Source organism: Corynebacterium sp. p3-SID1761, from assembly GCF_055862885.1.
The window spans coordinates 1-57,671 of record NZ_JBSQBJ010000013.1 but is presented as its reverse complement, the minus strand read 5'-3'; the positions used below and the strand labels follow the sequence as shown (position 1 = coordinate 57,671).

General features: G+C 58.5%; 42 protein-coding genes, 2 tRNA genes, 1 other RNA gene and 1 pseudogene (1 of these 46 running past the window's edge). 26 read left to right on the top strand and 20 right to left on the bottom strand.

Annotation, left to right across the window (positions count from 1 at the left end; genetic code table 11):
• Together sepH and serC are read right to left on the bottom strand one after the other, a co-directional pair.
• Positions 1–183: the start of a septation protein SepH gene (gene sepH, locus ACWXWJ_RS07550; protein WP_473964034.1), read on the bottom strand. It extends 1,050 nt beyond the left edge of the window; 183 of the gene's 1,233 nt are visible here — the first part of the coding sequence; the start codon lies at positions 181–183; the stop codon falls past the left edge of the window.
• Positions 184–294: 111 nt separating this feature from the next.
• Positions 295–1,452: a phosphoserine transaminase gene (gene serC, locus ACWXWJ_RS07545; RefSeq protein ID WP_473964033.1), complete on the bottom strand. Its 1,158-nt coding sequence runs from the start codon at positions 1,450–1,452 to the stop codon at positions 295–297.
• Between the two features lie 427 nt (positions 1,453–1,879).
• On the opposite strand from serC, the gene ACWXWJ_RS07540 reads away from it, so the two are divergent.
• Together ACWXWJ_RS07540 and ACWXWJ_RS07535 are read left to right on the top strand one after the other, a co-directional pair.
• The gene (locus tag ACWXWJ_RS07540; RefSeq protein WP_473964032.1) at positions 1,880–3,157 is read left to right on the top strand and encodes a citrate synthase; all 1,278 of its coding nucleotides are present in this window, start codon (positions 1,880–1,882) and stop codon (positions 3,155–3,157) included.
• A 130-nt stretch (positions 3,158–3,287) separates the two neighbouring features.
• A complete protein-coding gene (locus ACWXWJ_RS07535) occupies positions 3,288–3,647 on the top strand; it encodes an FKBP-type peptidyl-prolyl cis-trans isomerase (protein WP_293792124.1) in 360 nt (119 codons plus the stop codon).
• 91 nt (positions 3,648–3,738) lie between these two features.
• Here ACWXWJ_RS07535 and ACWXWJ_RS07530 read toward each other — a convergent pair whose 3' ends face one another.
• Positions 3,739–4,959, bottom strand: coding sequence for an ABC transporter permease (locus ACWXWJ_RS07530; RefSeq protein WP_473964031.1), 1,221 nt, complete (start codon positions 4,957–4,959; stop codon positions 3,739–3,741).
• The gene (locus tag ACWXWJ_RS07525) at positions 4,956–5,837 is read right to left on the bottom strand and encodes an ABC transporter ATP-binding protein (protein ID WP_293792091.1); all 882 of its coding nucleotides are present in this window, start codon (positions 5,835–5,837) and stop codon (positions 4,956–4,958) included. Before ACWXWJ_RS07525 ends, ACWXWJ_RS07530 begins: the two co-directional genes overlap by 4 nt.
• Before the next feature lie 196 nt (positions 5,838–6,033).
• Here ACWXWJ_RS07525 and ACWXWJ_RS07520 point away from each other — a divergent pair, with 196 nt between their 5' ends.
• The gene (locus ACWXWJ_RS07520; RefSeq protein WP_473964030.1) at positions 6,034–6,891 is read left to right on the top strand and encodes an aldo/keto reductase; all 858 of its coding nucleotides are present in this window, start codon (positions 6,034–6,036) and stop codon (positions 6,889–6,891) included.
• A 55-nt stretch (positions 6,892–6,946) separates the two neighbouring features.
• The gene (locus ACWXWJ_RS07515; RefSeq protein ID WP_473964029.1) at positions 6,947–7,705 is read left to right on the top strand and encodes an enoyl-CoA hydratase; all 759 of its coding nucleotides are present in this window, start codon (positions 6,947–6,949) and stop codon (positions 7,703–7,705) included.
• Positions 7,706–7,772: 67 nt separating this feature from the next.
• Here the strand turns inward: ACWXWJ_RS07515 and ACWXWJ_RS07510 are convergent, their stop codons facing one another.
• On the bottom strand, positions 7,773–9,302 hold the full coding sequence (locus tag ACWXWJ_RS07510; RefSeq protein WP_473964028.1) for a glutamate-cysteine ligase family protein: 1,530 nt from the start codon (positions 9,300–9,302) through the stop codon (positions 7,773–7,775).
• A gap of 173 nt (positions 9,303–9,475) precedes the next feature.
• On the opposite strand from ACWXWJ_RS07510, the gene ACWXWJ_RS07505 reads away from it, so the two are divergent.
• A tRNA-Arg gene (locus tag ACWXWJ_RS07505) sits at positions 9,476–9,548 on the top strand.
• Positions 9,549–9,578: 30 nt separating this feature from the next.
• Here the strand turns inward: ACWXWJ_RS07505 and ACWXWJ_RS07500 are convergent.
• Positions 9,579–9,854, bottom strand: a pseudogene (locus tag ACWXWJ_RS07500) (IS481 family transposase); the annotation flags it as partial.
• A gap of 140 nt (positions 9,855–9,994) precedes the next feature.
• Here ACWXWJ_RS07500 and ACWXWJ_RS07495 point away from each other — a divergent pair.
• The 5 genes from ACWXWJ_RS07495 to ACWXWJ_RS07475 are packed head-to-tail and all read left to right on the top strand — an operon-like array spanning position 9,995 to position 16,339.
• Entirely contained in the window at positions 9,995–10,630 is a 636-nt protein-coding gene (locus tag ACWXWJ_RS07495; RefSeq protein WP_011273117.1) for an MptD family putative ECF transporter S component, read from the top strand.
• Positions 10,627–11,352 carry an energy-coupling factor transporter transmembrane component T family protein gene (locus tag ACWXWJ_RS07490; RefSeq protein ID WP_011273118.1) on the top strand — a complete coding sequence of 242 codons (726 nt, stop codon included), beginning with the start codon at positions 10,627–10,629 and terminating at the stop codon, positions 11,350–11,352. Before ACWXWJ_RS07495 ends, ACWXWJ_RS07490 begins: the two co-directional genes overlap by 4 nt.
• Positions 11,349–12,818 (top strand): ABC transporter ATP-binding protein, encoded by a 1,470-nt coding sequence (locus tag ACWXWJ_RS07485; protein ID WP_473964027.1) that lies wholly within the window; start codon positions 11,349–11,351, stop codon positions 12,816–12,818. Before ACWXWJ_RS07490 ends, ACWXWJ_RS07485 begins: the two co-directional genes overlap by 4 nt.
• A 7-nt stretch (positions 12,819–12,825) precedes the next feature.
• Positions 12,826–14,574 (top strand): ABC transporter ATP-binding protein, encoded by a 1,749-nt coding sequence (locus ACWXWJ_RS07480; RefSeq protein ID WP_473964039.1) that lies wholly within the window; start codon positions 12,826–12,828, stop codon positions 14,572–14,574.
• Positions 14,567–16,339 carry an ABC transporter ATP-binding protein gene (locus tag ACWXWJ_RS07475; RefSeq protein ID WP_473964026.1) on the top strand — a complete coding sequence of 591 codons (1,773 nt, stop codon included), beginning with the start codon at positions 14,567–14,569 and terminating at the stop codon, positions 16,337–16,339. Before ACWXWJ_RS07480 ends, ACWXWJ_RS07475 begins: the two co-directional genes overlap by 8 nt.
• A 145-nt stretch (positions 16,340–16,484) precedes the next feature.
• On the opposite strand, the gene ACWXWJ_RS07470 is transcribed toward ACWXWJ_RS07475, so the two are convergent.
• The 6 genes from ACWXWJ_RS07470 to ACWXWJ_RS07445 form a co-directional block, all read right to left on the bottom strand.
• A complete protein-coding gene (locus ACWXWJ_RS07470) occupies positions 16,485–16,760 on the bottom strand; it encodes a hypothetical protein (protein ID WP_473964025.1) in 276 nt (91 codons plus the stop codon).
• A gap of 114 nt (positions 16,761–16,874) precedes the next feature.
• A complete protein-coding gene (locus ACWXWJ_RS07465; protein ID WP_034981157.1) occupies positions 16,875–17,579 on the bottom strand; it encodes a dihydrofolate reductase in 705 nt (234 codons plus the stop codon).
• Positions 17,580–18,401 carry a thymidylate synthase gene (locus ACWXWJ_RS07460; RefSeq protein ID WP_473964024.1) on the bottom strand — a complete coding sequence of 274 codons (822 nt, stop codon included), beginning with the start codon at positions 18,399–18,401 and terminating at the stop codon, positions 17,580–17,582.
• 92 nt (positions 18,402–18,493) lie between these two features.
• Entirely contained in the window at positions 18,494–19,483 is a 990-nt protein-coding gene (locus ACWXWJ_RS07455; protein ID WP_473964023.1) for a lipase family alpha/beta hydrolase, read from the bottom strand.
• A complete protein-coding gene (locus tag ACWXWJ_RS07450; RefSeq protein ID WP_034993064.1) occupies positions 19,473–20,399 on the bottom strand; it encodes an alpha/beta fold hydrolase in 927 nt (308 codons plus the stop codon). The genes ACWXWJ_RS07455 and ACWXWJ_RS07450 overlap by 11 nt, the downstream gene beginning before the upstream one ends.
• A 35-nt stretch (positions 20,400–20,434) precedes the next feature.
• On the bottom strand, positions 20,435–21,199 hold the full coding sequence (locus ACWXWJ_RS07445) for a 3'(2'),5'-bisphosphate nucleotidase CysQ (RefSeq protein WP_034993066.1): 765 nt from the start codon (positions 21,197–21,199) through the stop codon (positions 20,435–20,437).
• Between the two features lie 34 nt (positions 21,200–21,233).
• Here ACWXWJ_RS07445 and ACWXWJ_RS07440 point away from each other — a divergent pair, with 34 nt between their 5' ends.
• The 4 genes from ACWXWJ_RS07440 (at position 21,234) to ACWXWJ_RS07425 (ending at position 29,532) form a co-directional block, all read left to right on the top strand.
• A complete protein-coding gene (locus ACWXWJ_RS07440) occupies positions 21,234–26,219 on the top strand; it encodes a DEAD/DEAH box helicase (RefSeq protein WP_473964022.1) in 4,986 nt (1,661 codons plus the stop codon).
• Positions 26,212–27,057, top strand: coding sequence for a DNA-formamidopyrimidine glycosylase family protein (locus ACWXWJ_RS07435; protein ID WP_473964021.1), 846 nt, complete (start codon positions 26,212–26,214; stop codon positions 27,055–27,057). Before ACWXWJ_RS07440 ends, ACWXWJ_RS07435 begins: the two co-directional genes overlap by 8 nt.
• Before the next feature lie 690 nt (positions 27,058–27,747).
• The gene (locus ACWXWJ_RS07430) at positions 27,748–28,641 is read left to right on the top strand and encodes a hypothetical protein (RefSeq protein WP_293791931.1); all 894 of its coding nucleotides are present in this window, start codon (positions 27,748–27,750) and stop codon (positions 28,639–28,641) included.
• 111 nt (positions 28,642–28,752) lie between these two features.
• A complete protein-coding gene (locus tag ACWXWJ_RS07425; RefSeq protein WP_473964020.1) occupies positions 28,753–29,532 on the top strand; it encodes a neuraminidase in 780 nt (259 codons plus the stop codon).
• Positions 29,533–29,993: 461 nt separating this feature from the next.
• Here the strand turns inward: ACWXWJ_RS07425 and pgi are convergent, their stop codons facing one another.
• On the bottom strand, positions 29,994–31,697 hold the full coding sequence (gene pgi / locus ACWXWJ_RS07420; RefSeq protein WP_473964019.1) for a glucose-6-phosphate isomerase: 1,704 nt from the start codon (positions 31,695–31,697) through the stop codon (positions 29,994–29,996).
• A gap of 192 nt (positions 31,698–31,889) precedes the next feature.
• Here pgi and ACWXWJ_RS07415 point away from each other — a divergent pair, with 192 nt between their 5' ends.
• The gene (locus ACWXWJ_RS07415; protein ID WP_293791927.1) at positions 31,890–33,413 is read left to right on the top strand and encodes an NAD-dependent succinate-semialdehyde dehydrogenase; all 1,524 of its coding nucleotides are present in this window, start codon (positions 31,890–31,892) and stop codon (positions 33,411–33,413) included.
• Between the two features lie 14 nt (positions 33,414–33,427).
• Here ACWXWJ_RS07415 and hisN read toward each other — a convergent pair whose 3' ends face one another.
• Both hisN and ACWXWJ_RS07405 read right to left on the bottom strand, forming a co-directional pair.
• Positions 33,428–34,273, bottom strand: coding sequence for a histidinol-phosphatase (gene hisN, locus ACWXWJ_RS07410; RefSeq protein ID WP_293791926.1), 846 nt, complete (start codon positions 34,271–34,273; stop codon positions 33,428–33,430).
• 73 nt (positions 34,274–34,346) lie between these two features.
• Positions 34,347–35,216: an inositol monophosphatase family protein gene (locus ACWXWJ_RS07405; protein ID WP_473964038.1), complete on the bottom strand. Its 870-nt coding sequence runs from the start codon at positions 35,214–35,216 to the stop codon at positions 34,347–34,349.
• 30 nt (positions 35,217–35,246) lie between these two features.
• On the opposite strand from ACWXWJ_RS07405, the gene prfB reads away from it, so the two are divergent.
• Complete coding sequence (gene prfB / locus ACWXWJ_RS07400; protein ID WP_473964018.1) at positions 35,247–36,374, top strand: peptide chain release factor 2; 1,128 nt, start codon at positions 35,247–35,249, stop codon at positions 36,372–36,374.
• Positions 36,375–36,385: 11 nt separating this feature from the next.
• Here prfB and ACWXWJ_RS07395 read toward each other — a convergent pair whose 3' ends face one another.
• The gene (locus tag ACWXWJ_RS07395; protein ID WP_473964017.1) at positions 36,386–39,865 is read right to left on the bottom strand and encodes a bifunctional proline dehydrogenase/L-glutamate gamma-semialdehyde dehydrogenase; all 3,480 of its coding nucleotides are present in this window, start codon (positions 39,863–39,865) and stop codon (positions 36,386–36,388) included.
• Positions 39,866–40,020: 155 nt separating this feature from the next.
• Positions 40,021–41,640, bottom strand: coding sequence for an AbgT family transporter (locus tag ACWXWJ_RS07390; protein WP_192816803.1), 1,620 nt, complete (start codon positions 41,638–41,640; stop codon positions 40,021–40,023).
• A 224-nt stretch (positions 41,641–41,864) separates the two neighbouring features.
• Here ACWXWJ_RS07390 and ftsE point away from each other — a divergent pair, with 224 nt between their 5' ends.
• From ftsE to ACWXWJ_RS07355, 7 genes are all read left to right on the top strand, one after another.
• The gene (ftsE, locus tag ACWXWJ_RS07385; RefSeq protein WP_034975322.1) at positions 41,865–42,554 is read left to right on the top strand and encodes a cell division ATP-binding protein FtsE; all 690 of its coding nucleotides are present in this window, start codon (positions 41,865–41,867) and stop codon (positions 42,552–42,554) included.
• A 41-nt stretch (positions 42,555–42,595) separates the two neighbouring features.
• A complete protein-coding gene (ftsX, locus tag ACWXWJ_RS07380) occupies positions 42,596–43,498 on the top strand; it encodes a permease-like cell division protein FtsX (protein WP_034975291.1) in 903 nt (300 codons plus the stop codon).
• A gap of 50 nt (positions 43,499–43,548) precedes the next feature.
• A complete protein-coding gene (smpB, locus tag ACWXWJ_RS07375; RefSeq protein WP_034975289.1) occupies positions 43,549–44,082 on the top strand; it encodes an SsrA-binding protein SmpB in 534 nt (177 codons plus the stop codon).
• 9 nt (positions 44,083–44,091) lie between these two features.
• Positions 44,092–45,063, top strand: coding sequence for a hypothetical protein (locus tag ACWXWJ_RS07370; RefSeq protein ID WP_473964016.1), 972 nt, complete (start codon positions 44,092–44,094; stop codon positions 45,061–45,063).
• A gap of 76 nt (positions 45,064–45,139) precedes the next feature.
• Positions 45,140–45,522: a transfer-messenger RNA gene (ssrA, locus tag ACWXWJ_RS07365) on the top strand.
• Positions 45,523–45,629: 107 nt separating this feature from the next.
• Positions 45,630–48,344 (top strand): DEAD/DEAH box helicase family protein, encoded by a 2,715-nt coding sequence (locus ACWXWJ_RS07360; RefSeq protein WP_473964015.1) that lies wholly within the window; start codon positions 45,630–45,632, stop codon positions 48,342–48,344.
• Positions 48,345–48,408: 64 nt separating this feature from the next.
• Positions 48,409–49,764, top strand: coding sequence for a Na+/H+ antiporter family protein (locus ACWXWJ_RS07355; protein WP_473964014.1), 1,356 nt, complete (start codon positions 48,409–48,411; stop codon positions 49,762–49,764).
• Positions 49,765–49,786: 22 nt separating this feature from the next.
• Here ACWXWJ_RS07355 and ACWXWJ_RS07350 read toward each other — a convergent pair whose 3' ends face one another.
• The 3 genes from ACWXWJ_RS07350 to ACWXWJ_RS07340 form a co-directional block, all read right to left on the bottom strand.
• Positions 49,787–51,340: a metallophosphoesterase gene (locus ACWXWJ_RS07350; RefSeq protein ID WP_473964013.1), complete on the bottom strand. Its 1,554-nt coding sequence runs from the start codon at positions 51,338–51,340 to the stop codon at positions 49,787–49,789.
• Between the two features lie 104 nt (positions 51,341–51,444).
• Positions 51,445–53,118: an AMP-binding protein gene (locus ACWXWJ_RS07345; protein WP_473964012.1), complete on the bottom strand. Its 1,674-nt coding sequence runs from the start codon at positions 53,116–53,118 to the stop codon at positions 51,445–51,447.
• Between the two features lie 84 nt (positions 53,119–53,202).
• Positions 53,203–54,648, bottom strand: a complete 1,446-nt coding sequence (locus ACWXWJ_RS07340) for an alanine/glycine:cation symporter family protein (protein ID WP_408924708.1) — start codon at positions 54,646–54,648, stop codon at positions 53,203–53,205.
• Positions 54,649–54,870: 222 nt separating this feature from the next.
• Here ACWXWJ_RS07340 and pgm point away from each other — a divergent pair, with 222 nt between their 5' ends.
• From pgm to ACWXWJ_RS07325, 3 genes are all read left to right on the top strand, one after another.
• Complete coding sequence (gene pgm, locus ACWXWJ_RS07335) at positions 54,871–56,526, top strand: phosphoglucomutase (alpha-D-glucose-1,6-bisphosphate-dependent) (RefSeq protein ID WP_473964011.1); 1,656 nt, start codon at positions 54,871–54,873, stop codon at positions 56,524–56,526.
• Positions 56,527–56,669: 143 nt separating this feature from the next.
• On the top strand, positions 56,670–57,416 hold the full coding sequence (locus tag ACWXWJ_RS07330) for a DsbA family protein (protein WP_473964010.1): 747 nt from the start codon (positions 56,670–56,672) through the stop codon (positions 57,414–57,416).
• 118 nt (positions 57,417–57,534) lie between these two features.
• Positions 57,535–57,607 (top strand) — tRNA-Ala (locus tag ACWXWJ_RS07325).
• Positions 57,608–57,671: the final 64 nt, after the last annotated feature.

Sequence of the window (57,671 nt, the reverse complement as noted above, 5' to 3'; positions counted from 1 at the left end):
GGAAAGCGTAGCCTGGTTCAAGTTATTAGCGCTGGACGTGGGGGCGTCACTAAGAAAAGCGCGTAGCTCATCGGTAACAGGCAAAAAGTACTCGGCGATTGGGCCGCCGACGGCGGGGTCAACGGCGCGTAGCACGAGTGACGAGGCATCGCTAGCGGCGACGACAAATTTCAGCTCTTGCAACGTGGCCTCCTGACGGGTGATGCAGCAAATGACGGCTGTGTTATTAACATCACCCTCCAACCATACTTAAAGCACAGTTGGAGGGTGGAGAAGCAAAGGAGCTATAGAGAATTACTTGGCTGCGTGGCCGCCATCGAGGATGAAGTCGATGGCACCGGTGAGCTTCTTGATGTCCTCCGGGTCGATTGCCGGGAACATGCCGATGCGCAGCTGGTTACGGCCCAGCTTGCGGTAAGGCTCGGTATCGAGGATTCCGTTGGAACGCAGGATCTTTGCGATCCTTGCCGCATCGATGTTCTCGTCGAAGTCGATGGTGCCGACGACGAGGGAACGGGAATCCGCATCCTGGACAAACGGGGTAGCCTCTGCACGGGACTCTGCCCAGCTGTACAGGGTCTGGGAGGACTCGGTGGTGCGGGCAACCATGCCGTCTAGACCACCATTGGCGTTCATCCACTTCACCTGGTCATCCAGCATTAGCAGGGTAGCGACCGCCGGGGTGTTATAGGTCTGGTTCTTGCGGGAGTTATCCACGGCGGTCTTCAGATCCAGGAAGGCCGGGATGTAGCGATCGGAAGCGGCGATCTCCTCGACACGCTCCAGGGCAGCAGGGGAGAAAGCCGCCAGCCACAGGCCACCGTCGGAAGCAAAGCACTTCTGCGGGCTGAAGTAGTAGACGTCAGCCTCATTCATGTCGACAGGCAGGCCGCCAGCGCCAGAGGTGGCATCGATGGCAACCAGGGTGTCGTTGGACGCAGCCTGCGGGCGGGTTACCGGCACCATGGCGCCAGTGGAGGTCTCGTTGTGAGCCCAACCAATCAGGTCTGCATCGGTGCCGTCCAGCTGGCTCGGTGCAGGGGCGGTACCCGGATCGCCGGCAACGATCTGCGGCTCGTCAAGCCATGGAGCCTTCTTGGAGACGCTGGCGAACTTCGAGGAGAACTCGCCGTAGGTCAGGTGAGCGGACTTATTGCGGATCAGGCCGAACGAGGCTGCGTCCCAGAAAGCAGTGGCGCCACCGAGGGATAGGACAATCTCGTAGCCTTCAGGCAGGTTAAATAGCTGCGAAAGTCCCTCGCGTACGGACCCAACGACGTCCTTGACGCCAGCCTGGCGGTGGGAGGTGCCCAAGATCGCGGCGTTGTCCTGGATCGCTTGCAGCTGGGCAGGGCGAACCTTCGACGGGCCACAGCCGAAGCGGCCGTCAGCGGGGATGAACTCCGCGGGAATGGTGGGCAAGGTGTTCTGGTCGTTGGCAGATGCGTTCATGACTCCCTCAGATCGCTCAGGTGATTCGCTTGATTAATGCGGGGCAGCGTTTTACCTAGAAGGTGTTTTACCTAGTACGGGTTTTACCTAGTAGGTGTGCTTGCCTTAACAGGGTAGACCGTCGCGAGCTCTACTTGGCCAAAAGGTGCCAAAAATATAAGAATTGCGGAGTTTGGCGGCGGGATTACCCCCGCTCACGACTGTCAAACTGTCATGTGGGTCACATAAGCATTACAGTGTGCCGTATCCCCCCTAGGGCTAAGCCATGCAAGCAATGCCATACGGGGAAGCCCTAAAGCGGCTACAATTTTTAAGTGAAACCGTGAATCTGTGTTCCGCTCCAACGGTCCCGGCGCAAGCTTTTATCGAAGCAATCGCTTAACTATCGCTGCGGGCAGGCACGTGAACATTTCAGAAAGGGATGTCAATGGCTACTGATAATCAGGACAAGGCCGTTCTCCACTACCCGGGTGGAGAGTACGAAATGGACATTGTCCACGCCACTGAAGGCAACGACGGTGTGGCACTGGGCAAGATGCTGGCAGAGACCGGCTTGACCACCCTGGACCCCGGTTACGTCAACACCGGTTCCACCAAGTCCGCCATCACCTACATTGATGGTGCAAACGGCATCCTGCGTTACCGCGGTTACGACATCGCTGACCTGGCCAACAACGCCACCTTCAACGAGGTTTCCTACCTGCTGATTAACGGCGAGCTGCCGAACAAGGAGCAGGCTGAGGAATTCAACACCAACATCCGCAACCACACCTTGCTGGATGAGGACTTCAAGGCTCAGTTCCGCGTCTTCCCTCGTGACGCACACCCGATGAGCGTCCTGGCTTCCTCCCTGAACATTCTGTCCACCTACTACCAGGATTCCCTGAACCCGCTGGACCCGGAGCACCAGAAGCTGAACACCTACCGCCTGATGGCGAAGGTGCCGATGCTGGCTGCGTACGCTTACCGCGCGTCCAAGGGTAAGCCGTACATGTACCCGGATAACTCCATGAACGCGCGCCAGAACTTCCTGCGCCAGATGTTCGGTTACCCGACCGAGCCTTTCGAGGACGATCCGGTGGTCACCAAGGCTCTGGACAAGCTGCTGATCCTGCACGCTGACCACGAGCAGAACTGCTCCACCTCCACCGTCCGCATGGTTGGTTCCTCCCAGGCCAACATGTTCGTCTCCATCGCCGCGGGCATCAACGCCCTGTCCGGCCCGCTGCACGGCGGCGCTAACCAGGCTGTTCTGGAGATGCTGGAGGAAATCCACGCTAACGGCGGCGACGCTACCGACTTCATGAACCGCGTGAAGAACAAGGAGCCGGGCGTGAAGCTGATGGGCTTCGGCCACCGCGTGTACAAGAACTACGATCCGCGCGCGGCCATCGTCAAGGAGTCCGCACACGAGATCCTGGAGCACCTGGGTGGCGATCACCTGCTGGATCTGGCTATGAAGCTGGAAGAGATCGCCCTGGCCGACGATTACTTCATCGACCGCAAGCTCTACCCGAACGTGGACTTCTACACCGGCCTGATCTACCGTGCAATGGGCTTCCCGACGGACTTCTTCACCGTCCTGTTCGCCATGGGGCGCCTGCCGGGCTGGATCGCTCACTACCTGGAGCAGGTCAACGACCCGACCGCGAAGATCAACCGCCCGCGCCAGATCTACACTGGCGAAGGCGAGCGCAAGCTCTAAGAACTTCTGTTCTTTTCTTAGTGACGCCGCCCCCTCGGGCTGGTTACGCAAAGCGTATCCCCCGAGGGGGTGTTTCGCGTTTTGCTAGGGTGAAGGTTCGAGAAGCGATCATTATCTAAGGAGACTTCCCATGAGTAAACCGCACATCGACCTCCCAGCTGGTCCCGCCCCGCAAGATCTGGTGGTGGAAGATCTGATGATCGGCGATGGTGCTGAGGCCGTAGCGGGTGGCATGGTGGAGGTTCACTACGTGGGTGTCGACTTTGATACTGGCGAGGAGTTCGACTCTTCCTGGGATCGTGGTGGATCTTTAGAGTTCCCGTTATCTGGCCTGATTGTCGGTTGGCAGGAAGGAATCCCTGGCATGCGCGCTGGCGGTCGCCGTAAGCTGACCATCCCCCCGGAGAAGGCTTATGGTCCGGCCGAGCTGGGGCAGGATCTATCTGGCCGCACACTGGTTTACATCATCGACTTGATTGCAGTGAACTAGCAGTGCAGTAGAGGACGAGAGTGCAAGCAAAGGCGCCTGCTTCTGGCAGGCGCCTTTGCGTTGCGCATTTAGAGCGGGGGAAGGCCGCGCACTAGGCTCCCTTAAGAGCCTTAGCCCAGGTCATCTTCTTGCCATTATGGAGGATGGAGTTGCGGTAAACGCGCGCTACCAGCGCGATCACCAGCACCGTGACGACGGCGGCGATCAGGAAGCTCAGTAGTACCTCCGGCAGGCTCATCGTGCCCGCTGCGAGGTTCATCGGAGCTACCGTCAGGCTGAACGGCGGAATCCAGCCCAGTACCTGCATAAAGTTGGACTCGATATTGCTGATGCCAAAGAGCGGGGCATAGGTCATGCCCATGATGAACAGCAGAATCGGTCCCTGAGTGGACTGCAGGTCCTCCGTGCGGGAGACCAGCGAACCCGCGCCCGCGTAGAGGCTGCCGAAGAACAACATGCCGATGAAGAAGGCCACCAACATGAGGGCGACGACAGAGTAGTCGAAATCAACATCCCCCAGTAGGCCGGAAACTGTCAGGGCGACGGTTCCGATGCCCAGAAGGACTGCTGTGCCGATGAAGCCGAAAAGGGTGCTACCGATAATCTTGCCGGCCAGGAAATCCATCGGGCGAGCAGAAGCCAGAATGATCTCCACCACGCGTGAGGATTTCTCCTCGGTGATGCGCCCGCCGACGTTCGCGGAGAAAAGGATGATGAAGTAGGCCATCAGCATTACGCCCACCATGGTGGTGAGAATCTGCGGGCCGTTTGCCTCCATTGCGTCGTCTTCCTTTACGTTCACCGTATCCAGCTGTACTGACGGTGTGGCCTTGGCGAACTCCTCAGGGGAAACCCCGACCTTCTTTAGTGCCTCGGCTTGCGCGTTGGCATTGATCGCGGTGGTGGCTGCGTTGAGAATCGCCGGGTTTGGATCGCCATTGCTGAGCAGCTCATAACCGGAGTCCGTCTTTACCAAAGCTGCATCCAGTTCCTCGTCCTTGACCAGTGCGGATGCGTCCTCGCGGGAGTCGATGGTGCGAGCATCAACGCCGCTGGGGCTGTCCGTCCCCTTTGAATCCTCGGCATTAGATGACGAGGGGGCGTCAATAAATTCCTTCTCAACCCCTACTAGGCCGAGCTGGGGCTTGCCGTTATCGTCGTCCTTACCTGTGAACCAGGCGGCGGCAACAATACCGACGACCATGATGACCGCGACGATGCCCAATGAAAGCATGATGGCCTTGCTGCGGGATGCCACCTGAACCTCGCGCTTGGCGACGATGGCAATGGTCTTGGGGGAAGAGTAACTCATGATTCGACGACCTCCTGGAAGAGCTCTGCAAGGTGCGGGATGCGGCGGGAGAAGGAATGGACGGGGCCGACAGCTAATGCGGACTGCAAGATCTGCTGATCCAAATCAGTGGACTCAGCCTCGAGCAACACGCCCTCGCCGAAATCTTCAACCAGGCGGGTGTCCTGGGGGTACCAGTCGCGCGCTGGGGTGTGTACTTCATAGACAAGAGGGCCACGAGTGCGCAGTTCCTCGACGGTGCCCTCGGCCTTCATGCGTCCCTTAGAGATGATGCCGACACGGTCGCATAGACGCTGCACCAGATCCAGTTGGTGGGAGCTAAAGAGTACCGGCACACCAGCCTTGCAGCGCTCGATCAACAGGTCACTCATGACGTTCACGGCAACGGGATCCAGGCCGGAAAATGGCTCGTCGAGAATCAACAGCTCCGGGTCGTGGATCAGGGAGGCCGCTAGCTGGACGCGTTGCTGGTTACCCAGAGAAAGCTCTTCCAGCTTGTCGTCGGCGCGCTCGGCTAGGCCGAGCTGCTCCAGCAAATCTTCTGCATTCCGCTTTGCCGTAGCGTCGTTCAGGCCGTGTAGACGGGCGAAGAACTGCAGCTGGTCACCGATCTTCTCCTTGGCGTAAAGGCCACGCTCTTCTGGCATGTAGCCGATGAGACGGCGTAGATCGTCGTTCATTGGGGTATCGCCGATACGTACCTCGCCGCTATCCGCTGCGAGCACACCGAGCGCGATGCGCATCGTAGTGGACTTGCCGGCACCGTTGGAGCCGACGAAGCCGTACATCTCGCCAGGTGCGACCTGCAGAGTCATGTCGTGAAGGACTTGGTGATCCCCGTAACTCTTATTGAGATTGTCGATATAAAGGGTTTCCATATAGTTTTTGGTTTTCCTTGAAATTCGTCCTATGAAACGTTTTTGACGTTAACTGCGTGGGTAGTTCCAGCGGACTGTATCATAAAGCAAAGGGTTTTGCCTCCAATAGTTTTCTGCCTTATGTAGGAAAAAGTTTCTAAAATAGCTTCTAACAGCGCAATCGCAAGTTCAATTCAAGTGGCGTAAAAATGGGGGTATGAGTGAAATTAAGAGTGTCGTACCAGCCCTAGAATTAAACGGTGGAAAGACCATTCCACAATTGGGTCTGGGGGTATGGCAGCTGAGTGACGAGGACACGTATAGCTCGGTGCGTGCCGCAATTGAAACCGGCTACCGTCACATCGATACAGCAGCTATCTACGGAAATGAAGAAGCCGTTGGCCGTGCCGCGGCCGATGCTGTCAAAGCGGGCGACGTACAGCGCGAAGAGCTATTTATCACCACTAAGCTGTGGAACGCCGACCAGGCGCGAGGCAAGGATGCCTTCGCGGAGTCCCAACGCAAGCTGGGGCTGGATTATGTGGATCTTTATCTACTGCACTGGCCGTGCCCGAAGGCAGATAAGTTCGTGCAGGCCTACGATTCGATGGCGGAGATCCAGCAGTCCGGCGGTGCGATCAGTATCGGCGTGTGTAACTTCTTCCCTGCGGCGCTGGATGCATTGAAGCAGGCCGGGCACACCCCAGCGGTGAACCAGATCGAGATTCATCCGGGCTTCAGCCAGGCTGAGCAGCGCGCGGATAACCACGACCGTGGCATTGTGACGGAGGCATGGTCGCCACTGGGGCAGGGGCAGAACCTGACCGACCCGACCATTGCAAAGATCGCTGCCGAGAACGGTGTGAGCGTGGCACAGGCCATCATCCGCTGGCACATTCAGCGCGGCGATGTGGTGATTCCGCGTTCCTCCAAGGTGGAGCGCGTGCGCGAGAACTTCGACGTTTTCGGCTTCGAGCTTTCCGCCGACGAGGTTGCCGCCATCGAGGCTCTGGACGTAGAAGACGGCCGCATTGGCGGTGACCCCTTTACCTTCCATGCGGGGCTAGAGGGGTAGATCCTTCTAGCGAAAGCCCAGCGCACGGTAGCTTGTCTGCGGTACATTCCTACCCATGAGCGCAGGGCATGTCCTCACCCACACCGAATCCGCTGACCCCACCGCCCCACAGGTCGGTGTGATCACCCTTAATCGTCCGGAGAAGCGCAACGCCCTCAACGCGACCATCGCAAATGCGGTAGCGGAGGCCGTCCGCGCCCACACCACAGCCGGGGTGCGCGCCATTCTTATTCGTGGCGAGGGTCCTGCGTTCTGTGCCGGTGCGGATCTCTCCGGTGGCGTATATGCCGATGATTTTTGGGTAGCCATGGAGAACATGCTGTCGGCCATCCAAACCGCCCCGGTGCCAGTTATTGCTGATATAGACGGCCCTGCTGTCGGCGCTGGTTGCCAGATCGCCTTGGCGTGCGATCTGCGTGTTTTCTCTGACGAGGGGTCCTGCTGGGTGCCCGTGGCCGCCCATGGCTTCGCCCTGGATCTGTGGACCCACGACCGTGCTCGCGAACTGATGGGCGGGGCACTGGCGCGGAACGTGTTCTTGGCAGGTGCTCGGGTAAGTGCCGAACAGGCAAGAGCCACAGGTTTTTCTGTACTGCTTGATGACGCCACTCCGGATGCCACTGCCTTCGCATATCGGGTGGCGCAGCAGGCTCCGCTGTCTATGAAGCATTCAAAACGAGTGCTGAACAGCTCCGACATGTACGCCGATGCGGAGTTGGAGCAGATGATCCCTGCCATCTGGGCCAGTGAGGATGTGCAGGAGGCGCGCCGGGCGCGAGCTGAGGGGCGCACTCCGCACTTCACCGGGCGCTAATCCCGGGAACAGCCGAGCACAGTAAGGGGCGCTAGTCCCGGGAACAGCCGAGCCACAGTAAGGGGTGCTAGGCGTGTCCCTCGACTGACCAGGTGTGTACCGGCTGGCCGGAGGTCTGGTGAGCCACGTAGCGCTGCAGCATTGAGGACAGCGCCTCGGCGCGTTCCTCAGAATCCGGTTCGCTGTTCGGGGCGAGTCGGTTGATGGTATCCAGTTGCCAGGTGGCACCGTTTTGGCCGCTCCGTGCGCGCCCCTCGATGATCCCCAGGTAGGTGTCAATCAGTTCGGAATCTACGTCGAGCAGCTCAAGCCCTTCCTTTGCCTGGTCAAGTAGGTGTTCGGTAATGAGCGTGCGCACCGGAACATTGCCCAGACGTGGCCAGCGCATGCTGGCGCGCAGCCCCTCGCGGGCGCCGGTGATGAAGTTCTTGTGGGCGTCGTTAAAAGAAAGCCGTGACCACACGGGGCGATTCTGCGTTCCCAAGAACTTGACGAGGCCGTAGTAGAAGGCAGCGTCTGCGACGATATCGGCGGTAGTGGGGCCGGCGGGGAGCAGACGGTTTTCTACGCGGATGTGCGAGCGCTCCAGGTTCGGGTCGTAGATCGGGCGATTCCAACGCCAGACCGTACCGTTGTGCAGGTTCATGTAGTGCAGTCCGGGACTGTCGCCGGACATGATTGGTGTGCCGGCTTCCATGCGGTCCTCGGGGAGGAGGGGAGAGAAGTAGCGTCCGTTTTCCTCGAAGAGGTCGAATACGCTGGTGATCCATCGTTCGCCGAACCATACCCGGGGACGTACTCCCTGGTTGACGAGTTCTGCGGTGCGGGTATCGATGGCCTGTTGGAAGACGGGAATGCGTGATTCGTGCCAGAGCTTATGGCCGACGAAAAGAGGCGAGTTTGCGCTGAGCGCTACTTGCACGCCAGCGATGGCCTGGGAGGCATTCCAGGCGTTGGCAAAAAGGTTCGGCGCCACCTGCAGGTGCAGCTGCATGGAGGTGCAGGCGGACTCCGGGGCGATGTCCTCGAAGTCATGGCGGTAGGTATCCACGGTGCCGAGTACACGGCCGGGCAGTGCACCTTCGAGCTGGATGCGCACGAGTTCGCCGCGGGATTCCAGGACTGCATTGTTGAGTGCCTTGTAGCGGTTTTCGTCCGTCATCCAGGCAGGATCGCTGAGGAAGTCAGTGGTCAGCGTTGGCAGGGTGCCGATCATCACTGCGCGGGAATCCAACTGTTCAGCAGCCTTTTGCACGGCGTGCAGGCGTTCGTCGAGGCCTTCTTGGAGTTGCTCCAACCCGCGACCGGTGATGGATAGTGGTGGATGGTTCATCTCCACGTTGTAGGAGCCGATTTCAGACTGGTATTCGCCCGGATAAGCTTCTTCCAGCTTTGCCAGCACTTCTTCATTGCAGCGGTTGGGCTGCATGCTTGTGTCCACGAGGTTCATCTCTAGTTCCAGGCCGATGGTGCCCTGGTTGATGAACTCAGAGTCTTGAAGGTGCTTATCGAAGACCTCCAGCTCGGCGTTGAGCCGCTCGCGGAAGCGGGTGCGTTGTTTCGGTGTGTAGGTATCTTTAGATACTGCGTCGCCCATACTTATCGATCGTAGCTTCGCTGCGGGTGCAGCGCCGGCGATTTTGGTGGTGACGCCCCTAGTGTCAATGAGCCGAAGGTCTGGTTAACAGGGAACAAAGCCTGGCTTGTATTATGTAGTTCGCATGGTCGGCAGGTGGCGAATGAGCGCTGGTTGCCGTTTGTCATGCGATTGCCCTAGTAGCTCAGTGGATAGAGCACGGCTCTCCTAAAGCCGGTGTCGGAGGTTCGATTCCTCTCTGGGGCACGCTGGAAGTCTCGAGACATCGTTCCGGTCGGTGTCTCGAGATTTTTGTTTTTGGTTGCCCCGACTGGGGTTGAGTTCGTTGTCTTTCTTGTTGTAGTAGATCTTTTCTTCGGTAAGTGTGTAGGCAGCGATTTGTGCTCCGGTGGCGGTTATTTTGATGTCGACGTGGTTGTCGATGCAGACACCATGGTGATTGGTTCCCCCGCCCCATCGGCGGCCGATGTAGAGGCGGCGTAGTTTACTGCCCCATCGCAGGGTTGTCTTGCCGTTGGTGCCTACTTTGTCGGTGCGTAGTCGGTAGTCGTGCTCTGGTTTGATGTCCGCTTATCTGCATTCACCCCCATTAAGGGTGAATCTTCAGATCAAAACTAGAAGTAGTTTATAAAGAGTATTATCTGTATTAGGTAAGCCTTACCTTTCCTGCTGTTCATGAATCGAGGTTTACGATGACCCAACAGTCCTCTACGCCCGCACGGAGTACAAGCTCATCCAGTGGGTCGACGGCACGTTTAAACACCAGAGATCTCATCAACGCTGGCATCTTTGCTGCACTTTACTTTGTAATCACCTTTATAAGCGGAATGATTGGATTCGCAGGACCACAATTCATGTTTATTGGATGGTTTATCGCGGCAATCGCAAACGGAATCGTGCTAGCGCTTTATGCCGCCCGCACGCCCAAAATGGGTGCTTTCACCCTCGTCGGTGGTATTAACGGATTAGCATTCATGCTTACCGGACACTACTTCTGGACCTTGCTGGGAAGCATAATTCTTGGGTTTATCGCGGATTTGATTATTGCAAAAAGCCACCTCAGTATTGCCAAGTCCTTCCCTATTGCCTACGGCGTCTTCTGTGTCTGGATTTCTTTGCCTTTTATCCCGCTAATTCTGGATACAGACTCATACTACGTCGATATCGCAGACCAAATGGGTCAAGAATACGCCGATGCTATGTCGGATATCTTCCAGCCATGGACCATTGGAGTACTGGCCATTTGTGCGCTCATCGTCGGCTTTATCGGAGGAAAGGTCGGAGTTCGCGTCAGCCACAAACACTTTGAAAGCGCTGGTCTCCTGTGAGCCTGCAAAAACAGGGCGTGCTTCGTCGATCTTCGATCGATCCACGGACCGTGCTGCTTTCTGTTCTAGTAATCAATGCGGTAGCTCTCAGCCACGGCCACCTACCGACACTGCTGATTTCTATCGCCTTCAGCTCCATCGCACTAGCTACAGTAAAGCCACACTATGGTCTTATTTGCCTGTTCGCTTTTGCATTATCCTATCTAGGGTATTGGGGCCTATTACAGCTTCCTGGCTCCACATTTTTCGCTTTTTCAGCGGCAATTTTTTCGTGGCTAAGCCGTTTTGTCATCAGCATGTCCATCGGCGCATTCGGCTTGCTCACTCTCACACCATCCACGTTGACCTCAGCACTGCGGGACCTGCGTTTACCAGGCTGGGCCACCATTCCACCGGCGGTTTTCCTGCGCGTTTTGCCGATAATCGTGGCAGAAGCCAAAGCGATCCGCGATGCTATGGTCCTTCGGGGTCTCCAGCCTGGAGTAAAAAGCTGGATCACACAGCCCACACATTCGTCCGCGATGCTGATCATCCCCCTATTAGGCGCCGTCGTCCGCGCTGGTGATGAGCTCGCTGCCTCTGCTCTTGTCCGCGGATTGGGAGGCCCCATACGTCCGACCACCACCGCCGATCTTTCCTTCAAGCTTGTCGATGCAACTGCACTAGCTGGGTTGGGCCTCGTTGTTGCCTCTGTCTGGCTTCCCATGGAGGTCCACTTATGAACGAACGCAGTATCGCAACCAGTGTAAACGCCCACAACGTTTCTTTTACATATCCATCGGGCGCTCGGCCAGGCATTCAAGGTGTATCTGATGTGTCTTTTTCTGTCTCTCCAGGACAGTGCCTACTGATTACCGGTGATTCCGGATCGGGAAAGTCCACGGTACTCAAGTTGATCAACGGGCTCATCCCCCATTTCAATCCAGGAGAGCTACTAGGCACCATCACTATTATAAAGGATGACCAGGCTTTTAACCCTACGGAAGAACCGCTGTTCCGAGCCATCGAGTTCAGCGCCTCAGTATTCCAGAATCCAAGGACACAATTTTTCACTGAAAGCGTCAATGCAGAATTGGCCTTCGGGCTAGAAAACCTTGGTGTGGATCCCACAGAAATTGAGTCGAGGATTCAATCAGCGGTCGAGCTACTAGGCATTAACGATCTTCGGGGCCGGCGATTCAAAGAATTATCCGGTGGACAGTTACAAACCGTGGCATGCGCATGCGCGCTTGTGTCCCCGGGCAGTCTCGTGCTTCTCGATGAACCCACGTCCAATCTCTCCATGGAAAGCATCGATATTCTTGCACGCGTGCTACACCGCTTGAAGGAATTAGGCACAACGATCATTATCGCTGATCACCGCCTCTTTTTCTTAAAAGATATCGCTGACCAAGTCATTTACTTGACTCAGGGAAAAATAACGCGGAGTTTCCACGCTCAGGAGTTTTATGGCTTAGACGAACCCGAACGCAAACAATTGGGGCTACGCAGCTTACACCACGTTCCCCTGCCCGCGAGCGTGCCGGTACCACCCACGCTCGAAAACGCCGATCCCCAGCGGAGCGGACTCGAGTTAAGCAACATCTGTTTTTCTTATGGCACGCATGAGGTGCTAAACATTGACCACGCATTTTTCCCCAGCGGCGAAGTCACTGCCTTAATCGGGCCCAACGGCGCTGGAAAAACCACCCTCGCCAGGATCATTTGTGGTCTTGCTTCTCCCAAACGCGGCGGTAATCTCCGTTTGAACAGCAAACGAGTAGGAGCGGCTGCCCGCAGACGTGCCGCGTACATGGTGATGCAAGATGTTGGCCGCCAATTATTCGCAGCCACCACCGAAGAAGAAGTCACGCTCGGACTGGCAAAGAAGAAGCGGGACCACATCGATGTCAATGAGATTCTCCATCGCCTCGATCTGGCAGGAATGGCCCAACGGCATCCGCAGTCTCTGTCCGGTGGGCAACGGCAACGCTTAGCCATAGCTTCAGCCCAAGCCGAGCAAGCAGAGGTCTACATCTTCGATGAACCTACCTCTGGCGTGGGCTGGCGCCAACTGCAATCCATCTCTGCGCTGCTTCGATCTCTTGCAGCAAGCGGAGCAGTGGTCATCGTCATCACCCATGACCACGAATTCATCCAAGAATCAGTCACCAGAATCATCGATATTACTGACATCAACAAGAATTGAGAAAGAAATGTCTGAAATAAGACAGAGTTCCACAGAATCAAGCGGAACCCACGCACCAGAATCACACGGTGCGTCACCGGAAGAAGAGGCTCGCGCAAAACTAAAAGCCGGCCAGGTCGCTCTAAAAAAGCTACTGGCCCCAGTGCAAACAACCATCTACTTCGCACAGTTTCTCGCGCTTATATCCTCGATACTCGCCGTAGCACCCTACGTCGCGTTGGTGGCACTGGGAAATGCTCTAATCGACGGCAATACTGATGACGTCGCGTCCATTGTGAAATGGCTACTTGCTACTTTTTTGGGCCAGCTATTCTTCTATTTCCTTGCCCTTGCGATCACCCACTTCGCTGATGCAAAGCTGGTGGGGATTAACCGGCGCCGAATTATTACCGCTATTGCGAAAGCACCACTCTCGTGGTTTAGCCAGACTAATTCCGGCAAAGTTCGCAAAGCCGTCGAGGACGATACGTTAACTCTGCACACCCTGACAGCCCACGCTCCTGTAGAGAAGGTCGCCGCGATCTTTACGCCCCTCGCGCTTCTGGTTTATGCCTTTATCTTGGATTGGCGCCTTGGTCTTCTTTCTATTGCCACTGTGCCCATTTTCCTAGCAATCCAAGCGTATTCAATGAAAGATATGGGCACAAAAACTGCGGAAATGGATAATTATCTGGGTGAGGTCTCTGCGACTGCGGTGGAGTTCTCCGAAGGTATTTCCGTCATCAAGGCTTTCGGCACCGTTGGCAAAGCCCACGCTCGATATCGCGAAGCTGCCCAAAAATTCGCGGAATTCTATTACGAGTGGGTACGTCCTCTTCTGCGTGTTAGCGCAATCTCAGAGTCTGTGGTGGCGGTTCCTGTCCTCATCCTTATCAATGTAGGAGTCGGTTCCCTGCTGATAGCTGGTGACTATGTAACGGTCGCTGAAGTCATCGCAACAACGTTAATTGCGCTGGTGCTCCCGGGCACGATTCAAACCGTCGGCCAAATGATGTGGTCTTACCAGCTCGCTGGCAATGCGGCGTTGCGCCTTGATGAAGTCATGACAATTTCCCACGTGAAAGAAGGCCAAAAGAGCCTCGATGCCAATAGTCAAGACATGGAGGTGGAGTTCCATAAGGTCAGCTTTAGCTACGCCCCAGACACACCAGTCCTCCAAGACTTTTCTGCGCAACTAAAAGCAGGCACTGTCACGGCATTGATTGGCCCCTCTGGGGCTGGCAAATCCACAGCAGCAACGATGCTGGCGCGTTTCCAGGATCCAGATTCGGGCACAATCACTATCAACCACGTGGATATCCGTGATCTCACTTTCGACAGTTTGTACCGCACTGTGGCTTTCGTCTTACAAGATCCTCACTTACTGCGTATGAGTATTCGGGAAAACATTCGCCTTGCACGCCCAGAAGCCCGCGATGAAGAGATCTGGCAAGCTGCAGAGGCTGCGCACATAGCTGCTGATATTCGCGCTTTACCGGCTGGGCTCGACACCGTTGTTGGTGAGGACATCTCTTTATCCGGTGGACAACAGCAACGCATTTCTATTGCCCGGGCAATTGTTACCAATGCCCCAATCTTGATCCTGGATGAAGCTACTGCGGCAACTGATCCTGACTGTGAAGCAGAAATTCAAGCAGCTCTAGCCACACTCGTCAGAGGCAAGACCGTCTTAGTCATCGCCCACAATCCGGAGTCCATCCAAGGCGCAGACCAAATAATCTGCCTCAAGCCTATGAAGGATAATTCTCATGTCTAATGCCACTACGCCTGCTAGTTCGCGTCTTCGTGATCCGCTACTCACTCGCAGTGTCAAAAAGCTGCAAGGTCCTGTAGGCCATAAGCTCAATAAAAGGTATGCTTGTCTATCTCTTATCGTGGGCGTGCTTGACGGCCTCGCCGTTCTCACGCTCGTGCCACTTACAAAGGCACTCGATGGGGATACGACGATCGCACCATGGATGTGGACGCTTTTGGCAATTGCGCTCGTAGCTTTTGCGCTACGATTTTTCGCAACCATGGCCTCTTACCACACGGCCTTGGATTTCATCCGAACCGCGCACACGACTGTGGGCGATAAATTAGCAACGCTACCGCTCGGCTGGTTCGTACCGGCTAATACTGGCGGCCTATCTCGCCTCGTTTCAGATCGCTTTATGGTGGCGGCCGAGACCATTGCGCATATTCAAGGAACGGTATACCGCGATAGCGCGGCACTTGTCACCTTGTTAGTAGGAGCGTGTTTCTGGAACCCGAAGCTGGGCTTGGTCCTTCTTATCATCGCACCATTGGCGCTCGTGGTGATGCAGTTGGCTGCATGGATTCGTGAGAAAGCATCGAACCGCACACTGGGGCCGAGTAAAGAGCTCTCCCAGCGCATTGTAGAATTTGCTAACCGTCAACCAGCCCTGCGCGCGGCAGGACAATCACAAGTTTTTGCGCCACTAGAGCAAGCGCTAGAAATCGACCATAAAGCACGAATACGCGAGCTATGGGTATCCACATTAGCTTTGCTACTCAACGGCATAGTAGTGCAGATCTTCATCGTGGCTCTCATTATGGTCTCCGCGGATTTTGCCGTTGAAGGCGCCCTATCGCCACTAGAAACAATTGCGATCATCGGAATCAGCTTGAGGTTTACCCGCACGCTTGAGGAGCTGGGTTCTTCTTTCGTCGGTTTAGATGCCGGCCGTATCGCGCTCGCAGAAACTGAGCTCATCACCGATGCTCCTTCCCTGCCAGAACCCACTACTCCGCGCCCAGGCGATGGTTCGGGAAATGTAGAGCTGCGTAATGTCACGTTTGGATACGGCGATAAACCAGTATTGGTAGATGTCGCTTTCCATGCTCGATCAGGCACCGTTACCGCCATTGTCGGTCCTTCTGGCTCCGGAAAGACCACAATTGCGCGCCTTATTTCGCGATTCTGGGATGTAGATTCCGGGGCGGTGATGGTTGACGGCGTAGATATCCGCGAGCTTGGAACCGAACAGTTAATGTCCAGACTGTCCATGGTCTTTCAGGACGTCTACCTCTTCGACGACTCGTTAATCGCTAATATCCGCGTTGGTCGTCCCGACGCCTCCGATGAGGAAGTCTTCCGCGCAGCTGATCTTTCAGGCGTGACTTCTATTGCCAACCGCCTAGGGTGGCATACTCCAGTTGGTGAAGGCGGGCGGCTTCTATCCGGTGGTGAACGCCAGCGCGTATCTGTAGCTCGCGCGCTTCTCAAACAAGCGCCGATTGTACTCTTTGATGAGGCTACCTCCGCGCTCGATGCAGAAAATGAGGCAAACATTCTTGCTGCGATGGACGAGCTACGGGAGCAATCTACTTTCATTGTCATCGCCCATAAGCTGGATACAATCAAATCTGCTGATCAAATCGTAGTCTTGGATGAACACGGGCAAGTCAGCCAGCTGGGCACGCATTCTGAGCTTTCCGATGTCCCCGGTATCTACCGTCACTTCTGGCAGCAACGCAAAGCAGCACGCGGGTGGAGAATCAATTCGGGACGCGATTAACGCGGGCACCGAGATTGGCGTTGTTTGCGGGGGCACCCTTCTCCCCCCGCAGCACGGAGCATCCTAAGTGCACCGACAAAGCTCAGAGCGAAGAATACGGTAGCGGCTACGAGTGACCACTGCGCGGCGTTGGCTATGCCTACGCTTAAGGCCTACACCACTGCCCCAGGCACACGGTCGTTTGCGTTGCGGAGGCTTGCCTGGAGTCATAGACGGGAATATCCCGCAGCATCGTGCCGGTCAGCTGCGCGGAGGCGAACCCCAGGCCCAAGCCGTACAGGTTCAGCGGCGCGGCGATGACCATAAGCAGGACGAGGATAAGGACGCCGACGGCTTCCAAGCCGAGCCCAATGAGCACGGTGCCAGGTGCCCCGTACCGTGCCGCGACGTCGGGGGTGGCAAAGCCTGTCGGATTCTTCAAAGCGGATGGCACCCTTGATTCAGAGGCGATCGTCAAGAGCATCCGCGAAAGCGCGGCAAAAGCCCAAGAGCAAAAGCCGCGCGAAGCAGGCGAAGAATGAACTGATGCCCTGGACTAGCGTCGCGTCCAAGTGCAGAAGCGGTAGCGCAAGGGCTGCTCGGTATCGACTTCTTGGTCGACCGGGTGGCCCTTTTCCGATTCCTGCCAGTCCTGCGCCGACTCTTCAAATTCCTCTTCCGGAACCAGTGGTGCATACACCTGGAAGCGTTCGGGTGCCTCCATATCAATCTCCGTGATGACGATGCGGTCGGCCACGGGCATGCACTGGGCGTACACCTGACCGCCACCCAGCACCCACACTGTAGGGGTGCGATCGTCAGCGCCCTCGCCTTTGTCGGCACTGTCCGTCAGCTCGTTCAGGATCTGCTCGGCGGCGTTGGCCAGTGCGCTGGGGATCGACGGTTCGACAATGCCACCGGGAGCGTCATAGTTATCCTGCCGGGTGATCACATAATTCGTGCGATCCGGCAGTGGACGGAAGCCATCGTCTAGTGCTTCCCAGGAGGTGCGCCCCATGACGACCGGATAGCCACTTGTAGCGTTCTTGAAGTGCTTCAAGTCCTCTGGCAGATACCATGGCATGTCCGCACCATCACCAATGACGCCATCGGTGGTTTGTGCCCAGATCATGCCAATCTCAACCTGGTCGCGGGAAATCCCCTTAGCCTCCAGCGCGTAGCTCACCGCTGCGGCGGTGAGATCCGGGTAATCTCCGGGCTCATAGCCAGTCGGACGGTGGGGCTTTTCGTTAGTCGTCATTTATACGGCCACCTTTGCCTTGATTACCGGGTGCGGGTCGTAACCGGTGAACTCGATATCGGAGAAGTCGTAGGAGAACATATCCGCCGCCTTGTTTAGCTGTAGCTGCGGATATGGGCGAGGATCGCGCGAAAGCTGCAGCTTTACCTGTTCCACGTGGTTGTCGTAGATGTGGCAATCGCCGCCGGTCCAGATGAACTCGCCAACCTCCAGACCCGCCTGCTGGGCAAACATGTGTGTTAACAGCGAGTAGCTCGCGATGTTGAAAGGTACGCCCAGGAACATGTCCGCGCTGCGCTGATACAGCTGGCAGCTCAACTTGCCGTCTGCCACATACAGCTGGAACAACAGGTGGCATGGTGGCAGAGCCATGTTGTCCAGCTCGGAAACATTCCATGCGCTGACGATATTGCGGCGGGAGTCGGGGTTGGTCTGAAGCATGTTCAAAGCCCCCGAGATCTGATCGATGTGCTGGCCGTTCGGGGTGGGCCAGCTGCGCCACTGCACGCCATAAACCGGACCCAAGTCACCGTTTTCGTCCGCCCATTCATTCCAAATGCGGATGCTGTTTTCCTGCAGCCAGCGCACATTGGAATCACCCCGAAGGAACCACAGCAGCTCGCCGACCACGGACTTAATGTGCACCGATTTGGTGGTGATCAAGGGGAAACCCGCAGAGAGGTCGTAGCGTAGCTGACGACCAAACAGGCTGGTGGTGCCGGTGCCCGTTCGGTCTCCCTTGGGAGTACCGGTCTCCAAAATCTGCCGGAGCAGATCTTCATACGGGGTGGGGATGGAGCCTGGCTGTTGCTGGGTATCCACTGACGCTCCGCCTGCCTTTCCTGCTCTAATTCAAAGTCCCACATAGTCTACGTCGGACAGTCAGAGGTGGCACGCACGGGGCGCGGAGCCTGTCAGGATTTGAGTATCGACTTGCTGGTCGGGCTGGCGCAGTCGCTGGTAGTGGGATTATGGTCGCCCGCCTTGCGTGTTAAACCCCACAGAATCAGACCGATGGTCTGGTTGTTCTGTGGCAGGGCGGCGTGCCCCGGCGGAATCAGAAGGTTACAGGCCTTTCCGATCTCCACGTTGGCCACGTCAGCGCCGTCGACAGACTTCAGCTGGGAGGTGCTGTTCGGGGTGGCGGTGGTATCAGCCGAGGAATACAGGTTGGTGTACTGCACGCGCTTGTCAGTATCCGGCTTCTCGTTCAGCCGGTTGATTACCTCCGAGCCGATCAGCTGCTGCACGCCGGCCTTGCCCGCCACGGATTCCGCGAGTTCTGGGTTGCGCTCGATGATCGGGCGCAGCGTCTTATCCATGCCATTTAACGTGGTGCCGTGGTACGTCGGAGCTACGCCGACCACACGGTCGACCTTCTCTCCGCCACCGTTTTCCGCGATGTACTTCTTCAGGTGAAGTCCGCCCTGAGAGTGACCAACCAAATCGACCTTCTCTGCACCCGTGACAGACAAGATGTAGTCGATGGTTGATGCGATCTCCTTGGCGGAATCGTCGATATCCTCCGTGGCATAAAGACCAAGCAGATTCGGCTTGCTATCCTGACGCTTTCCATAGTTGAAAGCCCAGGTGCAAAAGCCCTGCTCCGTAAGAGCATTGGCGGCCTTCTGCCAGCGCGTGGAGTTATCCGACGTGCCGTGGATGAAAACGACAGGATTCGGATGTTCCGGCGAAGGCACGCACAGGGCATTGTTCACAGGGGTAGTTGCCACATGCTTACCTACGAGCCCATCTGGCACGGCGGCGTCATCACTAGGGGAGGCCAAAGCGGCAGGAGCGAGCGCGGCAGAGAAAAGAGAGGAAGTCAGGGTGAGAGCCAGTGCGGCGACACTGGCACGGGCGGCACTGCGAATACGCCCAACTGCGAGATACTTAGTTGTCATAGAAGAAACGATAGCCTAATTTCCACCGTTGGCCACCGTTACAACCCACGTGCACAGGTGTGCAATCCCCCTGGTCGCGGGTCAATCCCCATTCCACTAGGCCAATGACGTGATCGTTTTCAGGTAGCGAAGCATGCCCCGGGGGTAGCAACAACCCGCAGACCTCGCCGACCTCCGCCTCGGCAACATCGGCTCCGTCGACCGACTCCAGCTGGGACGTCGAATTCGGCGTGGCCGTAAGATCTTTCGAGGTGTAGATGTTCGTATAAGTAACGTTTGGGTGGGTATCTGGTAGCTCGTTGAGCTTGCGGATCAACTCTGAACGGTTCAGTTGCTGCACCGCAGCCTTACCCGCCACCAGATCCGCAAACTCCGGGTTGCGATCCACCAGATTCTGCAGGATCGAGGACATACCCGTCATCGTGGTGCCGTGATAGGTCGCGGCAATGCCCACCGCACGATGCACCTTCTCGTGTCCGCCATGTTCTGCAATGTACTTCTTAATGTGCAGCCCGCCCTGGGAATGTCCCACTAGATCCACCTTGCTGGCGCCTGTCACGTCCAGGATGTAATCGATTGTTTCCGCGATCTCTACGGCGGATTCGTCGATATCGTTCACAGCAAACACCCCAGGTATAGCGGGACGGCCGACTTCCGGCTTGCCGTAGTTAAAGGCCCACACAGAGTAGCCACGGGCTGCAAAGTACGTCGTGGCCTTCTGCCACCGGAAGGAATTATCCGTCGTGCCGTGGATAAAAACCAGGGGATAGGGGTGCTCTTCCGAAAGCTCCTTCTGCGGGTTATTGGCCGGAGCACCCAGCACGAAGCGCCCCTGCAAGGTGGCTGGCACATCGGCATCCAGCTGGAGTTTTTTGCGGGAGGCCGGGCGGGGCGTCAAGAAGGAAAAAGGAAGCATACCGCCCTAGCTTAAGGGCTAAGGGGGCTAAACATCTAGAGAGAATAAGCTCCGTGCTTCTCGTGGAACTTCGCGGCGGAGGCCAGAATTTCGTCGGCTCGGTCGGGGCGGGAGATGACCAGATCCGGCAGGTAAGGAGACTCGCAGTTATAACGCAGCGGGGTGCCATCCAAGCGGGAGGTGTGCAGACCAGCGGCCTGTGCAATGCCCACAGGAGCGGCGTTATCCCACTCGTATTGGCCGCCGGCGTGCACATAAGCGTCGTTATCTCCCAGGATCACGGAGACGGCTTTAGCGCCGCAGGAACCCATGGTGACCAGCTCCATGCCCAAGTCTTCGGCGATGAACTCTGCAATGGCGGGAGTGGTGTTTTGGCTGATGACTAGACGGTTAGTGCGCTGTCCCTGAACGGCACGGACCTCGGCGCTGCTGAACACGCGCCCCAGATCCGGCATGCCCACGGCGGATTCGACGATCTCGCCGTTTTCTGCCAAGGCGATGTGCACGGCCCAGTCCTGGCGGCCGCCTGCGTACTCGCGGGTGCCATCAAGCGGATCGATAATCCACACCCGGGAGTTGTCCAGGCGCGCGAGGTCATCTTCGGCCTCTTCCGACAACATCGCATCATTCGGACGGTGCTGGATGAGGGACCGGGCAATCCAGTCCTGTGCTAGTGCGTCGCCCGCTTTCCCGAGTTCGGTGCCGCGGAGCAGACCTACGTTTCTTACGCCTTTGAGGATTTCCCCGGTGCCCTGCGCGAGTCTCTGGGCCAGCGTCGCATCATTGAGTTCAGCCGTCATAGTTCTTACTTTAGCGGTCTGTTTAAATGGTCACATGGCTGTTGACCCGCTGGATTCCTTTTATGCCCCCGTTGCAGCGTGGTTCCGGGATGTATTCGCCGAGCCGACGGTCGTGCAAACCCAAGCCTGGAAGGCTATCTCCGCAGGTCAGAATGCGCTGGTTGTAGCGCCGACCGGTTCCGGTAAAACTCTAGCGGCTTTTCTCTGGTCACTGTCAAAGCTTTCTGGGGGATCTTTTTTTAATGACGCCCCCACGCCTGAAAAGTCCAGTCCCACCAAGGTGCTGTACATTTCCCCGCTGAAAGCACTGGGCGTAGACGTCAGCCGAAACCTGGCTGCCCCGCTGGCCGGCATTGCGCGCGTGGCAGACGCGATGGGGGAAACCGTAGCGCCCGTACGGGTGGGAGTGCGCAGCGGAGATACCCCGCAGTCGGAACGCTCTAAGCTGCTGCGCAATCCACCGGAGATTTTGGTGACCACCCCCGAATCTCTGTACCTCATGCTGACAAGCAAGGCCGCGGCCACGCTGGCGAATGTGGACACCGTCATCGTCGACGAGGTGCATGCCGTGGCGGGAACGAAGCGCGGCACACATCTGGCTCTGTCATTGGAACGTTTAGAGATGCTGACGGGTCAGGCAGTTCAGCGCATCGGACTATCGGCGACGGTGAATCCCGTGGATAAGGCTGCTAGTTTCCTCGGCGGTGATCGACCGGTAACGGTGGTGAACCCAGAGCAGCCGAAATCGTGGGATGTGCAGGTAACCAGCGTGGTGGAGGATTTTCAAGATCCTCCGGCAGCGGAGGACATCGCGTTGGCGAAGTATGAGGTGGCGGACGAGGGGGCGTCAACAGAAGAGCCAGAAGAGGAACCCATAGACCCCATAGATGAGGCACTGCTTGGCCCCAGCCTCATTGGCGAGGGCGTGGGTGGCAGCACACAGAATGGCTCGGGCGCACGGGTGGCCAGTGGCGTGGACAAAGAATCCGCGCTACCGCAGCAAAAGAGCGTATGGCCGCATGTGCAAAAGGCGATCTACCAGCAGGTGATGGAAAACCGCTCCACCCTCGTGTTTGTGAACTCCCGGCGCGCAGCAGAGCGGCTCACCGGGGCTCTCAACGAGGAGTGGGCGAAAGAACATGATCCCGATGCACTGGCGGCTTTAACACGGCGCGACCCAGCACAGTTGATGGCACAGTCCGGCGCAGTGCGAGGGATCAGCGGTGAAGGCGTGGCACGGGCACACCACGGTTCCGTGTCGAAGGAGGAACGCGCGGACATTGAGGCAGCGTTGAAGTCCGGTGAACTGCGCTGCGTGGTGGCGACGAGTTCCTTGGAACTCGGCATCGATATGGGATTGGTGGACCACGTGGTGCAGGTTGGGGCGCCACCGTCGGTGGCTGCGGCAGTGCAGCGCTGTGGTCGCGCCGGGCACAACGTGGGAGCGACCAGCCACGCGACGATCTACCCATTGCACAAGCAGGACGCTGAGGCTGCGGTGGTGGTCGTCGACCGGCTACTCAAGGGAGAATTGGAGCCACTGCACGTGGTGCATAATGCGCTAGATGTGCTGGCGCAGCAGACCGTGGCTGCAAGTGTGCAGGCGAGTGCCGGAAAAGGTGCGCTCGACGTGGAGGAGTGGTGGCGGGTGGTACGCCGCGCTCATCCCTATTCCACGCTGCCGCGGGAGGCCTTCGATGGGGTTGTCGAGATGCTCAGCGGGCGTTATCCCTCTACTGACTTCGCTGACCTAAAAGCCCGCGTGGTGTACGACCCTGTGGCTGGCACCCTGGAAGCCCGTCCCGGCTCACAGCGCCTTGCGGTAACCAGCGGCGGCACCATCCCGGATCGCGGCATGTTCGGGGTTTTCCTGGCTGCCGGGGAGAACGACGGCGCGCGCCGGGTGGGCGAGCTGGACGAGGAAATGGTCTACGAATCTCGTGTGGGCGATGTGTTCACCCTGGGGGCCAGCAGTTGGCGGATTTTGGAAATTAACCGCGACCAGGTGATCGTTGCCCCCGCCGCCGGGCACACTGGTCGACTGCCATTTTGGGTGGGTGATGCCGCAGGCCGCCCGGTGGAGCTGGGCATGGCCATCGGTGAGAACCGCCGTACCTGGGGTTCTGACACTTTAGGGGATATACGTTCTGCCGATTTTGTGGACGCCCACACTCGCGCCAACCTCGATGCCTACTACCAGGAACAGAAGGAAACTGCTGGAATCATCCCGGATGAACGCACCGTGCTGATCGAGCGCTTCCGCGATGACATTGGTGATTGGCGCGTGGTGGTGCACACGCCGTTTGGTCGGGGAGTGAATGCACCTTGGGCGCTGGCGTTGGGTGCAGAGCTGAACCGCCGCACAGGTATCGACGCAATGGCAGTGGCAGGAGATGACGGCATGGTGCTGCGCCTGCCGTATTCCGAGGAACCTCCGGGAATGGAGCTTTTGCTCGGCGAACACGGCTTTGACGGTTCCGAGCGGGCAGAGGCCACGCTATCGGATGTGATGGAAGAAGTGGGATCCTCCGCCCTGTTTGCCGCGCGTTTTCGCGAGTGCGCAGCTAGGGCTTTGCTGCTGCCGCGCCGAAACCCGGGCAAGCGCCAACCGTTGTGGCAGCAGCGCCAGCGTGCCGCCCAATTGTTGGATGTTGCCCGCGAGCATCCGGAGTTCCCCGTGATGGTGGAGACCATGCGGGAGTGTGTACACGACGTGTACAACCTGGATTATTTGAAGACCTTGGTGGCGGGGCTAGGGCAGCGTGGTGTGCGTTTGGCGGAGGTCACAACCGAGGGGCCAAGTGCCTTTGCGGAGTCGCTGTTGTTCACCTATACCAGCGCCTTTATTTATGAGGGAGATTCTGCAGAACGGGCCGCAGCCCTGGCCGTGGATCCCGCGTTGCTTGCCAAAGTACTGGGCACCCGTGAGGAGGGCATGGCCCTAGACCCGGCTGCGGTACGGCGCGTGGTGAACGCCGCTCAGTGGCTGGCGGAGGGGCGCAAGGCTGGCAGCGTGGAACAGGCTGTGGATATGCTGCGTGCGCTCGGCCCGCTGAGCACCGATGGCGTGTGTGAGCGCCTTGAGCCGTGGGCGGGGACAGTGGAGGATAGCCTCAATCAACTGCTCGAATTGATTCCGACTCGCCTGATGGAGGTCAACTTCGGCGGGCAGGCCAAATTAGCTGCTGTCGAGGACATGGCGCTGCTGCGCGATGGGCTGGGAGTGCCAGTTCCACCGGGAGTTGCCATCGTCACTGAGCAGGTTGATCAGGTGGATAATGCCATTGACCAATTATTGCTGCGGTGGATGAAGAACCGCGGACCTACTACTGCCTCAGAGGCTGCAGCGGAGTTTGGCCTGGGACGCGCAACGGCCGATGCACTGCTTACGAAATGGACGCAAAATACTAGGGGAGCACAGCAGCGTCGCTTGAGCTCGGGGCGCTTTGTGTTTCTCGAGGACGCCACCGGTTCCGTCTCGCCAAGTGGCGCAAAGGCAGATGCCCAGTCCGAGATGCAATACGTGGACACGGGGATGCTGCGCCGTCTGCGTTCAGCGACTTTGGCCGCTGCCCGCGGAGCGTTGGAACCCGTAACTCAGCAGACCTATGCCCAGTTCCTGGCTGACTGGCATGGGTTGGGGCACATGCAGCGCGAGGAGCTCCTCAGCGTGCTCGAACAACTTGCCGGGGTGCCAATTCCCGCCAGTGCATGGGAAACACTAGTGCTTCCAGCTCGCATTCCGGACTATCAGCCGGGGGATTTAGATGAGCTGCTCAGCACCGGGGAGGTTCTCACCACTGGTGCCGGACAGGCCGGAGCCAAGGATGCCTGGGTGAGCTTTATGCCCACTGGCATGGCCGAGTACCTGCTAGGAGGTGATGCAGGGCTGGAACGCGGCGTCGAAAAGAAGGAAGGGACAACCCTCGGCATGGTGGCCACGCAGATCCTCGAGCACCTGCAACGAGGCGGTGCGTTTCTGGCAGCTGAGCTGCAGTCGGCGACGGGAGCGGGACATGCGGAAGTGGACGCGGCGCTGTGGGAACTCTTCGATGCTGGGCTGGTTACTCCCGATAGTTTCGCGGCTCTGAGAGCACGGCTGGTGGAAGCCGGAACCACCGGTAAACAAGCTCATCGCGCACCGCGGAGAAACCAGGGGCGTGGCTCGGTGCGACGGGTACGGATGGGGCGCAGTGGTTTTGCGCGAGCAGCCCGACAGGCATTGAATGCGCACTCGTCCGTGCCAGGGCGTTGGTCGGCGGTACCGGGCGTTAGTCCAGTGAGTGCTACAGGTACTGCGGGTGCCGGAGGCATAGAAAAGCCGGACGCTGCTGAAAAGGCTCTCGCGCAGTCCGAGGCTTGGATCGACCGCTATGCGGTGGTGACACGCGGAGCCGTCGTTGCTGAAAAGGCCGCCGGTGGTTTTGCCGAGGCTTATCGAACTTTGAGCGCTTGGGAGGATTCCGGTGAAGTCCTTCGCGGCTATATCGTCGAAGGCCTGGGCGGTGCGCAGTTTGCCCCGCGCGATGTGATCTCCCAATTGCGGCGCGCGCAGGATGGGCGTGGTGGAGAGGTAATGAACAATTCGGAAGCCTCCGCTCCGCAACTTCTGTCAGTTCTGGATCCAGCGAACCCCTACGGTTCCACGCTGCCGTGGCCACGTTTAAGCACTGTGCAGGCAGGTAGTTCGAGCGCTGAGTCGATGGCTCCCACGCGTTCCGCTGGCGCCATGATTATCGTTGCGGCAGGTCGCGCCGAGGCGTACGTCTCTCGCGGAGGTAAAAACGTGGTGTTTTTTGCTCGGCCCGATTTTAATGACGCCACATCGGAGTCGCCGGCAATTCCCGCAGCGCAAATAGATCTGGTGGTTCGAGTCCTACGGGAAGCCGTCCGTGCTGGACGATTGAGTCCTGTGACCGTGGAGAAGGTCAATGGTTCCTCGGTGATGGACATTAATACGACGGATTGGGTAGCCGCTGGGGCGCGACTTACTCCGAAAGGATTGAGTATCCGTGCCTGAGGGTGATTCCGTTCTACAACTTTCCAACCGACTCCAATGGATGACCGGGCGGACGGTGCGGTACACGGATATTCGTGTACCGCGGTTTGCGACCGAGACTTTTGATGGGGATGAAGTGCACCGGGTCTGGCCCTATGGCAAACATCTATTCATGCACATTGGGGAGCGGGTGATCCACACCCACCTGAAGATGGAGGGGGTATGGGCGATTCACCGGGCGGGTGAACGCTGGCGTCGGCCTGGCTACAGTGCCCGCATTGTATTGCGCTTCAGCCCGCAGCATCCGGGAGGGGCAGAGATTGAGATCGTAGGGCACGATCTGGGATTTGTGCGGGTCTTTCCCTTTGCCGACTTCCCGCAGGTGGTGGAGCATTTGGGGCCGGACATTCTGGCGGATGAGTGGGAGACGGTGGGAAGGCATGAGGCAATCGAGCGGATTATGGCACGGCCCACGCGCTCCCTGGGGGCTGCTTTGCTGGATCAGAAGAATGTTGCAGGAATTGGCAACGAGTATCGCGCTGAGGTGATGTTCCTCGTGGGAATGCACCCGGAAGTGGAAGTCGGGAGAGTGGGAGAAGAAGGCGTCGCCAAGGCTATAGATATGGCGCGACGATTGATGTGGGACAACCGTCTTGAACCGCACCGGGTTTTTACTGGAGATCGCCGGCCAGGGTACAGCACGTGGGTGTTTGGGCGTGCAGGGAAAGCGTGCCGGAGGTGTGGGGCGGCAATTTTGCAGGGGACGTTGGGCGGGCCCTGGGCTGAAGGAGATCCGGAACTGGATGCAGGCGAGCTGGAGCGCATCATTTGGTGGTGCCCAAACTGTCAAGGGCACTGAGGATTGAAGCTCCAGCAGGGGTAGTGAAGCGAGATGCAATAACCCCATATTGGGGTAAAATGTAGCGCGTCCATTAAAGAAATGCCTGGTGAGAAGAGTTTACCTAAAGTTCACTAAAGTGGGGGTTATGGGGTGAATCGCAGGTTGATGGTTGAAATGTTTTGCTCGAAAAAGGGGTGAGGGTTCTTATATTTTGAGAAATGTTCGGCGGGAACAGGGTGGGGCTACAGTTTGATCGAGTTTTATATGGTCGCGGCCTGAGGCTAATTGAAATCGAGTTCGAATTGGGTACATCAACAGTGAATGTCGTTTCGGGCGCGCCTGAGAGGCGTTTTAAGGGTTGGCTAAGTTTTCTACGGTTAACTAGAGGTTAACGCAAGATGACATTGGGATTGAATGTGGTGCACTGCGGTGCAAAATTGTCGAACAATGAGAAGCTTCGAGGGTCTAAAGTTGGATCTCGTCACTCAGAGCCTGAGCGGTGTGCGGTCCTCACGAATACCGAGCATCACCCAGGCGAGGGCACCCCTTAACCTGATTCGAACAAAGCCACCTGGGCGAAGACTCGCAAGACCCTTTGAAGTAGAGCGACGTGCACTATCGCAGCATCACCAATGCACTCGCTAACGCGGACCGGCTGTAGTCGGACCGCATTTTTCGACCAGTGGGCGTGCAAGAGGAGCACAAAACATGAAGAACCTGTGGAAGAACGGCGCAAGTGCTGCCGCTGCTGCTGTCATCGTTGCAGCTGCAGTCGCATCCCCGGCATCTGCCATCACCAAGGAAGAGCACTACCCGGAAACCCCGAAGCTGAACCCCACCCTGCCGATCGTCAACACCACCCACGGCAGCGACCACATCAAGGCCAACATCCTGAACCCGCACCCGGTCTGCAACTCCGGTGAGGATTACCGCACCGTCGTCTACAAGGTTGACGACAAGTTCACCCCGGCTGGCACCATCTCTGCTACCAACCAGTCCAAGAACACCATCCCGCTGACCCAGGAACTGTCCAAGACCCAGACCATCACCATCAGCATCAAGGGCGACCGCACCGAGACGGTCAGCGCAAACCTGGGCGGCGAGGCATCTGCCAAGAGCGGCAAGGGCAGCGTCGGAATTGCCTACGAGCTGGCTAAGAGCATCGGCGCTGAGGCTTCCTACTCCCTGAGCTGGAATGTTGGCCAGAAGATCGGCCCGTACGACGTTCCGGCCGGCCACACCGGCGAGGCTACCTACGGCTTCCGCACCATCAACATGACCGGTACCCAGCAGTTCTGCAAGGCGAACGGCACCTGGTCCACCCCGACCCCGTGGTCCGCTCTGACCCCGGTGAAGAACCAGGTCAACATGAAGCTGTACGGCAACCCGGCTGATTCCGCAGTTCCGGCTAAGCCGGAGGATGCGGAGAAGCCTTCCGAGAAGCCAGCTGACGACGCCAACAAGCCAGCTGAAGAGGCTAACAAGCCGGCCGAGAAGCCAGCTGACGACGCCAACAAGCCAGCCGATGACGCTGCCGCAAACAAGCCGGCCGACTCCGAGGCTGCTGACAAGCCTGCTGACGACGCAGCCGCAGAGGCTTAAAACCCCCTTCGCTAAAACTCCCGTGGCGTCGGAGCGCTTGAATACCTTCATCTCGCATCAACTCTCGCAACGCTTCGACCCGCACCTCTACAAAGTAAGGAACCCCCTCACATGAAGAAGAATGCAGCTTCCCTGACCCTCGCTGCCGCTATTGGTGTGACCACCGCCTTCGCAGGCGCTGGCAACGCTTTCGCAGAAGACGCCGTTGACCCTGGCTTCAACAACGACGTAGTAGCAACCGATGTCACTGCCGATGAGGCTGAGAAGCCCGCTGAAGCTCCAGCAGAAGAGGCTCCGGCCGCTGACGCTGAGAAGCCAGAAGCAGAGGCTGAGAAGCCAGAGGCAGAGGCTGAGAAGCCAGAGGCAGAGGCTGAGAAGCCTGCCGAGAAGCCGGAAGCTGAGGCTCCGGCCGAGAAGTACGACCTGCAGCCTGAGATCCACGTTGCTGCTGGCAAGTCCGCAGGTTTCGCTGGCCTGGTTTCCATCTCCGCTAAGAACGTTGGCTCCGAGATCTACTACCAGGACTTCCCGGCTACCACCTTCCGCATCGACGTTCACACCGAAAAGGGACCAAAGGGTGTTGACCGCCTGATCACTCCGGGCTGGTTCAACGGTGCATACACTCGCGACCTGGGCTTCGACAAGGCCAAGTCTGTCCGCAGCTTCGAGGTCACCCTGTCCAACCCGGTCAACCCGGGTGAGTCCAAGCTGCTGGCTAACCTGAACTTCGGCGACGGCAAGACCAAGCTGGGCCGCCTGGTGAACTACATCACCGTCACGCAGACCGGTCGTCTGGAGGAGGACAAGTCCACCTCTAATGACCAGAACGTTGACTCCCGCGAAGTCACCACCACTGACGTGATGCACAAGCCCACCAAGGGTCTGTTCTAAGGACGTTTGATCCCCTGGTAGTGCAGCAACTTTAAAGGCTCCCCGCTTCGGCGGGGAGCCTTTGTCGCGCTTAAATCTTCTTGCGCTTAAACTTTTGGGCGCGACCTTCTCGCCCTGCTTGGCGAAAGGACAGTGCTTATCCTTGGCCAGGGTGCAGGGCAACCCAAATTGCATAAAGCGCCAACCACGGAATCATAAGGGGGACAGCCAGGAGCATCGGCACTCCATTAAGGGATCCCGCGATGGGGTTAGCAGATTTCGGTGCACCGCCTTGTTGGGAAGGCGAGGACTGCGAATCTCGGACAGTGGCGAACCCCCGCTTTTTGTGGGGAAAGAAATGCCTAGAGCATTTCAAGCAACGCTCCAAGCCACTCGGAAGCGGGGTTCGTATTAGATATCGACGCCCCAGGCCTCCGTGTTAGCAATTCTGTGTCTCCAATCACTCATCCCACTTGTTAGCGCTAGACCCGGTGCTGGCGGTAGTAAGCGATCAAATCGTCGGTGGAGGAGTCGCCGGCGTCACTGCGCTCCGCGCCAGTAACCGCAGGAAGCAGTGCGTTTGCCTGCTTCTTGCCGAGCTCTACACCCCACTGATCGAAGCTGTTGATGCCCCAGATCACGCCCTGGACGAAAACGATGTGCTCGTACAGTGCAATCAGTGCACCCAGTGCCTTCGGGGTCAGCTTGTTAGCCAGAATGGTGGTGGTCGGGCGGTTGCCGGGCATCACCTTGTGCGGGATGAGCTCAGGAGCCACACCTTCTTCCTCCAGCTCTTCTGCGTTCTTGCCGAAGGCCAGTACACGAGTCTGGGCGAAGAAATTGGACATCAACATGTCATGCATGCTGGTGGTTCCGTCGGCGGCCACTGCATCGTCGTGCGGGTTGATAAAGCCGATGAAGTCCGCCGGAACCAGGTGTGTGCCCTGATGCAGCAGCTGGAAGAAAGCGTGCTGGCCGTTGGTGCCGGGCTCACCCCAATAGATCTCGCCTGAGGGGATCTCCACCGGAGTGCCATCCAGCTGCACGGACTTGCCGTTGGACTCCATCGTCAGCTGCTGAAGGTACGCGGGGAAGCGCGCCATGTCTTCGGAGTACGGCAGCACGGCATGCGATTGTGCTCCCAGGAAGTCCGTGTACCACACACCGAGCATGCCCATCAGTACCGGAATGTTCATCTCCAACGGCTCGGTGCGGAAGTGGTCATCTACCTCGTGGAAACCCTCTAAGAATCGCATGAAGTCCTGTGGGCCAATGGCCGCCATCAGCGACAGGCCAATCGCGGAGTCCACGGAGTAGCGGCCGCCTACCCAATCCCAGAACTCAAACATGTTCTTCGTGTCGATGCCGAAGTCCTGGACCTTCTCTGCAGCGGTGGATACGGCCACGAAGTGCTTGGCAGTGATGTCGCGGATGGCGTCATCTCCCTCGACCTCAACCCCAACATCGGAGAGGTTTTGCAGCAGCCAACGGCGCGCGGCGTGGGCGTTGGCCAGTGTCTCGGACGTGGTGAAGGTCTTGGAGGCAATGACGAACAGCGTGGATTCTGCATCGAGTCCGTCGAGGGTGCCGGCCACGTCCGCAGGGTCAATATTGGAGATGAAGTGTGGCGTAATTCCCGCCGTCATGTACGGGCGCAACGCCTGTGCAGCCATTGCCGGGCCCAAATCGGAGCCGCCGATGCCGATGTTGACCACATGCTTGATGGTGTGGCCGGTGACACCCTGCCACGAGCCAGAGCGCAGTGCCTTTGCGAAATCGCGCATGCGGCCCAGCACGGCGTGTACATCGGCGGCCACGTCTTGTGTCTCGCCTGTTTCGGAATCAACCGGGATACTGAACTCCCGATCCACGGGAATGCGCAGCGCGGTGTGCAGTACAGCGCGGTCCTCGGTGCTATTGATGTGTTCGCCATCGAACATGGCGCTGCGGTGATCTTCCAGGCCACGCGCGCGAGCCAGGTCTAGCAGTAGTCGCAGACCACGCTCATCGATGAGGTTCTTCGACAGATCCACATGCAGCGGGCCAACGTTATAAGTCATGTCACTGGAGCGCCCCGGCTGCTCGGTGAAAAGCTCCCGCAGTTGGGTGCCGCGTGTTGCGTCGGCGTATTCGGTGAGCTTCTTCCACTCCCGAGTCTTATGTGCGGATTCGCGTTGTTGTGGCATGGGCACTGCCGGGCTCCTTTCATCACTGCAAATGTCACTTTCCACGGTAGTGGAAATGCCGCGGGTGCGTGGTGGTCTGCGTAGTGGGCGCTGAAGGCGCGTAAATGTGGCTGGAGCCGAAGGCGCGTAAATGTAGTGGGCGCTGAAGGCGCGTAAATGTAGTGGGCGCTGAAGGCGCGTATATGTGGAGGCATGACTTCTTTCACCATTCCATCTGATTTCAGCACTACTTTGAGCGCAGCCGGACAAACCTTCGAGGTGCCCACGGGGTTGTTCTTGGGTGGAGCCTGGCGCGCTGGATCCGAAGAGGAAACTTTTTCTGTTCTTGACGCAGCCACGGGAAAGCCTTTCGCGGAAGTCGCGGCGGCAACAGAGGATGATGCGCGAGAGGCCATGGAAAAGGCTGTGGAGGTGCAAGCAGAGTGGGGCGAAACTGCACCTCGGGAGCGTTCCGAGATCTTGCGACGGCTGTTCGACCTGGTAAACGAGCACGCTGAACAATTGGCGGCTTTGCAGTCTCTGGAGCTGGGACGTGCGCTACCGGATTCGAAGGGCGAGGTGACTTACGCTGCGGAGTATCTGCGGTGGTTCAGTGAGCGGACCGCGGCTATTAGCGGCGAGTATCGGGTTGCGCCCGCAGGCAATGGACGCATCGTGACTACCCACCGTCCGGTGGGGCCGGTATTGGCTATTACTCCGTGGAACTTCCCACTGGCGATGGTTACCCGCAAGCTTGCTCCTGCGTTGGCTGCGGGATGCACCGTGATTGCCAAGCCTGCTCAGCTCACGCCATTGACCATGCTGTATTTCGCGGAGCTGGGACGAATTGCGGGTATTCCAGATGGGGTGTTCCAGGTCCTGCCGACGTCTTCGGCTCGTCGCGTTTCCGCGTTGCTGGACGATGATCGCCTGCGCAAGCTGACGTTCACCGGCTCCACTGAGGTGGGGCAAACGCTGGCGGCTACCGCAGCGAAGAAGACGATCCGTACATCTCTGGAGCTTGGTGGTAACGCACCTTTCGTCGTTTTGGAACATGCAAATGTGAACAAAGCTGTGGAGCAGGCTATTGCGGCCAAGATGCGTGGGGCAGGGCAGGTGTGCGTGGCTGCTAACCGTTTCATCGTCCACGAGTCTTTGGCCGACGAATTTGAATCTGGGTTGGTCCAGAAGATGAGCGAGTTCGTCATGGGGCCGGGTACTGATCCGAAGACCACGATGGGGCCGCTCGTGAGTGAGGAGCAGCGAGATGGCGTGCGCGATATGGTTGCGAAGGCCGTTGAGGAGGGTGCGCATGTGGCTCTCGGCGGCAATGAGGCATTGGAGAAGCTGGGGGAGACGCACCCTGATCTGGATCCGAATGGTTTCTGGTACCCCGCCACGGTGCTTACGGGTGTGACGCCCAAGTTTGAGATTGCTAACCAGGAAATCTTTGGCCCCGTTGCTGCTGTGCAGCGGGTCTCCAGTGATGATGAGGCGCTAAAGATCGCCAACGATACGGTCTTTGGACTGGCGGGTTATGTCATGGGTGAGGATATGAAAAAGACGCTGCGCTTTGCCGAGCGAATGGAAGCCGGCATGGTGGGCGTGAACCGGGGTGCCCTGTCGGATGCTTCTGCGCCCTTCGGTGGCGTGAAGCAGTCCGGTCTGGGGCGCGAAGGTGGGTTTGAGGGTATCGAGGAGTACCTGGAGACCGTGTACCTGGCACTCGACGTGTAGAGATCTAGAGAGGTCTAGGACAGCGCTTGAAGAGTGGCCTCGTGCAGCAGGCCGTTCGTCGCGACGGCGGATCCGCCGTGCGGACCGTCCTCGCCGTTGAGGGCAGTGAATCGCCCGCCGGCTTCCGTAATGATCGGCACTAGTGCGGCCAGATCCCAGAGGCTCACCTCCGGCTCCGCCGCGATATCCACCGCTCCTTCGGCGACCAGCATGTAGGACCAGAAGTCACCGTAGCCACGGAGGCGCCACGCGGAATCCGTGAGGCTGATCAGCTGTTCGCGCTTGCCACATTGTGCCCACCCGGACAGTGAAGAAATGGCGATCGAGGAATCCTCGACCTGGCCGACTTTCGATACTTCAAGTTGTCGCGCGCCTGCCGAGGGGATTCCGCCCTCAGTAGTACCAGCCTCGATGCTTGCGCTGGCTGGAGTATTGAAAAGTCTCCACGCCCCAGCGCCTTCGGCTGCCCACCAACGCCGACCCAATGCAGGAGCGGAGACCACGCCCACGACGGGCTTGCCATCCACGAGCAGACTGATCAGCGTGGCCCATACGGGTACCCCGCGGACGAAGTTCTTGGTGCCGTCGATGGGGTCGATGACCCATTGCCGACCAGCGAAGGTGACGTCGCCGCCGAACTCTTCACCCAGCAGGGCGTCATCGGGGTGGTGGGCGGCGATGATAGAGCGCAGCTCCTTCTCCACGGCGGTGTCGGCATCGCTGACAGGGGTGAGATCCGGCTTAGACTCAACGCTGAGATCGTTGGCCTCGAAGCGCGCCATGGTGATCGCATCGGCTGCGTCGGCAAGCGAAAGCGCCAGGGTTAGGTCATCTGCATATGTGGAAACCGCGTCCGTCATGCAACACATGATAACCCTGTGGCGCGCGTAAGGCTATGGGGAAGATGTGACTGGTGTGAATAAGGGGTAGGGGCTACGCCTCACGCAGAGCTGTGGCAGCCTGCTCCACCGCGTCCGGCGCCCCGGCAATAAACCAGGTTGTGCCGTCTTTCTCTTCCTTCTTTGTGACGCCCCCAGCGCCCTCCACCAAAGCACGCCCCGGCAACCAATCCCAGCTGGCCACGCTGTGCTGCATCCAGCAGCCGAGCTCGCCTCCGGCGACGCAGGCCAAGTCAATGGACGCAGACCCCAGCATCCGCACCGTGGCAAACTGCGTGGCCACAGCGGACCAACTGCGTAGTCGGGTACTGTCCGCAATATCGGTGGGGTGTAGGTAGCCACCGAGGCAAGTCAGCTCCGCGGAGGTATTCGACAGACTGATGCTAGTGGCGTCACGAGTCGTAGGAATATCAGGACCGCCGAACCACGTATAGCCCATCGCCGGACGGTGAACTGCACCGAACAACAGGGCATCCGGTTCATCCGGGTCACCCTCGACCAAAGCTAGGGCGGAACACCAGTAATCGGAGCCAGTAGTGAAGTTGTACGTTCCATCGACCGGGTCGATAACCCACGTGCGACCCGACTTCGACTCCACTCGCGTGCCCTCTTCGCCCAAGAGCCCATCCTCAGGGCGGATCGCACGCAGGGCGTCGGCAATGAACTTCTCCGCAGCCCGATCGGCCGCGGTGACGACATCGCTGACAGATGTCTTGTGCTCTGTATCCACTCCCGTCTGACGCATGCGCCACGCAAGTCGACCTGCGTTGTAGACCAGCGCCTGAGCCAGATGATGATCGGAATCGTCGACATGCGCCACGATGAACGTCTTAATGATCGCGTTCAGCATGTCCTCGGGGATAGGGGATGAAGAATCAGAACCGTTAGTAGCCATGCATTCCATTGTGCATGCCGCGGGGTAGACTTGCGCATTATGCAACCGGAAGTTTCTGCAGACTTAAGCGACCTGGACGGCACCCTGACCACCATCGAGAAGGTGCTGGATCTCGACGAGCTGGGCGACCGCGCCCGCGAACTGGAGGGTAAGTCCGCCGACCCCTCGCTGTGGGATGATCCGGACTACGCACAGCAGGTAACCTCCGAGCTTTCTCGTGTGCAGGCGAAGCTGAAGAAGGTGACGGGGCTACGCCAGCGTCTGGACGATCTGCCCGTGCTCTACGACATGGCCGACGAAGAGGCCGGGGATGACCCGGAGGCAGCCAAGGAAGCCGTGCAGCTAGCCGATGCAGAGCGGACAGAACTGCGTCAGGAGATTGAATCTCTTGAGGTGACGACCATGCTGTCTGGGGAGTATGACGAGCGCGAAGCCGTGGTAAATATTCGCAGTGCCGCCGGTGGCGTGGATGCTGCCGACTGGGCAGACATGCTTTTGCGCATGTACACCCGCTGGGCGGAAAAGGCAGGGCACAAGGTCGAGGTCTACGACATTTCCTATGCCGAGGAGGCCGGCATTAAATCCGCCACCATTGTCATCCATGGCGAATATATGTACGGCACCCTTTCCGTGGAACAGGGCACCCACCGCCTGGTGCGCATTTCCCCATTCGACAACCAAGGCCGTCGTCAAACGTCCTTTGCCGAGGTAGAGGTGTTGCCCGTCGTGGAGCAGACCGACCACATCGACATTGATGAAAACGACGTGCGCGTGGACGTCTATCGGTCCTCTGGCCCGGGTGGGCAATCGGTGAACACCACCGACTCGGCAGTACGCCTGACCCACGTGCCCACCGGCATCGTGGTGACATGCCAAAACGAGAAATCGCAGATCCAGAACAAGGCCTCCGCCATGCGAGTGCTACAGGCGAAGCTGCTGGAGCGGAAGCGTCAAGAAGAACAAGCCGAAATGGATGCGCTCAAGGGCGACGGCTCGAACTCCTGGGGTAACCAGATGCGCAACTATGTGCTGCACCCGTACCAGATGGTTAAGGATCTGCGGACGAACGTCGAGGTTAACGATCCGAGCAAGGTGCTAGACGGTGACCTCGACGGCTTCCTTGAGGCAGGCATCCGCTGGCGCATGGCGCAGCAGCAGGAGGCCTAAGCCTCAGCCTTTTAAGGGGTGAGGCCGTGGATGTAGCCGAAGCGGTGCTCCGTAGTGGAGATTGCCTGCTCGAGGAGCAGCGGTAGCAGCTCGCGGCGACCATCGGGCAACACATCCTGATCCAGGATCACGGAGCCGGACTTCGCAGCGGCCTCGTAGAACTCCTCCGGGCTATTGCCCAGGGCGCGGACGCGCACAGACTGAGCGATGGCGATCTCCTCGGCGAAGTCCCGGTCAGAAGAGGTACGCATCTGCTCGCCCAGCTCACCCCACTCGCGGGCAATCTCCGGGTTGGCGGAAATATCCAACTCTGTACCCGTGGCGGCGGAAGCCAGCTTCAGGCGCAGCAGATCGCGAGGATTCGCACCCTCGGACACGCGCACGCGCAGCGGTTCGAGCAGCGGCTTATAGCGGAACACATTGGATTCCACCACCAGTGCCGTTTTATCGTGCTCGACGCCGAACTCGGTGGACATTGCGTAGGCGTCCGACTCCGCGGCGCGGCGCAGCCACACGTGATCGTCCTTTGACAGGGCAGGGGAGCCCAGTCCACGGATCTCGCGGAGCAGCTGTGTGATGTGCGTCGGAAGGGTGCCGGCAGCCAGCTCGCTGATATCCCCTTCGGTCCACACGCCCTGCTGGGCAACGTAATTCGGTCCGCCGGCCTTCGCGCCACTGCCCAGGGAGGAGTTCTTCCAGCCGCCGAAGGACTGACGCTGCACAATGGCGCCCGTGATGCCGCGCTCCACGTATGCGTTGCCGACCTCCACGCGCTCGCGCCAGTAGGCAGTTTCCTCCACGTCGATGGTGTGAATGCCGCCGGTGAGGCCGAAGCCAGTGGAGTTCTGCCACTCGATGGCCTCGTCCAGGGTCTCGGCGTGCATGATGCCCGCCACCGGGCCGAAGCACTCGTGGGTGTGGAACCAGCTGCCGGGCTTCACATTATCGCGCAGACCCGGGGACCACAGGGTGCCTTCGTCGTTTAGCTTGCGGGGCTTAACCAGCCACTTCTCGCCCTTTTCCAATTCGGTCAGGCCGCGCAGTAGCTTGTCTCCCGGAGCTTCGATCACTCCATTCATGTACGTGGAGATGTCGGATCCCGGACCCACCTTCATGGAACGCACCGCATCAACCAGCTGGTTGATAAAGCGCTTGGACTTGCCGATCGAACCGACCGTGATGATCAGTGAGGCGGCGGAGCACTTCTGACCAGCGTGGCCATAAGCGGACTTGAAGATGTCCGCGACCGCCAGATCCGGGTCCGCGGCAGGTGTGACGATGATTGCATTCTTACCGGATGTCTCCGCGTTAATGACCATGCGCGGTTTCCAGCTACGGAACAGCTTCGCGGTCTCGGACGCGCCAGTGAGGATTACGGACTCTACATCCGGGTGGCTGACCAAGCGCTTGCCGGCCTCGGCCTCGTCTGCGTTGACCAGCTGTACCAGATCCTCGCTAATCCCAGCCTCGCGCAGGATACCCATGAATACCTCTGCGATACGAAGGACCTGCGGGGCGGGCTTGATGATCACACAAGCGCCAGCTGCCAGTGCGGCAAACACGCCGCCCAGCGGGATCGCAATCGGGAAGTTCCACGGTGGGGTGACAACCACCGACTTGTAGGGAGTAAACACGGAGCCGCGGACGTGATCCAGCTGGCGGGCGCTCTCAGCGTAGTAGCGGGCAAAGTCGATAGCCTCGGAGACCTCGGGATCGGTCTCTGCGACGGTCTTGCCGGCCTCGAACACCGCCGCGGAGATCAGCTTTGAACGGTTGTTGGCCAGTGCATCTGCTGCACGGTCCAGGAGCTCTGCACGCTCCGCGCCGGTCTTCTTAGACCACTGCTCGGAAGCCTCGCGGCAACGCGCGACGGCGGCGTCAATAACTGCAGGATCCGTAACCTGCGGAGTCTGGGCAGGGCCTGGATCGTTAGCAGGATCGACGATCTGCAGAGCCCACTCGCGGTTTGCGGGAAGAGTCGGGTCGGTATCGGGTTCGTTGACGAAGTTGCCCGGCAGGCCTGCGGACTGGGTGCCCTTCTTCTCGGCCTCTTCCTCCAAACGGTTTTGGGTACGACGCGAACCGGCGAAGGTATCCCAGCGATCGCGGACGGAGTTGCGGAAGCGCAGCTCCTGGCCCTGCATCGGGGTCATGCCGGTGACGTCCGTCTCGTCATCCTCCGGGGTAAACAGTGCATAGAGGAAGTTCTGCTTCGCACCATTTTCCTCCAGGCGGCGCACCAGGTAGCTGATGGCAACGTCGAAGTCTTCCTTCTTTACCACCGGGGTGTAGAGGATCATATTGCCGACAACATCGCGCACGGCCTCGGACTGTGCAGGGGACATGCCCTGCAGCATTTCCACATCCAGCTGGTGCTCGACGTTTCGGGCAACAGAGAGCTCGTGAGCCAGTGCCAGGTGGTACAAGTTGTGCGAGGCCACGCCAACGCGCAGGTTTTCTGCGTGTTCGGGCTGCAAGATCCAGTCCAGCAGGCGCACATAGTTTGCGTCGACTTCCGCCTTGGTGAGGAAAGGAGCCTGCGGCCAGTCGTGGATCTCAGAATCCACGCGCTCCATGGAAAGGTTCGCGCCCTTCACCAGGCGCACCTTGATCTTCGCTCCACCCTTGGCGCGACGCTGCGCGGCGAACTCCGCCAGTTCCCGGAGAGCATCGAAGGTATCAGGCAGGTACGCCTGCAGCACGATGCCCGCTTCCATGTCGCGGAACTCTTCTTCGTCGAGCAGCTCGGTGAATAGCTTGATGGTCAGGTGGAGGTCCTTGTACTCCTCCATGTCCAGGTTGATAAAGGGGTGCGGGTTGCGCTTCATCGCCTGGCGATAAAGCGGGCGTAGGCGATCCTTGAGGCGCTCGATGGAACCCTCGAAATCCCAGTGGTTGAGCTGGCTGACCACAGAGGACGCCTTGACGGAGACATAATCGACCCGCGGATTCTTCAGCAGGTCGATGGTGTTATCGAGACGGCGCTGAGCCTCGGCCTCGCCCAGCACGGCTTCACCCAGCAGGTTGAGATTGAGCTGGAAGCCCCTGTCGCGGTAATCATCCAGCATCCGGTCCAGGGCTTTGGATTCCGCGTCGAGCACCAGGTGACCGACAGTGGTGCGCAGGTAGGTACGCGCAATGGGCATCACGATATTCGGCAGTAGTGGTGCGGCAATGGAGCCAGCAGTGACCAGTATCGAATCGACCAGGCTCATGAAGCCCGGCACTGGCTCGGTGCGCTTGAAGGGGTTCGCGATCTTGGCGAACTCCTTGGCCGAAACAGCATTGTCCTCTGGTCGGGCTACACGGTCGACGAAGGCAAAGGTGAACTCCACGCCATCGGGGTCGTGCACCATGTCCGCTAGCTGTTTGGTGGATGCCGAGGTTTCCTCAATCTCGAGCCATTGCTCGGCGCGGTGGATTGCCTTGGTGACCACCGCTTCGACATCGGAACTATTGGGTAAAGGGGTGTTGGCCTGGCTGCTCAACATCGACCTCAATTCTTAAGTCGTTGGCCAGGGCATCATGTATGAGCCTTGGCCAAGCTATGTGCACGGGTACGTTTCCCACCCTAATAAGGCGGGGTGAAACGGGCTACCGTGGGGTCGACTATGTGTGTTGTGGGGTTAATTCAGGCAGGAACGCCCTATTGTGCGGCGGGGTAATCCATCGGCGTGCCGGGGCCGAGAGGTAGGCCGACCATCCACCACAGCGCGAAGAACAGGAACCAGCCCACGAGCATTGCGATGGAATAGGGAAGTGCTAGCGACATTAGTGTTCCGATTCCCGCCTTCTTGTAGTAGCGCTGCAGGAAGGTTAGTGCCAGGGCGAAGTAGGGGCTCATCGGGGTGATGATGTTCGATGGGGAATCGCCGATACGGAACAGCATCTGCGTGACCTCGGGGGAGAAGCCTACGTACATGAACATCGGCACAACGATGGGGGCCATCAGCGCCCACTGTGCGGAACCTGAGGTGATGAAGAGGTTGACCACCGCTACCAGAACTACAAAGGCGGCGAAGAGTAGCAGCGGCGGAAGATCGGCCTTCTGAAGCAGCTCTGCACCCTTAATCGCTGTCCAAGCTCCCAGGTTAGAGGCCTTAAACCAGGCGAGGAACTGGGAAACGGCAAAGAAGAGCACCATCATCGGCAGCAGAGACTTCAGCCCGCGAGCCATGAAGTCCGGAACGTCACTGGCTTTGGTGATGGACTTGATGCCCAGGCCGTAAATCAGGCCGAGGATAAGGAACGAAGCACCGATCGGCACGGCCACTGCAGTGATCAGTGGGCTGGACATTACCTCGCCGCCCTCGCCCTGCAGCGGAGAGAAAGGAACGAAAAGCAAGGCAAAGTAGAGTGCCGTCATCACTGCCGCAGCAAGACCGGTAACGCGCAGCGCACGCGATTCATCGTCGTCAAGCTGCAGTGCCGCAGTGATTTTTTCTTGCGGTACGTTGCCCGCGAGCTCGTCGTCCCCCTCACGGCCGGTATTAAAGGTGACTTCCGAATAGTCGATCTCGTCGTGGTTTACCAGTTCCTGAGCTCGCTTGTTCATGTATAGCTCGGTAAGAACCGTGATGATCAGCGCCAGCACGACGGCGCTAGCGGCCACGAAGAAGTAGTTGGCCAGCGGGGAGACGTCGTACTCCTTATCTACGATGTGCGCTGCCGAGGTGGAAATTCCACCCAGCAGCACGTCGGTGATGTTGAGCACTAGCGAGGAGTTAAAGCCCGCCGAGGATGCTGCAAAGGCAACCATGGCACCGACGATCGGGGAGCGTCCCACCGCGCGGAACGAAACTGCACCGAGAGGAATCAGAATCACATACACCGCGTCGGAGGCCACGGAACCTGTTACACCCGCCAATGCCACCACAAAGGTCAGGGTTTTAGCTCCGACCCGAGAGACAATCGCTCGCACCACTGCGCTGATCAAGCCCGAGTATTCCGCCACGGCAACACCCAGCATGACAGTAATGATGAGGCCGAGCGGTGGGAAGCTGACGTAGTTCTCCACCACGCCTGAGAGGATCTCTTTTAAGCCTTCGGAACTCAATAGGTTCACGATCTCCACGGGTTTGCCATCCTCCGGGTTGGTGGCGGTCAAACCGATTTTGTTAAAGATGAAACTGGAGATGAGAACTAGGCCGCCGAGGATAACGAACAGCCAAAATGGGTCTGGAAGTTTGTTTCCGATTTTCTCGATCGTTCCGAGGAAGCCCCCGGGTTGGTTGTCGTTCTTCGTCGCGGTCTTCTTTTCGCTCATGAGCTCTTTCTATCCTCGCCAAATCGAGGAGGGTCGAGGAGGGTAGGGTACGGGCGCCATTTCTTTGTGACGCCAACTTCAACCGGATTAGGTTGTGACTTTACATTCTGAGGTGCGTCGGGACAGAAGATAGCCGGATTCTGGCTTCAGAAAAGCAGTCACATGAGTCACTTCAGTCATTTTGGACTATCTTTAGCTCATTAGTTTCGCTACACTGTGTGCTCGTGATCACCTTCGAAAACGTAACCAAGAGTTATAGGTCGTCCGGGCGCCCCGCCTTGGACAACATCACCCTGGACATCGAGAAGGGTGAGTTCGTCTTCCTCATCGGACCGTCGGGCTCCGGCAAGTCGACGTTTCTGCAGTTGATTCTGCGCGAGGAAAAGCTGGATTCCGGGGACCTCCACGTCGCCGGCTATCACGTAAACAAGATCAAGGGTCGCGATGTGCCGAAGCTGCGTCAGCGCATCGGCTATGTCTTCCAAGACTTCCGTCTGCTCCCGAAGAAAACAGTCTTTGACAATGTTGCCTTTGCCCTGGAGGTTATCGGCAAGAAGCGCTCGGAGATCCAGCACCTGGTTCCAGCAGCGCTGAAGACTGTCGGTCTCGACGGAAAGGAAAACCGCTTCCCACACGAGCTGTCGGGTGGTGAGCAGCAGCGCGTGGCGATCGCGCGGGCGTCAGTAAATAAGCCTTTGGTGCTGCTGGCGGACGAGCCGACCGGCAACCTGGACCCCGATACGTCCACAGAGATCATGATGCTGTTGAACCGCATCAACCAGAACGGTACGACCGTGGTGATGTCTACTCACGACGACGTGGCCGTTGATTCCATGCGTAAGCGCGTGATCGAGCTTTCCAAGGGCAAGCTTGTGCGGGATGACGAACTAGGTATGTACGGCGTAGGCCGCTAGACCGGGCCTAGCAAAGCTAGAAGTTAATAAGGGAAACATTTATGAAAACCAACTTTGTGCTCCGCGAGGCGTTTTCGGGCCTACGCCGCAATATGACGATGACCATCGCGATGATCATCACGACCTCCATCGCCCTAGCACTGCTGGCTACCGGCTTTTTGCTCAGTGCGATGACGGAACGGACGAAGGATATTTACTTCGACCGCATCGAGGTTATGGTGCAGCTCGACGACAAAATCTCGAGCTCCGATCCCACATGTACTTCCCCGGAGTGCTCCAGTATTAAGCAGCAGCTGGAGGGTGACGAGGGCGTGAAGTCGGTGACCTTCCGCAATAAGGAACAGTCCTACGAACGCTTTGTGGAACTATTCGGAGAATCCGATCCGCAATTGGTGGAGCAGACCGAGAAAGACGCGCTGCCCGCCGCCTTCCACGTTCGCCTGACGGATCCGGAAAACGATGGCCCCATCGAAGCGCTGCGTGACAACCCGGCAGTGACGAATATCGTGGATCAAGGCGATAACCTGCAGTCTGCGATGCGAAACCTGGACTCCATCCGCAATGCGTCGTTCATCGTTGCTTTTGTGCAGGCCGTGGCTGCCATCTTCCTGATTATGAACATGGTGCAGATCACCGCCTACTCGCGCCGCAGCGAGACCAGCATTATGCGCATGGTCGGCGCTTCGCGCTGGTACACCCAAGCCCCGTTCGTGTTGGAGGCCATGATGGCCGCCCTGATCGGTGCGGTGCTGGCTGTCGCCGGGATGTTCGCAGCTAAGGTGCTGGTAGTGGACCGTGCCCTGAAGGCTGTGTACGACCAACAGTTGGTGGCGCGGGTTACTAACAGTGACCTGTGGTTGGCGGCGCCGTTTGTCGTGCTGGTTGGCGTGGTCGTCGCTGCGGTCACCGCCCAGGTGACCTTGCGCTGGTACGTGAAGAACTAACATTGACGCCTTTTCATTAGGGGAGAACCCGGTGGTAGTGTGTGTCTGTCATGGCAGCAAAAAAGAGCACTCCCACCGATTCGGGGAAATCGAAGGGGAAAAAGGGAAAGACCCCCAAGGGTCAGTTTGTCGTTGCCACTAACCGCAAGGCACGCCACGATTACCACATCATCGATACCTACGAGTGTGGCGTCGTGCTGGTGGGCACTGAAGTAAAGGCTCTGCGGGAGGGTAAGGCTTCTCTTGTGGACGCCTACGCCACCATTGATGAAGGTGAAGTCTGGCTCCGCGGTCTCCATATCCCGGAGTATTCCATGGGACATTGGACAAACCACAGTCCTCGACGTACGCGGAAGCTGCTGCTGCACCGCAGGGAAATCGACTCTTTGATGGGTAAGGTTCGTGACGGTAACAACACCTTGGTTCCGCTGCAGTTGTATTTTGTCTCTGGCAAGTTGAAGGTGGAGCTGGCACTGGCTCGCGGTAAGCAGGAGTATGACAAGCGCCAAGACATCAAGCGACGCACCGAGGAGCGCGAGATAACGCGCGAGATGGGGCGCCGAATCAAGGGGATTAAGGGCTAGGCAGTGCACGTGGAACGTTGGTCTCTTCAACACCCGGAGTTCGGGCTGCTCGAAGTAATTGTTGGGGAACCACCGGCCTTGCGTCGCATCGATCCTGACTTTCCTAAAAGCAAGAAAGAAAAATCCGCGGAAGAAACGGCGGAAAAGACAGCGGACGATGAAGTCGTGGAGGTGGACGAGGGGGCGTCCACAAGTAAAGACAGCGACCAGAGCAGCAATAAACTGGTGCAGAAATTCGCCAAGCTGGAAGAAGACCTAGATAAGAATCTAGAACTGCTGGTGCGCCGTGATGGGGTGACGATCGGACGCTTTAAGAACCTGGCTAACCAGAAACTTGACCTGGGAAAGACCGACTCGACCTTAGAACCCGGGGAATACGGCGGGGAGGTGACGCTTGCGGCGCCGTACCTGGGGTGGACCTCGAATTTTCTAGATATTTGGATGCTCGAGGTAAAGGTCAAGGATGAAGAAGGGGTAGTGCACCTCGACCCGCCAGAGGGGTCGCGGGCGGCGCAGCGTTGGGCAGCGATGGAGGAATCACCGTTCAAACGCTGGTTCTATCCGCTGATTACTGGCCTAGGGAAGGGTAGCTGGGCGCTGGCCGTCATCGTGCTAGGCCCTCTGGCTTCCAAGCTGATTGCATGGTTACTTAGCTTTTTACCCGACTGGGATATCAATATTCCCTGGCCGGACATCAACCTGCCATCGATCCCGTGGCCGGACATTAATCTTCCTTCCATTCCCTGGCCGGATTGGCATTTACCGGACTGGCACCTACCCGAATGGATGGAGCCGATTCTGCGCGTGATCGGATTTATGGCCGATTACAGCAAGGTATGGGTACCGATCGTCATCGGCATCGCAGTGGGACTCATGGCAGTGAAGAACAATAGGAAGTCCAAGGAGCGTAAGGCGAAGTGGGACGAGACTGGGCTCGACTCCGCGCAGGACGCTGATCCGGAAAACGAGGCTGAAAAGTAGGGTTCTTGAACTGCCGCGGTGCAGGGGTGTAAGGTTAAATTTCCTGTTGTACAAGCGTTTCCGCAGCAGGGATCATGGGGTCGACTTGGTTTCGACTTTGTGCATTGAGCCAGGGGAAGCGTGCCGGTGAAGGCAGACGACCACCGATTTTAAGCGTCGCTGCGAATTTATAAGCGCCGAGAACACTCAGCGCGACTACGCCCTCGCTGCCTAATTACAGCGACCGCGTGTCTGTCAGCCCGGGGATGTCCCTGACCCAGTAGCTGGCATCGACTTAAGGGACTTGCCGCTCGGCTTTGTTGCTTGGGCCGTGCGGGACACCTTTCGAGCAACTGGGCCCATCATCCAGGCTGGTTCGCGAGTGCTGGAGGGTCGAGCAGAGGTCATGAGCGAACTGCGCACGGAGAAGCCCTGGCGAGGTCGCAAAGGACCCGGGTTCAATTCCCGGCGGCTCCACCAACGTTGAACCCCAGTTCTAAGCTGAGCTGGGGTTTTGTCGTATTTGTGCAGAGGTGCGTACGCGGTTGCCGCCTCCGCAGATCTGCTAGTCAGTTAGACTTGCCAGCATGAAAGCGCCCGAAAGACTATCGCCCTCCGATTGGCGCTTTGCCGGAACCTTCCGCCCTTATCAGCAGCGCATCCTCGATCGCTTCAACGATTTGAAGCAGACTCACCGCATTCACATCGCCGCTGCGCCCGGTTCAGGAAAAACGATCCTCGGGCTGGAACTAGTGTGTCGACTCGACCAGCCTGCATTGATATTGGCTCCGACCATCACCATCCGAGATCAGTGGATCGATCGTTTCGAAACGCATTTTCGCAGCGATAGCGCGTCCGATCCGCGGAAATACTGCTCTACATCGCTGCACGATCCGGCCTTCTTAACAGTCATCACGTACCAGGCACTGTACTCTGCCTACACCCAGGCGCTCGATGAGGAAACCGGTGAAGATTTCGCCGACCTCGATATCCTCGATGCGGTTCGCAACATAGGTACGGTATGCCTCGACGAAGCACACCACCTGCGCTCCCAATGGCATCGCGCCCTAACTGCCTTCATGGATCAGCTCGGTCGCCACACGTCAGCTCTCAATACAATCGCGCTAACGGCCACGCCGCCATATGATTCCACGCCCGCAGAATGGCAGCGCTACGAACAATTATGTGGCCCGATTGACGAAGAGATCTTCGCTCCGGAACTCGTAGCTGCCGGCAACCTGTGTCCCCACCAGGACTACATCTATATAACGAAGCCCAGCGAGGCGGAAAGGCAGGAAATTGCCGCCCTTCGTAGGCGCGGGAACGAAATCTTAGAAAACCTGCAGCAACAAGGAGTGCTGGCACAGCTAGCGAACGACCTCAATCGGCTAAATGATGAGCAACTGCAGGTAGGCCTGGATGACGAGGACAATTTCTATGCCCTCAAATCCCTGTTGACCGCTGCAGGATATCCCATTGCGCCGCATATTGAGGCGATACTCTGCGAAAAACGCTCGGACCTACCCACCGAACTTGGGCTGCAGTTCGTTATTGACCACCCCGATTTCTTTAGTGCCAGCCCGGTGGTGGCCTCTGCATTGCGCGCCAACAACCTCCTCAATAAGGAAAAGATCTCCATTGCTGCGGAGAAAAAGGTCAACCGGATACTGACCCACTCCGCGGGCAAGATCCGTGCAGTTGGCGACATTGCCGAAAAGGAAGTCGCCGCGATGTCCGACTCACTGCGCATGGTGGTTCTAGCGGATTACGTCCAGCGGGATTACCTGTCTGGTGTAGGCAGTGATGATGCCCTCGTCCACGTGGGCGTCATCCCCATCTTCGAAGCCGTGCGACGGCGAGTAGGCAGCAGCACAAAAATAGCCGCGATCAGCGGCTCGGTTATCATCATCCCGCGCACAGCGCTGGAGCAAGTGGAATCTTTCGCCGCGGAACTTGATGGCGAGGTTACGGTCGCCAAGGACCTCACCGACGAGTACGTGGAGGTGCGCTTCACCGGCGGGACGCGGGTGTCGGTGCCCGTGATAACCCACGTGTTTAGGGAAGGACTTTTCACAATTCTGGTGGGGACCGCCGCGCTACTGGGGGAGGGATGGGATTCGCCATGCGCCAATGCACTGATTATTGCTAGCTCCGTGCGAGCATTTATGTTGACCAACCAGATGCGTGGCCGGGTAATTAGAGTCGACCCGGACGCGCCGGAGAAAACCGCAAACATTTGGCACATCGCTACGTGCGAACCGGACAACCGGTCAAGCCTCAGAAAGGCCCTGGATAGCGGGGCACAGACCCTCAATATCGGGGCAGGGGAAGCAGCCGAAGTGCTGGGATCCCACGACGTGCGTTCGTTGCAACAACGTTTCGAAGCCTTTGTCGCGCCGCGCGCTGACGCGCCAGTCATTGAGAATGGCTTCGAACGCTGCTTCGCGGAACCGCCGTTCCAGGCCTACCGCCGAATCGACGATGCCAACCAGGAAATGCTGGCTCGAGCCTTCCGCCGAGACACAATGCGAGACCAGTGGTTGGAAGCGCTGGGTCTGGGCAATGTACCGGATGGGCAGCCCTATGAGATGCAGTTCCGCATGAATATCGAAAAGCCAGCAACGGCCACAGTGGTGCCCTACCTAGACGTGATTATCGCCTATATCTGCTTCTTGGCGGTCATGTTCGTGTTAGCTCTAAGCCGAAGCATGCCACTACTTCCAGCAGAAGGGCAGTGGCTGGGTTTCGGAGTGCTGGGACTGCTCGGCGGTGTAGCGTCACTGCTGCGTACCCGGAGGGTTCGCCAATTGACCGACGCTACACGGCGGATAAAGGCCGAGGCCACGGCGCTGGCACGCACCCTGAGTGCTTTAGGGATCATCAAGACCCGCAACCTCATGGCGGTTGTTGACGAAGGTCCTATGGGGCTGAATGTGCGCCTTTCCGGCGGAACATTCGCCGAAAGGAAGCTCTTTGCGGACGCCATGGCTCAGCTCTCCGGGGAGATCCGCAACGCGCGCTATCTGATTGCACCCGCGCACCAGGTGCGTATTCGCGGCATTTTCTGCGCGCAATCGGTGCCCGACGTGATTGGCACGCGTCGGGAGAACGTTGATGAATTCATCGCACAGCTAGACCACGTGAACTTGCCGATGCGTGCGGTGTATACCCGCAACTCAGAAGGGCGGGCGTTCCTTTTGCGAGCGCGCAAGCTCAGTGGCACAAATATTGCGGCTCGCCTGACGAATCAAACACGGCGCTACGACCGGCAGCTGCCGGCAACTGCACTGTTGCAAAACTGACAAGGGCACCCGCACTAACGTAGGGATTACTAATCATCTGACTGTGCATATTATTCTTTGATACATGAACGCAGTCCTTGTCGCCGTCGTAGTCATGCTGATCCTCGCCCTGCTTCGGGTGCATGTAGTTCTGGCACTATTCATCGGCGCCATCATCGGCGGCCTGCTGAGTGGCATGGGCTTGGACGCCACAATGGTGGCCTTCCAAGACGGTCTTTCCGGGGGCGCGAAAATTGCGCTTAGCTATGCCCTCCTCGGTGCCTTCGCGATGGCTGTAGCCAGCGCAGGGCTGCCCAAGCTGCTGGCAGACTCACTGTTGGGGAGACTCGGCGTCACTAACAAAGAAACAAAGAACCGCGCCGCAGCCCTAACGAAATGGCTCATGCTGGCCGGCATCCTGGCGATGGCGGTGATGAGTCAGAACCTCATCCCGGTACACATTGCGTTTATTCCGTTGATTATCCCGCCACTGCTAAGCGTCTTTAACAAGCTGCAGCTGGATCGTCGCCTGGTCACCTGTATCCTCACGTTCGGCCTGATCACCACCTACATGTGGATCCCGCTGGGCTTTGGCTCGATCTTCTTGAACGACATTCTGCTGGGCAACATCAATAGCGCCGGCATGAGCACCGACGGCATCAACGTGATGCAAGCAATGGCCATCCCCGCGTTGGGTATGTTCTGTGGCCTGTTGACCGCAGTATTCATTACTTACCGCACACCGCGCGAATACGAAGAGCGCCCGATCGCAGACACGGAGACCACATCCGACGGGGAGGTCTCCCGCTACAAAATCATTGTCTCCATCGTCGCAATCATCGCCACCTTCGCCGTACAGGTTGTGATGCAGACGATGGACATGGAGGCCGATTCGCTGCTGATCGGTGCCCTCGTTGGCCTGACGATTTTCATGGGCACGGGTGCTGTCGATTGGAAGAAAGCCGATGACGTTTTCACGGCCGGTATGCGCATGATGGCACTGATCGGCTTCATCATGATCACCGCTCAAGGCTTCGCCGCTGTCATGCAGGCCACCGGCGAGGTCGAAAGCCTGGTTAACACCTCCGCTGATCTTTTCGCAGGCAACAAGGCCGCTGCCGCGTTGGTGATGCTGCTGGTCGGCCTGGTCGTCACCATGGGCATCGGTTCGAGTTTCTCGACGTTGCCGATTATCGCGACGATTTACGTTCCGCTGTGTGCGTCGATGGGCTTCTCGCCGGTCGCGACTGTGGCGATTGTGGGTACTGCAGGTGCTCTTGGTGACGCCGGCTCCCCAGCTTCTGACTCGACTCTAGGCCCCACGTCGGGACTTAACGCAGATGGCCAGCACGACCACATCCGGGATTCCGTAATTCCGACATTCCTGCACTTTAATATTCCGCTGCTGATCGCCGGCTGGTTTGCCGCGATGGTTCTTTAGCCAGCAACACCAGTGGAGTCCGCTAGTAGCGGATCACTAGGTTGCGCGCGTCCGTCGGTCCGAGCAGAATCTCCGGCGCCAGGCCGAAATTCGTCCAACGGGTACGGCTGGCCCAATCCAAAGCCTCTTCGCTCATGTTGTGGCGGAAGTTCACCGCAATGCCATCGGAGTAAAAGCGCAACTGGGTAGCGCCGGTCGGCCAGTTCTTCGCTGCCGGGGTTTCCAAGAAAACAGCGTGGGTATCTACGTCCGGCTTATCGCGGTGCGCGCGGTGGGTGTGGCCCGCCAAAACCAACTTGACGCCGGGAGCTGCCTGAATCATCTTCTGCAAGCGCATGAGATCCGGGTCGCGGAGGATAAACGCTGGACCCGCGACATTCGACCAACCAGCCTCGCGCGTCATGGGGTGGTGCAGCATCAACACGGTCGGCTTGTTCGGGTCGCGGCGCAAGAAGCCCTCAATCTGGCGGAACTGCTGTGGCTCGATCCGACCACCGGATTTATCCAATTCCGTGGAGTCAATGCCGATCACGCGCACGCCTGCGGGCTCCAAGTCCATCATCCATGCTTGCTGGCGGGGCTCGAAGACATCACCAAAGGGGTCGAAGTGCTCCTTGCCGTAGGGACTAGCGGTTTCGTAACCAGAGGAACCGTCGGCCTTGTGTGGGCGGTCATGGTTGCCACGAGTCACGCGCCACGTTCCGGAGAACCTATCCAACATCTCCTTAGCACGGCGAACCTCTGCTGGGCGAGCCTCACTGGTCACGTCACCATTGACGAAAAGGTGGGTGGCGCCACAGCTCTCTGCGGTATCGATAACCGCATCCAGGCATACCTCTGGGTAGGGAGCCGACTGTGGGTTTGGTACGGCCGGGGGAGGGAAGCCATCGAACCACAGGCCGTCCTGAGCTTCGCCCATATGCACATCGTTGGCCACCACTACAGTCTGCAAAAGCTCACCGGAGAGGCGCGGCAGGGTAGTGAACTTCCGTTTGTGCTCCTGGAAGTAATTGTGGGTGGCATTTGCCTCGACACCGTGGGAGGAAGCGCTGAAGCGGTAGGTAGTCTCCGGCTGCAACCCCTCGACCGTCAGGATGTGGAAGAAGGCATTCTTTTCGGAGCGGACGATCTTCGTATCTTGCGGATTATCCTCCGGCCATACGCGCAGTGTGCCCTCAGTGGGCATGCCCACTGGACGCTCGGCGATGCTGACCTTCGCATCCCACGTCAGCCAGCTAATAGTGACGGAATCCTCCGTAACAGTTACCACCTGCAGATCGCCGACCAGGAACGTCCCGTTCGGACTGCTTCCCCTGCGCCCCATCACCCAACCGGTCTCAGAGCTACCGATATTGCTCGGGGTATAGCTGGCCGAGCCCGCCAGCCCCGGGGTGCTCGCGGAGCCCAGCGCAGAGCTACCAGTGAGCCCGCTACCTGCCAGGGTGGAACCGCCTGCCCCCGTAGCCGGTTGTGCGCCCGCCTTTGCAAGCGGCCCCACCACGAAAGCTGCGGAACCGGCGCTGAAGCCAAGCGCTTTGAAGAATCGGCGTCGAGAAAAAGAACCTTTATTGCCCATAAGCGCACAGGGTAAAAGTCGTGCGTGACAAACAACCGGCCTTTAGGCAGCGGGAAGGGAAAGGCCTAGCGAATACTGGGTTAACTACGAGGGAAGGAAAGTAGCTAGTTGATTTTTTGCTCGTGGCCCGCCCAGGCCTCCTCACGCAGCTCATTCTTGCGCACCTTGCCAGTGGAGGTGCGGGGAAGCTCGTCCAGAATCCGTACATCACGTGGCACCTTATAGCCCGCGATGTGGGCACGGCAGTGGGCGATCACGGCCTCTTCCACCGCGGACTGATCCGCACCATGAGCCTCCGGGCGCAGCACCACATACGCGCGTGGGCGCTCGCCCCACTTTTCATCCGGCACGCCGATCACAGCGCAGTCGGAGACATCCGGATAGCTAATAACGGCCTGCTCAACCTCGATGGTGGAGATGTTCTCGCCGCCGGAAACCACCACGTCCTTCGCACGGTCCATCAGCTGGATATAGCCATTGGGGTGCATCACGCCCTGGTCGCCGGTGTGGAACCAACCGCCACGGAAGGCATGTGCAGTGGCCTCTTCGTCGTTGAAGTACCCGGCCATGATGCCGTTACCGGTCAGCACAATCTCACCCAACGTCGCACCGTCGGCGGGTACGTCGATAAGTGCCTCGTCCTGGCCTTCCGTCGGCTCGATCACGCGCACATCCTCGTTGGTAATGGACGCCACACCCTGGCGCGCCTTCAGCACCGCGCGACGGCGAACCGTCATGTCCTCCCACTCGGGTTGTGCCTCGCAGACGGTAAACGGGCCGTAACTTTCGGTCAGACCGTAGACGTGCGTGACTTCCACGCCGATGTTCTCGCAGCGGGTGATGGTCGTCGGGCTCGGAGGTGCGCCTGCTGTGGTCACGCGCAGGTTTGTTACCCGGCGTTTGTTTTCGTCGTCTACCAGGGTGTTTAGTACGGCAGGTGCGCCACACATAGCGGTCACGCCCTCGGTACGGATGAGTTCCCACATCTCCGGGCCACGAACCGCGCGCAGCGCCACTTGGGTTGCACTGACGGCCATAGCTGCCCAGCCCGTGCACCAGCCGGAACAGTGGAACATCGGCAGGGTCCACAGATACACCGTGTCGTGGCTGAAGTGCTGCGTGTGCGCCTGCCCCAGTGCGTTCAGGTATGCGCCGCGGTGGGTGTAGATCACGCCCTTCGGCTTGCCGGTTGTGCCGGAGGTGTAGTTAATCGCGATGGTTTCGTTCTCGTCACGCACGCGGTAGGGAAGAGGCTCTTCATCGCGATGCTCGGCCAGGTACTCACTAAAGGTCGTTACTAGTGACGCCCCTTCGGGGTCAGTAGCTGGGCTATCAACCTGGGGCTCCACGCCTTCCTTATTGGCGATGTACACCGCGCGGCGGAGTTTCCTTTCTCCGGAAGCGAGGATGGGGTCGATAAAATCCTTTTCTCCAATGAGTACGTCGATGGAGGCGTGATCGAGAATGTAGTTGACTTCCGCCGGAGCCAGACGGGTATTGATCGGTACGGTCACTGCACAGGCCAGCGGCACGGCGAACTGTGCCAGCAGAGCCTCGTAGCTATTGGCGGCGAGAATGCCTACACGATCGCCTTCGGCCACGTGGTCGGCGATCAGTGCGTGAGCAAAGGCTTGCGTATCTTGGTTGAACTCCGCAAAGGTGATTCGGCGTGGCCCGTCGATCGCGGCTACCTTGTCCGGGTGAACCTGGGCAGAACGCTGCAGAAAGCGCAGGGGAGTAAGTGGTGCGTTAAGGCCGTGTTGCGATGCGAAAGTCATGCCCGAGACTGTAATTTAGATCACTCCCGTGCGAGGCGAAATCATAAAAACAGAGGGACTTAGAACTGCCTGCAGGTGCCCTCATTAAAGCGCGCTGCGCCAGGGGTTCTTGGTATCGATGAGGAACTTCTCGACATCTGCCGGGCGTGCCCGCAGGGTGGGGTCGAAGGCCAAGTACGCCTTGGTTTCTCGGGCGATAAGGCCGGAGAGGATCAGCAGACCCACCAGGTTCGGTAGTGCCATCAGGCCATTGGCAATATCTGCGAAAGTCCATGCCAATCCGATCTCTGTGGTCGCGCCAACAAAGACCACACAGGTAAACAGCATGCGATAGGGCAGGGAAGCCCAGGGGCCAAAGGCCCGCTCTGCGTTGCGCTCGCCATAGTAGGACCACCCCAGGATGGTGGAGAAAGCGAAGAAAACGATGGAGAGGGAGACGATAGTGCCGCCCCACTCCGAGCCGATGCCCTTGCTGAACGCCTGAGCTGTCATGTTGGCCGCATTGTCCTCACCGGTATCCCACACACCGGTGGTGATGATCACCAGGCCGGTCATCGTCACCACAATGATCGTGTCGATAAAGGTCTGAGTCATAGACACCAGGCCTTGACGCACGGGGTGGGTGGTCTTTGCCGCTGCAGCGGCAATTGCAGCCGACCCCATGCCCGACTCATTGGAGAAAATGCCACGAGCCACACCCATTTGCATAGCCAGCATGATCCCCGAGCCTAGGAATCCACCGGTTGCAGAGGTTCCCGTAAAGGCGTCACTAAAAATAAGTCCGAAAGACGCCGGGATGTCATTGGCGTGCAGCGTCAGCACCACAAGTCCACCGCCGATATAAATAAGGATCATGAGTGGCACGAACGCCGAGGTGACCTTACCGATCGAGCCAATGCCGCCCAACAGCACCGCACCCACGAGCACGAACATCACCGCGCCGGTGACCGTGGGGCTGACATTAAAGGTATCTTCCAAACCAGCGGCAACTGCATTGCCCTGTGTTAGGTTGCCGATGCCAAAGGAGGCGATGATTGCCGCGATGGTGAAGAACCACGCGAGGAATTTTCCGAGTCCGCCGGGAATACCTAGCGACAGGTAGCGCTGCGGGCCGCCGGATACGTTGCCCTTTGAATCGGCAACGCGGAAACGCACACCCAGGAATGCCTCCGAATACTTCGAAGCCATGCCCACCAGGCCAGTAACCCACATCCAGAACAGTGCGCCGGGACCACCGACAGAAATTGCAGTGGCCACACCCACAATGTTGCCCACTCCCACGGTCGCAGCCAGGGCAGTGGTGAGCGCCTGGTACTGGGTGATGTCGCCCTCGCCGCCCTCGTCATCGCGGTCGATCAGGCCGTGCCGCAGCGCTACCCACAGTTTGCGGAATTGCACACCACGCAGGCGGAACGTGAGCCAAAGTCCGGTGAGAAGCAGCAGTGGGATGAGTAGCCACTGGCTCCACACAAACTTGTCGATCGAATCCAGAACGTTCTGGAGGTTCTCCGCGAATGAAACGTCTTGCATGAACTACAGACAGTACGCCGGTAGCGGGGAGAGATGAAACGGTTTCCAAAAATTCCTCGATAGGTTCCGCGTTGCGGTTACCCGTTGTTAAAGAGTCATCAAGGGGGCGTTTTTCGGGTGCAAGCGCGCTGAAAAACGGTGCAGAATCGGGCACCATAAATATTGAGCACAAAAATTTGCTTTAAGGCACCACTGCTTCAGGCACCGACCGAAGGATTAAAAATGCACCCACGCGCTGGCCAGCCCGCCACCCCCGAAGACCTCACCGATATCCCAGCCCTGCTCGAGGCCTACTCCGCTACGGTTCCAAACTTGGCTGATCCGGGACAGCGCGTCAGCTTCGGCACCTCCGGTCATCGCGGTAGCGCCTTCGATGGAGCCTTTAACGAGGCACACATCCTGGCAACCACCCAGGCCATCGTCGATTACCGCCGCGAGCAGGGAATCAACGGTCCAATTTTTATTGGCCGTGACCCGCACGCTCTATCTGAACCGGCCGAGGCTACCGCGCTGGAGGTCCTGGCTGGTAACCGCGTGACGGTCAAGGTGGATCAGGAACGCGGTTTTGTGCCCACCCCGTCTGTCAGCTTCGCGATCCTGGAGTACAACAAGCAGCTGCCCGGTGGGCCGGAAGGCAACGACGCTGGCCGCGCCGACGGTATTGTCGTGACTCCCTCTCACAACCCGCCACGTGACGGCGGCTTCAAGTACAACCCGCCAACCGGTGGGCCTGCGGATACCGACGCCACCAGCTGGATTGCCCGCCGTGCCAACGAATACCTGGACGCAAACCTCGCTGGCGTACTGCGTTCCACTTCCACCGAACTAGTGGAGAGCCACAACTACCTGGGCAACTATGTTGCCGCTCTGCCGGAGGTTATCGACATCGAGGCTATCCGCAACGCAGGCGTGCGCATCGGCGCCGATCCCATGGGTGGTGCCTCCGTGGCGTATTGGGACCGTATCGCTGATGTGCACGGCCTCGATCTCACGGTCGTTAACCCCACCATCGATCCCGCCTTCGGTTTCATGACCTTGGACTCTGACGGCAAGATCCGCATGGATTGCTCTTCGCCGTCCGCGATGGCCTCGCTGGTCGATTCTGTCGCAGGCGCCGGCGGGGCTTCCTATGACATCGCTACTGGTAATGACGCCGACTCCGACCGCCACGGAATCGTCACCCCAGACGCAGGCCTGATGAACCCAAATCACTACCTTGCCGTGGCCATCGAATACCTCTTTAGTCACCGTGAGAACTGGCCGCAAGAGGCCGCCGTGGGCAAGACCCTGGTGAGCTCCTCGATGATTGACCGCGTTGTGGCTCGTATGGGACGCAACCTGATGGAGGTTCCGGTCGGGTTCAAGTGGTTCGTGCCGGGGCTGGTCAATGGATCCGTGGGCTTTGGCGGAGAAGAATCCGCAGGTGCTTCCTTTCTACGTCGCAACGGGCAGGTCTGGTCCACTGATAAGGACGGCATCATCGCTGACCTGTTGGCGTCCGAAATTAAGGCAACGACCGGCAAGAGTCCTTCAGAGCGTTATCGGGAGCTGGCCGAAGAACTGGGTGCGCCGCAGTACAAGCGCATCGATGCCCCGGCCAACCGCGAGCAGAAGGAGCGTCTGAAGAAGCTCAGCGCCAACGACGTAGAAGCAACCGAATTGGCGGGGGAGAAGATCGAGTCGATCTTGACGGAGGCTCCGGGCAACGGCGCGGCTATTGGGGGAGTGAAGGTGACCACCGAAAACGCTTGGTTTGCCGCCCGCCCAAGCGGTACGGAGGACAAGTACAAGATTTATGCTGAGTCCTTTAACGGTGCCGACCACCTGGAGAAGGTGCTGGAGGAGGCGCAGGTCGTCGTGGATGGCGTGCTGGGTTAGACCCACAACATTGGGGCGGCCTCGTCCCTGGGGCAATCGCTGCAGGTTTGCGTAAAATCACGGGGTCGATTCAGTGTTTTGCCAGACTCTTGCGATACCCTCATGCGCAGTAGACACGTCACCATTTCGGAAAGGAACACTCGGTGAGCCAGAAAATTAAGGCCCCTAATGCATCTAAAGGGGGCAACGGCTTCCTGTGGGGAATCATTGCAATTCTCGTCATTGCAGCTGTAGCCATTGGTTTCATTGTGTACAACAACCAGAAGCACAAGGTCGATAACATCAGCCTGCCGAACGATGAGGTAAAGGTGAAGATGACGGCCAAGGACAGCATCGTCACCCTGGAAGCAGAGAATGCAGGCGACGACGTGCCGACCGTCGAGGTCTTCGAGGATTTCAGCTGCCACTACTGCGCGCAGCTGGAGACCGCCTCTAGCGACGATGTGAAGAAGGCACTGGAAGACGGCAAGGTGAAGGTGAAGTTCCGCTTCCTGAACTTCCTGGATCGTGGCGACGAGTCCGGTCCTTCCACCCGTGGTGCGGCTGTCGCCTGGGCAGTGGCAAAGAGTGGTGACGTGGATGCGTTTTGGAACCTCCACCGCCTGATGATGGAAGAGCAGTCCACCGTTACCCGTCAGTGGGAGTGGGACGATCTGGCTAACGCTGCAGACAAGATGGGCGTAGACGGTGGCGTGGTTGAGAAGATTCGTGACAAGTCCGTTAAGGACGAAGGTGCGAAGATCTCCCGCGAGAATGACAAGGAAGTCGAAAAGCGAGAAGGTGACGTCTCCTCGCCACTGCTGTACAAGAATGGCAAGCGCTTCGACCCGCCGATGAATCCGGATGAGACTCTGGGCTCCTGGGTTCCGACTGTGCTGGAAGGCAAATAGCGCTCAAGCGATTGCTACCCCAGCGCAACCAGGCGATTTGGAGAAGTTAATTCCAGTGTTGTAGCTTTAACACCGTTCGCTTCACAGGGATTTAGAAGTAAATCGCCTGGTAGGCAGCGGGGCTATGGCGCAGCTGGTAGCGCACCACACTGGCAGTGTGGGGGTCACGGGTTCGAATCCCGTTAGCTCCACTGGATTCCAACCCCCGGTCTTCACCGACCGGGGGTTTTGTTGTATCTGTCACCGCTGGAAAAG

Coding starts and splice junctions, on each gene's coding strand:
- ACWXWJ_RS07450 (WP_034993064.1), bottom strand. CDS start 20,399: ATGCTTCCTTTTTCCTTCTTGACGCCCCGCCCGGCCTCCCGCAAAAAA.
- ACWXWJ_RS07395 (WP_473964017.1), bottom strand. CDS start 39,865: ATGTTGAGCAGCCAGGCCAACACCCCTTTACCCAATAGTTCCGATGTC.
- ACWXWJ_RS07485 (WP_473964027.1), top strand. CDS start 11,349: ATGAACGAACGCAGTATCGCAACCAGTGTAAACGCCCACAACGTTTCT.
- ACWXWJ_RS07510 (WP_473964028.1), bottom strand. CDS start 9,302: ATGGGCGACGCAGTATCTAAAGATACCTACACACCGAAACAACGCACC.
- pgm (WP_473964011.1), top strand. CDS start 54,871: ATGCACCCACGCGCTGGCCAGCCCGCCACCCCCGAAGACCTCACCGAT.
- ACWXWJ_RS07455 (WP_473964023.1), bottom strand. CDS start 19,483: ATGACAACTAAGTATCTCGCAGTTGGGCGTATTCGCAGTGCCGCCCGT.
- ACWXWJ_RS07515 (WP_473964029.1), top strand. CDS start 6,947: ATGAGCGCAGGGCATGTCCTCACCCACACCGAATCCGCTGACCCCACC.
- ACWXWJ_RS07465 (WP_034981157.1), bottom strand. CDS start 17,579: ATGACGACTAACGAAAAGCCCCACCGTCCGACTGGCTATGAGCCCGGA.
- ACWXWJ_RS07520 (WP_473964030.1), top strand. CDS start 6,034: ATGAGTGAAATTAAGAGTGTCGTACCAGCCCTAGAATTAAACGGTGGA.
- ACWXWJ_RS07405 (WP_473964038.1), bottom strand. CDS start 35,216: ATGGAATGCATGGCTACTAACGGTTCTGATTCTTCATCCCCTATCCCC.
- ACWXWJ_RS07415 (WP_293791927.1), top strand. CDS start 31,890: ATGACTTCTTTCACCATTCCATCTGATTTCAGCACTACTTTGAGCGCA.
- ACWXWJ_RS07360 (WP_473964015.1), top strand. CDS start 45,630: ATGAAAGCGCCCGAAAGACTATCGCCCTCCGATTGGCGCTTTGCCGGA.
- ACWXWJ_RS07475 (WP_473964026.1), top strand. CDS start 14,567: ATGTCTAATGCCACTACGCCTGCTAGTTCGCGTCTTCGTGATCCGCTA.
- ACWXWJ_RS07445 (WP_034993066.1), bottom strand. CDS start 21,199: ATGACGGCTGAACTCAATGATGCGACGCTGGCCCAGAGACTCGCGCAG.
- ACWXWJ_RS07530 (WP_473964031.1), bottom strand. CDS start 4,959: ATGAGTTACTCTTCCCCCAAGACCATTGCCATCGTCGCCAAGCGCGAG.
- ACWXWJ_RS07425 (WP_473964020.1), top strand. CDS start 28,753: ATGAAGAAGAATGCAGCTTCCCTGACCCTCGCTGCCGCTATTGGTGTG.
- ACWXWJ_RS07340 (WP_408924708.1), bottom strand. CDS start 54,648: ATGCAAGACGTTTCATTCGCGGAGAACCTCCAGAACGTTCTGGATTCG.
- ACWXWJ_RS07345 (WP_473964012.1), bottom strand. CDS start 53,118: ATGACTTTCGCATCGCAACACGGCCTTAACGCACCACTTACTCCCCTG.
- ACWXWJ_RS07540 (WP_473964032.1), top strand. CDS start 1,880: ATGGCTACTGATAATCAGGACAAGGCCGTTCTCCACTACCCGGGTGGA.
- ACWXWJ_RS07440 (WP_473964022.1), top strand. CDS start 21,234: ATGGCTGTTGACCCGCTGGATTCCTTTTATGCCCCCGTTGCAGCGTGG.
- ftsX (WP_034975291.1), top strand. CDS start 42,596: ATGAAAACCAACTTTGTGCTCCGCGAGGCGTTTTCGGGCCTACGCCGC.
- ACWXWJ_RS07535 (WP_293792124.1), top strand. CDS start 3,288: ATGAGTAAACCGCACATCGACCTCCCAGCTGGTCCCGCCCCGCAAGAT.
- ACWXWJ_RS07350 (WP_473964013.1), bottom strand. CDS start 51,340: ATGGGCAATAAAGGTTCTTTTTCTCGACGCCGATTCTTCAAAGCGCTT.
- ACWXWJ_RS07525 (WP_293792091.1), bottom strand. CDS start 5,837: ATGGAAACCCTTTATATCGACAATCTCAATAAGAGTTACGGGGATCAC.
- ACWXWJ_RS07480 (WP_473964039.1), top strand. CDS start 12,826: ATGTCTGAAATAAGACAGAGTTCCACAGAATCAAGCGGAACCCACGCA.
- ACWXWJ_RS07390 (WP_192816803.1), bottom strand. CDS start 41,640: ATGAGCGAAAAGAAGACCGCGACGAAGAACGACAACCAACCCGGGGGC.
- ACWXWJ_RS07430 (WP_293791931.1), top strand. CDS start 27,748: ATGAAGAACCTGTGGAAGAACGGCGCAAGTGCTGCCGCTGCTGCTGTC.
- serC (WP_473964033.1), bottom strand. CDS start 1,452: ATGAACGCATCTGCCAACGACCAGAACACCTTGCCCACCATTCCCGCG.
- ACWXWJ_RS07495 (WP_011273117.1), top strand. CDS start 9,995: ATGACCCAACAGTCCTCTACGCCCGCACGGAGTACAAGCTCATCCAGT.
- pgi (WP_473964019.1), bottom strand. CDS start 31,697: ATGCCACAACAACGCGAATCCGCACATAAGACTCGGGAGTGGAAGAAG.
- ACWXWJ_RS07355 (WP_473964014.1), top strand. CDS start 48,409: ATGAACGCAGTCCTTGTCGCCGTCGTAGTCATGCTGATCCTCGCCCTG.
- prfB (WP_473964018.1), top strand. CDS start 35,247: ATGCAACCGGAAGTTTCTGCAGACTTAAGCGACCTGGACGGCACCCTG.
- smpB (WP_034975289.1), top strand. CDS start 43,549: ATGGCAGCAAAAAAGAGCACTCCCACCGATTCGGGGAAATCGAAGGGG.
- hisN (WP_293791926.1), bottom strand. CDS start 34,273: ATGACGGACGCGGTTTCCACATATGCAGATGACCTAACCCTGGCGCTT.